Raw genomic sequence first — 54,835 nt, forward strand, 5'->3', positions numbered from 1 at the left:
GGGCGGGTTCACCAGTTCCGCGATGTGCCGCTGGTGGTGACCTATCATCCGGCCTACCTGCTGCGCAACCTGCCCGACAAGGCGCGTGCGTGGGAAGACCTGTGTCTGGCCCGACGCACGATGCAGGCCCTCGCCGCAGCTTAACCGCTCACCGCTCACCGCTCACCGCTCACCGCTCACCACTCACCACTCACCACTCACCACTCACCACTCACCACTCACCACTCACCACTCACCACTCACCACTCACCACTCACCCAATCAATTCGATCAATCCACGTAGCGCTGCCGCCACCGCGCGCGAGCGGATCTCCTCGCGGTCACCGTCGAGGCGACAGGTGGAGGACATGACGGTACCGTCTGCCAGCGCCCAGCCATAGCAGACCAGGCCGACAGGTTTTTGCGGGGTGCCGCCGCCGGGACCGGCGATGCCGGAGATGGCGAGCGCCGCCTGCGCGTGGCTGTGCCTCAGGGCGCCGGCGGCCATGGCACCGGCGGTTTGCTCGGAAACCGCGCCGTGGGCGGCGAGGATTTCTTCGGATACGCCCAGCATTTCGACCTTGGCGGCGTTGGCATAGGTGATGAAGCCGCGTTCGTACCACTGTGAACTGCCGGGGAGGGCGGTGACCAACTGGCCGACCCAGCCGCCGGTGCACGACTCGGCGGTAGCCAGCATCCAGCCGCGTGCGCGCAGCCTGTCGCCGAGTTCGATGGCGAGTTGATGGAGTTCTTCGTCGCTTACACGAGCCATTGCAATCCCTTGATAACGGCGATGGCATAGCCTGCCGCCAGAAGATCGTCGAACATCACGCCGAAGCCGTTTTTCAGATGCGTGTCGGCAAACCGGATCGGCCAAGGCTTCAGGATATCGAACAGCCGGAAGAGTGCAAAGGCCAACGCGATCCACGGCCAGCCGGGCGGCGCAAACAGCAGCACCAGCGCGAAGGCGACGATTTCGTCCCACACCATGCCGCCGTGATCGGGCACGCCGAGCGCGCGGCCGGTGCGGCCGCAGGCCCAGATTCCCAGGAGGAATGCGGCGACCAGCAGAATGATCCGATTCGGCAGGTCAGGTGCAGTGGCGGCAATCAACCAGAACAGCGGCAGACCGAGTACGGTACCGACGGTGCCCGGCGCCTTTGGCGCAAGTCCGCTGCCGAAACCGAGGGCGATCAGGTGTGCCGGATGGGCAAGCAGGAATCGGAAATCAGGTTGCAAAGTGGTCGTATCCTGTTTTATCGACATGTAGCGGCTGACCGTTGGCATCGTTGACGGTGAGGCCAGGCTCGGCATGAATGTGGCCGATGCGCGTGACCGTCACGCCCGCGGATGCGGCGGCTGCCAGCACCGCATTCCGCTTGCTGGCAGGGGCGGTGAAGCAGAGCTCGTAGTCGTCGCCACCCGCCAGCACGCAGTCGCGCGCAACCGCTTCATGCAGATAGGCCTGCGTCACCGGCAGTGTCGGCAAGGCAGAAAACTCAAGTGTGGCGCCGACGTGCGAACGTTCCAGGATGTGACTGAGGTCGCCCAGCAATCCATCCGAAATGTCGATCGCGCTGGATGCGAGCCCGCGCAACGCCAAACCAAGCTCGATACGCGGCGTCGGCAGGTAAAGCGCCGGCAGCACCTTGGCGGCATCGATCTGTTCCATGAAGAGACGTCCCTGGCGATAGGCCAGCGCCAGGGCGGCCGAGCCGATCACGCCGGATACCCACACGTCGTCGCCGACCTGGGCGCCGTCACGGCGCAGCGCCTGCCCTGGCGGTACTTCACCCATCACCGTGATGCTGATCGTCAGCGTGCCGCGCGTGGTGTCGCCGCCGACGAGTTCGATGGCGTGTAGATCGGCCATGCGGAAAAACCCCCGTGCGAACGCGGTGAGCCAGGCATCGTTCTCTTCCGGCAGCGCGATGGCCAGCGTTGCCCAGCGTGGCGTCGCGCCCATCGCGGCGAGGTCGGACAGGTTCACCGCCAGCGACTTGTGGCCGAGCCCGGCGGGGCTGTCCTGCGGCGAGAAATGGCGGCCTTCGAGCAGCATGTCGGACGACACCGCCAACTGCATGCCCGGGGTCGGCGCCAGCAGCGCGCAATCGTCGCCGACCCCCAATACCGCGCCGGGAGTGGCGCGGGTGAAGTGTCTGGCGATGAGGTCGAATTCCATGGGTGAGGGGCGAGTCGTGAGTGGTAAGTGGCGGGAGACTGACCGTGGTGATTTCCTTCACCACTTCCTACTTACTGTTTACGACTCACTCTTTTTCTTCGCATGCGTGATCTCCACCGCACGCACGTCCTGCGCCAGCTTGTCGAGCACGCCGTTGATGTATTTATGGCCATCGGTGCCGCCGAATTTCTTGGCGAGCTCGACGCCTTCGTTGATGGCGACGCGCCAGGGCACGTCGGGACAGTGCAGCAGTTCATACGTGCCGATGAGCAGGATGCCGCGTTCGATCGGCGAAAGCTCGGCGAGCGGACGGTCGAGCAGGGGTGAGATCCGCGAACTCAGCATGTCCTCCTCTTTGAGCACACCGTAGAGCAGCGTGCGGAAGTAATCCTCGTCGGCGCGCTTGAACTGCTCGTCCTCCTTGAGATTGGCGGCGATCAGGGTGACGTCTGCACCGCCTACCAACCAGGCGTAGACGCCTTGCAGCGTGAATTCGCGTGCAGTCTTGCGTGAACCGGCCATCTCAGAGACGTTTCAGCAGGTTGGCCATTTCGATCGCTGCGCGTGCGGCGTCGCGGCCCTTTTCGGCCATGCGGGCATGGCCCTGCTCTTCGGTATCGAGGGTGAGGATGGCATTGGCAATCGGCACGCCGGTGTTCAGTTGGACGTCCATGATGCCGCGCGCGGATTCGTTCGAGACGACTTCAAAATGATAGGTGTCGCCGCGAACCACAGCGCCCAGTGCGATGAGTGCATCGTATTTCTCGGACAGCGCCAGTTCCTGCAGCGCCAGCGGATGTTCAAGCGCGCCGGGCACGTTGACCAGCAGCACGTCGTTCCGGGATACGCCCAGCCGCAGCAGCTCCGCTTCGCAGGCTGACAGCAGGCCCTCGCAGATATCGCGGTTGAAGCGGCTCATGACGATGCCGAATTTCAGGCCTTTGCCCTGGTAGGCGGGGTCGAGTTCGGAGAAGGTGTCCTTGTTGGTTCCCATGGTGCGTCCTTTTATCAGTGGCTCATGCTTTTTCGGAATAGCCGGTGACTTCCAGCCCGAAGCCGTCCATCGCCGGCATCTTGCGCGGGCTCGCCAGCAGCTTCATCTTGCCGACGCCGAGGTCGCGCAGGATCTGCGCGCCGATGCCGTAGTCGCGCAGGTCGTATTTGCGGCTGTCGGCCGGCGGCGGGTTGATGCGGTGCAGCAGCGCCTCGGCGGTTTCCGGGCGGTGCAGCAACACGATGACGCCGGACTGCGATTCGGCGATGCGTTCCATCGCACCGAGGATAGGCCAGGAGTGGCCGCCGCCGGTGACGTCGAGAAAATCCATCACGGAGAGCGGCTCGTGCACGCGCACCAGCGTTTCGCGATCGGCGTGGATCTCGCCCTTGATCAGCGCCAGATGGGTTTCGCGGGCGCTGGTGTCGCGGTAGGCGACCAGACGGAACGCGCCGTACACGGTCTGGATCAGGCGGTCGGCGGCGCGCTCGACCAGGCTTTCGGTCTGGTTGCGGTAATGGATGAGGTCGGCGATGGCGCCGATCTTCAAGCCGTGTTCCTGCGCGAACGGGATCAGGTCGGGCAGGCGTGCCATGGTGCCGTCGTCCTTGAGGATTTCGCAGATCACCGAGGCAGGTTCGAGTCCGGCCAGGCCGGCGAGGTCGCAGCCGGCTTCGGTGTGGCCGGCGCGCACCAACACGCCGCCGGGTTGCGCGCGTAGCGGGAAGATGTGGCCGGGCTGGATGATGTCGGTCGGCTTGGCGCCCTTCTTCACCGCGGCCTGGATGGTGACCGAGCGGTCGGCAGCCGAAATGCCGGTGGTCACGCCTTCGGCCGCTTCGATCGAGACGGTGAAGGCGGTGCCGTGCGGCGTCTGGTTGTCGTTCACCATCTGCTTCAGACCGAGCTGGCGGCAGCGGTCGTCGGTCAAGGTGAGACAGACCAGGCCGCGCCCGTATTTGGCCATGAAGTTGATCGCGTCCGGCGTGACGTGCTCGGCCGCCATCACCAGGTCGCCCTCGTTTTCCCGGTCTTCCTCGTCGACCAGCACGACCATGCGGCCGGCCTTGAGTTCTTCAATGATTTCCAGCGTGGAGGCGAGGCTCATCAGTCTTTGTCCGTGGTGTTGGTGAATTGCATCATGCGCTCGACGTAGCGTGCGATCATGTCGACTTCCAGGTTGACGCGGCTGCCGGCCTGCAGATGCTTGAGCGTGGTCATTTCCAGCGTATGCGGAATGAGGTTCAGCGCAAAGCGCGTGTTGTCCACCTTGTTGACCGTCAGCGACACGCCATGCACCGTGATCGAGCCCTTGCTGATGATATAGCGTGCCAGTGCGGGAGGCGCGTCGATTTCCAGCAGATGCGATTCGCCGACCGGCGCGAAGCGATGCACCGTGCCGACGCCGTCGACATGTCCGGATACCAGATGGCCGCCGAGCCGGTCGGCCAGCCGCAGCGCCTTCTCCAGATTGACCTCGGCGCCTGGCACGAAGCCCGCGGTGACGCGCAGCGTTTCGGCGGAGACGTCGACGGTAAAGCTGTCCGGCGTCAGCGCCACGGCGGTCAGGCAGACACCGTTGACCGCGATGCTGTCGCCCTGCGCGACGTCGGAAAAATCCAGCCCGCCGCCAAGGATGACCATGCGCGCGTCGGCGCCGCGCGCTTCGTATTCGTGGATGCGGCCTATGGATTGAATGATGCCGGTGAACATGCGGGATTCCGTTTCCAAATCAACTGTGACTTTGTCGTCTTCGCCTTACCCGCAAGGGGTAGGCCGTGGTTGTATAGACGCTGAAGCGTCAACAACCACGCTCTGCCGTGCTAGTTGCACTGTCTGCGGCTCGTCTTCGCGTCACACCTGATTTGGAAACGGAATAGAGGGCCAGCCAGTAGACCCGGCATTGTAGGCGTTTAGGCGGAGCGGGTGAACCCCGGCCGCCACGAAGAGCGGGAAAGTCCGCGATCACAGACGGGTTATTGAGATAAGAGGGTCTTCAAGTTGTTATAATGCCTGCTTTGCGGGAATCGAAGGCTCGGCATGACGGCGTCCCCTCCTCTGGTCATACGCGGCCACACCCTTTTGCCCATCGTGCAGGGCGGCATGGGAGTGGGCGTGTCGGCCCACAGGCTGGCGGGTTCGGTGGCGCGCGCGGGCGCGATGGGCACGATCGCGAGCATCGACCTGCGGCACCATCACGCCGACCTGATGGAGCAGGCGAAGCATTGCCGCGACAAGGACGAACTCAACCGCCTGAACCTGATCGCGCTCGACCGCGAGATCAGGGCTGCGCTGGCGATCGCAGCGGGCAAGGGGCTGGTGGCGGTCAACGTGATGAAGGCGGTGGATGCGCATCCGGCCTATGTCCGCCAGGCCTGCGCCTCGGGTGCGCAGGCGATCGTGATGGGGGCAGGTCTGCCACTCGACCTGCCTGAACTGACCGCGGGCTATCCCGACGTCGCGCTGGTCCCGATTCTGTCCGATGCGCGCGGCGTCGCCATCCTGCTCAGGAAATGGGCACGCCTGAAAAAATCCGGGAGCGGCGGACGGTTGCCGGATGCCATCGTGATCGAGCATCCCCGTTACGCGGGCGGCCATCTCGGCGCGCCCAACCCGGCCGACCTCGCCCATGCGCGCTTCGACTTCGCCGAAGTGCTGCCCGGCGTGTTCAAGGTGTTTGACGACATGGGCATCGCGCGCGGGCAGATCCCGGTCATCGTCGGCGGCGGCATCAACAGCCATGAAAAACTGCTGGCCGCACTGGCTCTGGGCGCCAGCGCCGTGCAGGTCGGCACGCCATTCGCCGTCACCGCCGAGGGCGACGCCCATCCCAACTTCAAGCGCGTGCTGGCGGAGGCGGAACCCGACGACATCGTCACCTTCATGAGCGTGGCCGGCCTGCCTGCACGCGCGGTGAAAACCCCCTGGCTCGCCAATTACCTCAAGCGCGAGCCCAAACTGCAGGCTGTCGCCAAGGCCGACCCCAAGCGCTGCGCCATCGGTCTGCACTGCCTGACGCAATGCGGCCTGCGCGACGGTCTCGAGAAGGCCGGGCAGTTCTGCATCGATTCGCAACTGGTCGCGGCGCTCAAGGGCGACGTCAGCAAGGGACTGTTCTTCCGCGGTTCGGAGGCGCTGCCATTCGGCCGCGAAATCCGCACGGTGCAGGAGCTGATCGACTACCTGCTCACCGGCGTGAAGCCTGTTCCGGCGGCATCCCGGCTGGAGACCCTGGCGGCGTGAGCGTCCTCACCGATCTTGTCCATACCTTTGGCCGCGCCATGCTGGAGCGGCACGGCGAACGGGTGCACAAGGTCGCACTCGATGCCGGCTTCACCTGCCCCAATCGCGACGGCAGCAAGGGCATCGGCGGCTGCACCTTCTGCAACAACAAATCCTTCGCGCCGGGTGCGCGCGACCCGGCACCGCTCGCCGCGCAGTTCGACCGCGCGCGCGGACGCATCGCACGCCGCACCGGCGCGCGTCGCTTCATCGCCTACTTCCAGGCCTATACCAATACTTACGCGCATGTGGACGAGCTGCGCGCGCTCTACGATACGGCGCTGGCCGCACCCGACGTGATGGGGCTGGCGATCGGTACGCGGCCCGATTGCGTTCCTACTCCGGTGCTGGACCTGCTGGCGGAATACCGTGCGCTGGGCCACGAGGTATGGCTGGAGCTCGGCCTGCAGTCGTCCTTCGATGACACGCTGGCGCGCGTGAATCGCGGCCACGGCTTCGCCGAATACGAGGCGGCGACCCGGGCGGCGCGGGCGCGCGGCATCCCGGTCTGCTGTCACCTCATCGTGGGTCTACCCGGCGAGGACGCCTCGCACAGCCATGCCAGCCTGGATCGCGTGCTCGAGGTCGGCGTCGACGGCCTCAAGCTCCACCCCTTGCATGTGGTGAAGCACACCCGGCTCGCGATCGACTGGAAACGCGGTGAATACGAACCGCTCGCCGAGGCGGACTACACGCGTATCGCCGCCGACCTGATCGAACGCACGCCGTGGGAGGTGGTGTACCACCGCGTCACCGGCACTGCCGCGCCCGACATCCTGCTCGCGCCGGCGTGGTGCGCGAAGAAATGGGACGTGTTGAACGGCATCGCCGACGAACTGGCCCGGCGGGGCAGCCGGCAGGGCGCGCGCACAGGCCATCCATGGAAGGAGACACATCATGCCGCTTGACCTGATCTGCCCGGCGGGCAACCTGGTTTCACTCAAGGCCGCCATCGACAACGGCGCCGATGCGGTCTACATGGGCTTTCGCGACAATACCAACGCGCGCGCCTTCCCCGGCCTCAACTTCGACGAGGCGCAGGCGATGGAAGGCCTGCGTTACGCACACGACCGCGGCCGCCGCGTGCTGCTTGCTCTCAACACCTACCCGCAATCCGGCAGCTGGAGCCGCTGGACCGACGCGATCGACCGCGCCGCCAGACTCGGCATGGACGCGGTGATCCTCGCCGACGCCGGACTGATGCGCTACGCGGTGAAGCATCATCCGCAACTGCGGCTGCACCTGTCGGTGCAGGGCTCGGCCACCAGCTACGAAGCGGTGAATTTCTACCGCGAGCATTTCGGCATCCAGCGCGCGGTGCTGCCGCGCGTGCTATCGCTGCCGCAGGTGGAAAACGTGGTGCAGCACACCGACGTCGAGATCGAACTGTTCGGCTTCGGTGGCCTGTGCGTGATGGTGGAAGGGCGCTGCCTGCTGTCCTCGTATTGCACCGGTGAGTCGCCCAACTCGGCGGGCGTATGCTCGCCGCCCAAGGCGGTACGCTGGACGGACACGCCGTCCGGGCTGGAATCGCGGCTGAACGGCGTGCTGCTCGACCGCTATGGCAAGGACGAAAAAGCCGGCTATCCGACCTTGTGCAAGGGCCGCTTCGAAGTCAGCGGCGAAACATATTACGCGCTCGAGGAGCCCACCAGCCTCAACACGCTCGACCTGCTGCCCGAGATGCTGAAGATGGGCATTGCCGCGATCAAGATCGAGGGCCGCCAGCGCAGCCCGGCCTACGTCGCGCAGGTGACGAAAGTGTGGCGTGCCGCCATCGACGCGGTGAAGAAAAATGCCGACGGCTTCAAGCCCACAGCTGCCTGGCAGGCCGAACTCAACAAGCTGTCGGAAGGGCAGAGCCACACGCTCGGCGCCTATCACCGGCCGTGGAAATGATCGTGAGGCGTGAGGCGTCAAGTGTGAGGACGGGGGCATTGGGCTGCCCGTTCCATCGCTCCCCTCCAGCAGCACATCCCTCCTCACCCCTTACGCCTCACGCCTCACCATGAATTTAAGCCTGGGTCCGCTGCTCTATTACTGGTCGCGCGACGACGTGCTCGCCTTCTACGAGGAAGCGAAAGCCTGGCCCGTTGCACGCGTGTATCTGGGCGAGAGCGTGTGCTCGCGTCGTCACCTGCTGCGCCTGCCCGACTGGCTGGCGCTGGCGGAGCAGCTCGCCGCCACCGGCAAGGACGTGGTGCTGTCCAGCCAGACGCTGATCGAATCGGAATCCGATCTCAAGACGCTGCGCCGCATGGTCTCCGACGGCCGCTTCCGGGTCGAAGCCAACGAGTGGGGCGCGGTGCGACTGCTGTCCGAAGCGGGCGCGCCTTTCGTCGCCGGGCACACGCTCAACATCTACAATCCCGAAACCCTCGATGTGCTGGTCGGGCTCGGCGCAGAACGCTGGCTGCCGCCGGTGGAGATGTCGCGCGCCGCCCTGGCGGCGATTCTGGCCGGTGCCCCGGCTGGCATGGAAACCGAGGTCTTCGCCTACGGCCGCTTGCCGCTGGCGTATTCCGCGCGCTGCTTCACCGCGCGCCACTACAACCTGCCTAAGGACGACTGCCAGTTCCGTTGCCTTGACCATCCGGACGGGCTGGCGCTGTCCACCCGCGAGGGTGAGCCCTTCCTTACGATCAATGGCATCCAGACACAGTCGGCCGGGGTCTATACGCTGATCGACGAATTGCCCGCCCTGCGCGAGCTCGGCGTCGCCAGCCTGCGCCTGTCGCCGCAGTCGCGCCACATGGGACGTGTGGTCGAGGCTTTCCGGGCGGCGCTGGCGGGGGAAGCGGGGGCCGCCGATGCCCTGGCGAGGATCATGCCGGGTCCGGCTGTCGACGGCTATTGGCATGGTCGCGCAGGTCTCGAACACCGTTCGGAGCGGCACGCCTGACATGCTGATCACGCGCAGACTGGAATTCGATGCCGGCCATCGCATCCCCAATCACGCCAGCCAGTGCCGGCACCTGCATGGCCATCGCTACGCCATCGAGATCACGCTCGCTGGCGAGATCATCCGCACCGAAGGTGCGGCGGCGGAGGGCATGGTGATGGATTTTTCCGATGTGAAGCGCATCGCCAGCCGTGTGCTGGTCGACCCCTGGGATCACGCCTTCCTGGTGTATCAGGGCGATCGTGCCGTCGTCGAGTTTCTGGCATCGCTGCCCGGGCACAAGACGGTCGTGCTGCCGGTGGTACCCACTGCAGAAAACCTCGCCGACGAGGCCTTCCGCATCCTCGATGCGGCCTATGCCGACACCTTCGGCAACCAGCTCAGGCTGCAGCGGGTGCGGCTGTACGAAACCCCCAACAACTGGGTCGACGCCATGCGTTGATGCCTATTTTCAGGATTGGAGCAATCATGCTGAATCTTGCCGTGCCTGCACCCCTGGGCAGCCTCATTGCCCGGCTTCCCGTCACGCCACCCAACCGCGCGTTTTCAGCCGCGGCCAACCGCCTGCTGTGGCCCGCGCTGCAAACGCTCGACTGGCAGCCGCTGGTCGGCCGGCGCTACGCCATCCGGGTGAAGGACCTGGGGCTGAGCCTGCGCTTCACCGTCACCGCGCGCGGATTTGCGTCGGACAGCGGTGAACCCGATCTCACCATCAGTGCCACCGCCCGCGATTTCCTGCTGCTGCTTGCGCGCCGCGAAGACCCCGACACCCTGTTCTTCAGCCGTCGGCTGGTGAGCGAGGGCGACACCGAACTCGGTCTCATCGTCAAGAATCTGCTCGATGCCCTCGACCCTGAGACGATTCTGCGCCGGCTGCCGGCGCCGCTGGCACATGCGGCCCGGCGCCTGATGGCGACATAGTGCGATAAACCCGCCCGGGCGCTCAGGCCTCGGGCTTCTCGGCAGCGGAAGGCGGCAGCGCGATTTTCTGGTCGACGCTGAACTGGTAGTCGTGGAAGACATGCTCGGCGCTGAGCACCTGGTAGCTGCCGTCCGGGGCGCGCCGGGTGGTGTCCTTGAGACGCCAGGCGGTCTGGCCGCAGGTCCAGATGTCGAAGTTGCGCATGTGGGTGCACAGGCAGGTCTTGTCCATGACCTTCACCTTCTTCGCGCCCGGGTGCAATTCCACCTCGCGGTTGTAGGCGTCGATGTAGGCGCAGCGGCTGTTGGCGTCGAGCAGGTAGCCGTAAGCCTCGCAGTTGGGACGGATGCCTGAGCCGATCCCGGGGCTGCCCTTGAGCATGCGCATCGGGTAGCCGGTCGGCGAAATGGTGTTGACCTCGATGTCGTCCTCGCTGGCCTTGAAGTATTCCTGCTTGATCTTGTCCGGCAGGCCGCATTCCGCGGTGACGGTGAAGCGCGTCGCCACCTGCACTGCGGCGGCGCCCTGCTCAAGGAAGGCCGCCGCGTCGCTGCCGGTGAAAATGCCGCCGGCCGCGATCACCGGGATGTCGAGGTGCTCGGCCTTGAGATACGCCAGCACGTCGCTGACGAGGGTGGCGAGGTCATACTTCGCCCAGTCCTCGATGCCGAAGCCGAGGTGCCCGCCGGCGAGCGGGCCTTCCACCACGATATAGTCCGGCAGGCGCTGCAGCCGCGCGTTCTTGCGCAGGAACATCGCCAGCGCGCGTGGCGAGGAGACGATGATGCCGAGCTTGGCGTCGCGGAAGCGCGGATGGTCCTCGATCAACGCGAACGACCCGAGGTGCAGGCCGGCGGACAGCGTGATGCCGTCGATGCCGGCGTCGAGCGCGGCGGACAGGCGCATGCGCAGCGTCTCGCGCGGCGCATTCATGGTCAGCTTCTCCATGCAGTTGATGAAGATCATGCCGTCGCCGCGCTTGGCCTCCATCGTGCGGCCGACGTGGTAGCGCGTGGCTTCTTCGAGCACCGCGAGGTTGAAGTGCACATTGGATTTGTCGCTGTTGGCGGCATTGGTCTTGTACTTCTTCAGCTTCTCGCTGACGAATTTGGTGTCGAAACGCCGGTCGGACACGGTCTGCACCATGGCATCGGAGATGTGACCGATACCGCCGAGACGCGCGACTTCGAGCGCCAGTTCAGCAGTGGAGATATCCACGCCCATGCCGCCGATGACGATCGGCACCAGTTCCTGCCTGCCGAAGCGCAGGCGGAAATCATCCACACGTTTCATTTTGTTCCTTATTGAGTGCTGTTGGCAGTCGGACCGTTCCCTCGGTGAACAGACGCTGAAACGTCTATCCGACTGAGGTGGCGCAACTATCCCATGTCTTCCCAGGTTGGCGCGGGCCCTGGAACAAGTGTGTCGAGGGTCGCGTTCACAGGGGCGGACATTCCCCGCAAATCGGATTGTATCCATACGCCATGCTTAAGGCACCGGTAAGTTCGTTGCCGCGTCCATTTCGGTGCGTGTGTTGGCGCCGCAGCTCGCGCAAGCGCGCTAGAGGTTGACCGGGGGAACGCTTTCAGGATGAGGGTCTGTCCAGCGGTATGGCTCGCACCTGCATCAGGGCCGCGCCAGTTTGCAGCATGAACCACAGCAGCGTAGCCGCACTCAGGAACAGACCCCATTCCTGGTCCATGCCGCCCGCAATACCGCCGAGGCAGAACAGTGCGGCGCGAACGCCGCCGTAGCGTCCCAGGCGGCTGCGCAGTGCGGCATGCCAATCGCCTTGCATGCCCGGGTGCAGCCATACCGGCAACAGCTGACTGGCCGCGCCGGATACCAGGGGCGGCAGGAAGCCGGTGACGAAGGCCGACGTGGGAGTCGACACTGGAAAAGCGGCCGCGGCGGCGCCGAACACCATGCTGGCGGCGAATCCGGCCAGTGCGGCAGCGAGTAGTGGCGCGGCGCCGTGCCATGCAAAAATTTCACCACGATAAAGCCGTAACCAGCGGGCTCCAAGCCGCCCCAGCGGAACTGCCCATAACATTGCGCCGAGCCCGGCAAGCGGACCGAACGATGCCGCACCGACAGCGACCAGCACCGTGCCGGCCATGGCCCACGGCAGGTTGCGGCGCAACCACGGGGCGACCTGTGGGTCGGGCCTGCCGGCCACGGTCGGCAACAGCACTGCAAGCGTGCTCACGGCCGTCAATCCAATGAATCCGAGCGTGTTGAGATGAAGATGAAGGCGCCGCAACCCTGCCCATTGCTGCGGCCAGAATACGCCCGCGAGGATGGCGAGCAGGGCGCATGCGAGACAGGCCAGGGCGGCTTCGTACCAGGCCAGGCCCGGATGGGGGCGTCCGAGCATTCCGGCCTGACGGCGCCGGCTCCAGGCGAGCAGCAAACCGGCGGCCATCAGTGCGAGGAATGCGCCCGCGTAGCGCCCCCATGCCATGTCGGGGAAGCCAAATGCAGCCACGGCAAAGACGCCGCCTGCCAGTGCCAGGACCGGCAGGCCGGCGAGTCCTGTGCCGGGCGCGCGCGTCCGGGTAAGCACCGGGATGAAATGGCTCATGGCGCCGAAGATCAGTGGCATCGCGCCCACCGCCAGGATCAGGTGCAGGGTGACGACGCGCCCGGCATGGAGCGAACCCAGCAGGGCTGTGACGAAGGCAGCCAGGGCCAGGCACACCAGCGCCGGCAACACCGTTCGTGCTCAGCTGCGGATGAAGTCGATCACGATCTCGCCTGGATTGCGCTGCAGATACTGGATGTCGACCGTTTCACCGTAGCGGTTACGGAGCTGGTCGAGCAGGGGCAAGGGATCGTGATCGTTGACGAAGCGCATGCGTTCGCCAGCGTTCAGTGCGTCCAGCGCGCCAAAAATGGCGGCATGGCGGAAACGCTTGGCGATTCCGCGTGCGTCGAAGGGATAGACCTGATCCTGACGAAGATGGAGATGGGCATTCATAGTAGCCGTCCTTAAAGATGTAGATGGAATACATATTATAGACGCAGGATGCGATTTCCGTGTGCGACTTTTTCCTGTCTGGCGGATGGCCGATTCCCGGCCCTTGTCTGTTGAAGGCGGACAGCTCGCGAGTCCTTTGCCCGCGCTAGGGACCGGTGTCCAGTTCATCTGCCCCGGGCACGCGGAAAATGCCTTGCAGCCGGAGCAACTCCTCACGGTGTTGTGTCACCAGGTCGTTCAGTATCGTATGGCCTGCGCGCGTCAGATGCACCTCAACCGAGCGCCTGTCGGTGCGCCCGGTCTGACGTTTCACCAGCCCCAGTTTCTCGCACCGCGAGATCAGCGAAACCACGCCGTGATGATGGGCCTGCAGGCGTTCGGCCAGTTCGCCGACCGTGGCCCATTCGCGGCCCGGAAAGCCGCGTATGTGCAATAGCAGCTGATATTGAAGGTGGGTGATGCCGCGCTGGTGAGTCGCCTCTTCGCTGAAACGCAGGAAACGCCGGAGCTGATAGCGGAAATGGGAAAGCGTTTCGAAGTCTTGTTTGCTGAGGCGGGATGACGTCATGTTCAGGCTCTGAAAAGATGGACTGGATTTTATATCATGCTGTGATATAAATAAGTCGTGGCCGTATTCGCTGGGGTGGGTCTTGATGCCGCGGTCGGGAATGGCTGTCGTGGTGGCATGTTCAGAGAGGAGATTTCCATGAGTATCCTGCATATCCACAAGCTTTTCACGTCCCCTCATGGCTGGAATACCTTGTCGCAGACCCAGCCGTCCGCACTCAAGCTGTTCATCCTGCTTGTCCTGCCGTTTTCGCTGGTTCCGCCCCTGATGCTCGAGTATGCCGGCCATCATGTCGGCGCCATCCTGTTTCCGGATACGCCCGGCGTGGCGTGGAGCCTGGCAGCCTTGTTCTTCCTCATGGCCGAATTGCTGACGGTTCCGCTCATGGCGTGGACGATCAAGTCGGTCGCGCGCAGCAAGGGAATCGAGAGCAGCGACGGGGCGGCCTTCATGCTGGCGGCGATCGCGCCGGTTCCGCTTTGGCTGTCGTCGCTGGTGCTCTTCTATGATCAGGTCCTGTTGATCATGGTCGGCGTCACCTTGGGACTGGTCGGGTCCGTCGTCCTGATTTTCCGTGGCGTGCAGAGCATCCTGAAAATCGACGAAGGCCTCATCGCCATCGATATCGCTTACACCGTCACTGCGCTGGGTCTCATCGCGTGGGTGATACTGGTCATGTTAGGACTCATCCCCGCCCTGGCCTGATGCAAGGATGCCCGCGTTTTTTGGCTGCCTGGTGCCGTGGTGCCGGGCATTTCTAAGGAGGTTGAACGATGGATGCAACCGTAAGCTTGCCTGCCCTCGATGAAGAGGGCTATCTGGTCGAACCCGGCGAGTGGAACGAAGCCGTGGCCGAACAACTCGCGCTCGCAGAAGACGTCAGGTTGACTGACGAACACTGGGATGTCATACGCTTCATGCGTGAATATTACGAAGAACATCAGATCGCGCCAGATGCGCGCTATGTGATCAAGCATTTGTCGAATCGACTGGGCGCCGATGCGCGCAATGCGCTCTTCAAGTTGTTCGCCTATGGCTATGTCAAGCAGGCATGCAAGATCGCCGGGATGAAACGGCCACGCGCCTGGAGCACGGGCTGATCCTTTCGGGGCGTGTACACGTCCGTCAGGTGAAACGCCCACCATGCCGGTAGAACTGGCGGACTGCCGACAGCAGGTTGATCTGCAGCAACAGCGCCGACAACGCCAGCATTAGGCCGCCCGTGCGTGCCAGCAATGGCCAGAAAAGGCCCGCAGTAAGCAATCCGCAGGCAACCAGGTGAAAGCGGAATTGCCAACGCGTGCGGCCTTCCGCAATCATGTCCTTCATCGTGGGAATGCTGCCTGCGCGGGCCTGCAACTGCGCCTGTAGATGAAACCACGCCAGAAACGGCACGATCTTGTAAAGCATGCCGTTTACCACACTCACCGCGAACCCGCCAATGAACAGCACGGCCAGCAATAGCGGATAGACATCGCTGTCCGCCCAGGCCGGACTGAACTGGGCAACGGTCCAGACGGTCACGCTGGCGATCAGGCTGGCCATGCCCAGACGCCAGAAATCGAGCGTGACGTCAGGCAGTTTCCGGCGCCGGCGCGTTTGCAACCTCAGGGTGGTGACGGCAAACAGCAGTATGCCGGCGGCGAAGCCGGCCTCGACGAGCACACCGACGCGCGGCGGCAGGCCCGGCGCGGCGGCGTGGATCAGCAGCAGGACAAATAGCCCGGGCGTCAGCCAGCGGCCAAGCAGGGGCGGATAAGGCGGCGTGATCTGGAACATCGGGACGACCTGGAAAGCGACGCCGACGACCAGCAGCAGAACCCAGCCGAGCAGGCCGAAGGCGAGATGGGCAGCGAGTGCGGCTGCGCTGGCTGGCGGGATCCATACGCCGGCCCGCATCAGTGCCAGCACCAGGCCGAGCATGAACGTCAGGCCCAGACTCAACACCGCCAGTCGCATGCCCCAGACCGTGACATTGCTGGTTGCGCGTACGAGGCTGACGGCAGCGGCGGCGAGAAAGACGGCGAAACTGATGACCAGCAGGACGATGGCGATACCGAATGCGAGCGATTCGGTGGACAGAAAGCCCGCCATCAGCGAGAGCGTTCCCAGCGCCAGCGGCCCCTGAGTAAGCCAGGCCACTGCGCGCGGCCTGGGCAAGGGCGACCCGGCCACCACCGGCAGCATCTGCATCAGAGCGCCCAGCATGGCCATGGCGAGGAAACCCAGCGTGAGTGCGTGAGTGAGGGCGAGCGCCTGCGGCGTCCAGCGTGAGGCCAACGACGCCGGGTCCACGACGACCAGCAGGGCAGCGGCCAGAAGAAACAACGGAGCCGACAGGAAAAACTGCAACGGCAGTGAAAACGGGGGTGCCTGCTCGAAGGACAGGCCGGCTTGCGTGCTCATGGGGCGGCGATCCTGTCAGCGTGCATCCGCTGCGCCGGCCGGGTGGATCAGGATGACGTAGCTGCCATCGGCTTCCATCCGCGTGGCGTGGCGGTAGCCGTGCTCGGCAAGCAGGGGGTAGAGCGGAAACGGCTCGCGGTGAAGTAGCAAGCGGATTGACTGGCCGGGGCGCAGCAGCGCCAGCGTCCGCAAGACTTTTTCCATCGGCTCGGGCGGCTCCAGCTCGCGTGCGTCGACGAGGATCTCGTCCGCCGGCTCGATCATGCGACGGCCTGCATGGAACGGATCAGGTCGTCGCGGTTGCCGCTCAAGACCTGATCTGACATGGGATAGAGCATGTTCTCTTCCTTCAGGTTGTGCTGTTGCATCAGCATGTTGAGCGTCTCGGAGAGGCCGAGATAGGCATTTCGGTCGCCTGCCGCGACCGCTCCCGCCATATCCTGCATCAGACCGCGCATCTGGTCGTGTTCCATGCGCATGACGTGCGTCGGCCCCATGCTGTTGCCGGTGCGGGTCTCGAACGCGGGGAACAGCACGGTTTCCTCCATCGCCAGATGGTGTGCCATGGCCGCCTGAAAACGGTCGAACAGGCTGCGCGCGTTGCCCCAGTCTTTTTGCGCCGCCGCGGCTTCGGCGGATGCGAACAGATCGTCGCAGGCGCGGTGATCGCCGCCAAGAAAATCCAGAATCGTGCTCATGTCATGCCTCCATAAGATGTTGAAAGAATACATGTTTAAGTATATCAGGACTTCCTAACCTGAAATTCTTCTTGACTGTGCCACAAGATGTCGTATGGTTGATTCGGTTGACACACAAGATGTTGTTTTCGAGGAGGGTGAGATGAATTCTGTAATAGCAGGTGTTCCCCGCGAAGTCATCAAACGTGACGGGCGTCGAACGATATTCGATGCCGCGAAGATACGTTCGGCCATCTTGCGGGCCGGGCAGGCCAGCGGCGAATTCGGCGAGGCCGAGGCGGAGTTGCTGACCGCCCAGGCGATGAAGGTGCTGACCCACAGCTTCCGCACCGCCCCGCCGGACATCGAGCGCATCCAGGACGTGGTCGAGCAGAGCCTGATCGCCGCCAATCATCTGCAGACCGCGCGCGCCTACATTGCCTACCGCGACCGCCACAGGAAGCTGCGCGAGGACCGCAAGACCGTGGTCGACGTCGAAGCCTCGATCAACGAATACCTTTCGCGCCAGGACTGGCGCGTCAACGCCAATGCCAACCAGGGCTACAGCCTGGGCGGGCTCATCCTCAACGTCTCCGGCAAGGTGGTGGCCAACTACTGGCTCAACCACGTCTACCCGCCGGAACTCGGCGAGGCGCATCGCGACGGTTCCTTGCACATCCACGATCTCGACATGCTGGCGGGCTATTGCGCCGGCTGGTCGCTGCGCACGCTGCTGCACGAAGGCCTGAATGGCGTGCCGGGCAAGGTCGAGGCGGGGCCGCCGAAGCACATGTCCTCCGCGGTCGGCCAGATCGTCAACTTCCTCGGCACGCTGCAGAACGAATGGGCCGGCGCGCAGGCCTTCTCCTCGTTCGACACCTACATGGCGCCGTTCATCCGCAAGGATGCGATGACCTACGACCAGGTGCGCCAGTGCATCCAGGAGCTGATCTACAACCTCAACGTGCCGTCGCGCTGGGGCACGCAGACGCCGTTCACCAACCTCACCTTCGACTGGACCTGCCCCGAGGACCTGCGCGAACAGGTGCCCGTCATTGCCGGCGAGGAAATGCCGTTCAGCTATGGCGAGCTGCAGGTCGAGATGGACATGATCAACCGCGCCTACATCGAGGTGATGACCACCGGCGACGCCAAGGGCCGCGTGTTCACCTTCCCCATTCCCACCTACAACATGACGCCGGACTTTCCGTGGGAATCGGAAAACGCCGAGCGGCTGTTCGCGATGACCGCGCGCTACGGCCTGCCGTACTTCCAGAACTTCATCAATTCGGAGATGAAGCCGAACCACATCCGCTCGATGTGTTGCCGCCTTCAACTCGATCTGCGCGAACTCCTGAAGCGCGGCAACGGCCTGTTCGGCTCGGCCGAGCAGACCGGCAGCGTGGGCGTGGTGACGGTCAACTGCGCGCGCCTCGGCCATGAGCATGCGAGTGACGAAGCTGCGCTGCTGCGTCGCCTCGACGCGCTGCTCGACATGGCGCGCAACGGGCTGGAAATCAAGCGCAAGGAAATCCAGCGCCTGATGGACAACGGCCTGTTCCCCTACACCAAGCGCTATCTCGGCACGCTGCGCAACCACTTTTCGACCATCGGCGTGAACGGCGTCAACGAGATGATTCGCAACTTCAGCGGCGACGACCACGACATCACCACCGAATGGGGCCACGACTTCGCCGTGCGTCTGCTCGATCACATCCGCAGCCGCATTGCCGCGTTCCAGGAGGAAACCGGCCACATGTACAACCTAGAAGCCACGCCGGCCGAGGGCACCACCTACCGTTTCGCCAAGGAGGACCGCAAGCGCTACCCTGGCATCCTGCAGGCGGGCACCGACGATGCGCCCTACTACACGAATTCGTCGCAGCTGCCGGTGGGGTTCACCGACGACGCCTTCGAGGCGCTGGAGCGGCAGGACGACCTGCAGCGCAAGTACACGGGCGGCACCGTGCTGCATCTCTACATGTCGGAACACATCTCGTCAGCGGAGGCGTGCAGGAAACTGGTGCGGCGTTCGCTCGAGCGTTTCCGACTGCCCTACATCACCATCACGCCGACTTTTTCCATCTGCCCCAAGCATGGCTACCTCGCCGGCGAGCACGAGTTCTGCCCGGCGTGCGACGAGGAAGCCCTGTCCCGCAAACGTGCAGTTGCTGCATAAACCAAGGAGACCGAGATGAATGACATGACTGTTCCGACCCAGGCCCTGTCCATTGCCCTGAAGGACGAGGAACGCACCCGCTGCGAAGTGTGGACCCGCGTGATGGGCTACCACCGTCCGACCAGCAGTTTCAACAAGGGCAAGAAGAGCGAGCACCGCGAGCGGCGTTTCTTCGTCGAAAGCCGTTGCAGGATGGGATGAGCATGCTTCGTGTCGGCGGCTTCACGCCGCTGTCCACCACCGACTGGCCCGGCATGCTGGCCGCGGTGGTGTTCTGCCAGGGCTGTCCGTGGCGCTGCGGCTATTGCCACAACCCCGATCTGATTCCTGCCCGCGGCGACAGTGAGATTCCCTGGGCCGATGTGCTGGCCTTCCTGCGCCGCCGCCGGGGCTTGCTCGACGCCGTGGTGTTTTCCGGCGGCGAGCCGACTGCGCAGGCAGGGCTGGTCGACGCTGTGCGCGAGGTGCGCGCGCTCGGATTCAGAATCGGCCTGCATACGGGAGGCATGTATGCGCAAAGACTGGCGGAGGTATTGCCGCTGGTCGACTGGGTCGGACTGGACGTGAAGGCGCCGTTTGCGGATTACGCGCGCATCACCGGCGCGGCAGGCAGCGGCGAACGTGCGCTGGCCGGTTTGCAGCAGGTGCTGGCATCCGGCGTCGATCATGAAATCCGCACCACGGTGCATCCGGCACTGCTGGGCGACACGGCCGTGATCGGCCTTGCGCGCGATCTGGCCGACCTCGGGGTGAAGCGTTACGTCATCCAGGCGTTCCGCAGCCAAGGGTGCCAGGACGACAGCCTGCGGCTGAGCGGCACGCGCGAACGGCCCTTGCAGACAGTGGGCGAGCAGATGGCCGGGCTGTTCGAGGAGGTCCTGGTGCGTGCCTAAGCCTGTCCGGCGCGAATGAAGAGTGGCCACTGCAATTTTTTCGCAGTGTCGGCATCGCCCCACATGGGCATCAGTTCTGCCATCAGCGCCGGCAGCGGATCCTGCCCGTGCGCGGCCTGATAACGCTTCACCGCCGACCAGGTGGAGAGATACGCGATTAGCCGCGGCAGGCTCCAGTCGACTTCGATGTGAAATGCCGGGGCGTCGATTTCCGCAAACGGGAAATCGAGGCTGCGGTAGGCATCGTCGATCAGCGCGCGTTCGGGGGGCCAATACGGGCCGACCGTGTCTGAATAGAAATGGCGAAACGGCACATCCATGTCTCCCGGCAAGACCATGCGGCCGTAGCCCCACAGGGCGAGCATGCCGCCGGGCCTGAGGACGCGCGAGACCTCTTGGTAAAAGCGCGGCAGATCGAACCAGTGTGCCGCCTGGGCGACGCTGACGAGGTCGACGCTGTGATCCCCCAGGCCGCTGGCTTCGGCGGGCGCCACCCGGTAGTCGATCGCAGGATGCGGTTCGGCGTGGCGGATCTGCTCCGCGGAGGCGTCGGTGGCGACGACCTGCCGGAAGTGCGTCGCCAGACCCAGCGCCGCCTGGCCGCTGCCGGTGGCGCAGTCCCAGGCGGTGCCGCGCTCCGTGCACCGGCTTGCGAGCCAGGCGAACAGTGCGGCGGGATAGTCGGGGCGATAGGCGGCGTAGCGGTCGGACGCCGACGAGAAGTGATCCTTGAATTCGCTCACGCAGGCAGCAGTGTCAGGCGCAGGTCGCTGCCGATCTGCCGCACGTCGCTCAGGCGAAATCGCGCCGCCTCGTCGAGTGATGTGAGCGCGGGGTGGGCGAACAGGCCGCGCGCGACGTCGCCCACCGCCATCGGCGCGACGTAGGCCACCCATTCGTCGACCAGCCGGGCTTCGATCAGCGCGCCATTGAGCGCGGCCCCTGCCTCGACGTGCAGCTCGTTGATGCCGCGCTGCGCCAGCAGCGTCAGCAGCGCGGCCAGGTCGACACGGCCCCCGTCTCCCGGAAGTTCGAGCACTTCGGCGCCGGCCTGTTCGAGTGCGGCGCGCGTGCCTGGTGCGGCATGACGGCAGGCGATCAGGGCGGGCAGGATCGCCGCATCTGGCGGCGTGCGCAGGGTGGAATCGACGACGACCCGCAGCGGCTGCCGGCCGATGTCCAGATCGCGCACGTTCATGCGCGGGTTGTCGGCCAGCACGGTGCCGCTGCCGGTGAGGAGGGCGCAGGCACGCGCGCGCAGGCGCTGCACGTCGGCGCGCGCGGCTTCGCCGGTGATCCATTGCGATGTGCCGTTGGCGAGCGCGGTCTTGCCGTCCAGCGTGGAGGCGGTCTTGAGGCGCACCCACGGGCGCTGCCGCGTCATGCGCGAGATGAAACCGGGGTTGAGCGCGCGCGCCTCGGCCTCCATCAGGCCGACCTCGGCCTGGATGCCGGCCAGCGTCAGCATCGATATGCCGCCGCCCGCGACCAGCGGATTGGGGTCGCTCATCGCCGCTACCACGCGCGCCACGCCCGCGCTGATCAGCGCCTCGGCGCAGGGCGGTGTACGGCCGTGGTGCGAGCAGGGTTCCAGCGTGACGTATACCGTTGCGCCGCGCGCCGCTTCGCCCGCAGCGTTCAACGCGTGGATTTCGGCGTGCGGGGTGCCGGCACGTTCATGCCAGCCTTCGCCGACGACGCGCCCGTCCTTGACGATGACGCAGCCGACACGCGGATTCGGACTGGTGGTGTAAAGCCCGTGCGCGGCAAGTTGCAGCGCGCGGGCCATGTGCAGATGATCGGCGGCGGAGTGGCGGTCGGCACGCACGGCAGACTATTCGAAGAGGTCGTCCACGCCCTGGGGCGGCGCGCGTTCCAGGTCCTGCAGCATCTCGCGGAAATCGTCCGGGTCCTGGAAGCTTTTGTACACCGAGGCGAAGCGGATGTAGGCGATCTTGTCGAGCTTCTTCAGTTCGCTCATCACCAGTTCGCCGACTTCGCGCGCGGGCACTTCGCGCTCGCCCAGCGTCAGCAGGCGCTGGCGAATGCGGTCGACCGCGGCGTCGGCCAGTTCGGTGGACACCGGGCGCTTGTGCAGCGCGCGGCGGAAACCTTCGCGCAGCTTGGTCTCGGAAAAGTCCTCGCGCGTGCCGTTGGACTTGACGATCTGCGGCGGCCGCAGCTCGGCGGTCTCCCAGGTGGTGAAGCGCTTGTCGCACGCGGCGCAGCGGCGGCGGCGGCGAATCGCATCCCCCGCCTCATTGACGCGGGAGTCGATGACCTGGGTATCCAGAGAACCGCAGAAGGGACATTTCATGGGAGCGCGAGGAGCAAGGGGTGAGGCGTGAGGCGTGAAAGGGAGCGGACTGCCGCCTCACTCCTCACGCCTATCGCTTCACGCATCAGCCGTAGACCGGATACTTCGCCGTCAGCTTCGCCACGTCGCCCTTCACCCGCTCGATCACCGCTTCGTCGGTCGGTGCATCGAGCACGTCGGCAATCATGTGCGCCAGTTGTTCGGCTTCGAGTTCCTTGAAGCCGCGCGTGGTCATCGCCGGGGTGCCGATGCGGATGCCGCTGGTGACGAAGGGCTTCTGCGGGTCGTTGGGAATGGAATTCTTGTTGACCGTGATGTGGGCGCGGCCCAGCAGCGCCTCGGCTTCCTTGCCGGTGAGCTTCTTGGGCTGCAGGTCGACCAGGAAGACGTGGCTCTCGGTGCGGCCGGAAATGATGCGCAGGCCGCGCTCGACCAGCACCTTGCACATCACCAGGGCGTTGGCGATCACCTGTTCCTGGTAGTGCTTGAATTCCTTGCTGCCCGCTTCCTTGAATGCCACGGCCTTGCCGGCGATGACGTGCATCAGCGGGCCGCCCTGCAGGCCGGGGAAGATCGCGGAGTTGATCGCCTTCTCGTGCTCGGCCTTCATCAGGATGATGCCGCCGCGCGGGCCGCGCAGGGTCTTGTGGGTGGTCGAGGTCACGACGTCGGCGTGCGGCACCGGGCTGGGGTAGACGCCCGCGGCGACCAGGCCCGCGTAGTGCGCCATGTCGACCATGAAGATCGCGCCGATTTCCTTGGCGATCCTGGCGAAGCGCTCGAAGTCGATGCGCAGCGCGTAGGCCGAGGCGCCGGCGATGATCAGTTTCGGCTTGTGTTCGCGTGCCAGCGCTTCCATTTTCGGATAGTCGATCTCTTCCTTCTCGTTGAGGCCGTAGGCGACGACGTTGAACCACTTGCCGCTCATGTTGAGCGCCATGCCGTGGGTGAGGTGGCCACCTTCGGCCAGGCTCATGCCCATGATGGTGTCGCCGGGCTTCAAGAAGGCCATGAACACCGCCTGGTTGGCCTGCGAGCCGGAGTTGGGCTGCACGTTGGCGGCCTCGGCGCCGAACAGCGCCTTGACGCGGTCGATGGCTAATTGTTCGACGATATCGACGTACTCACAGCCGCCGTAGTAGCGCTTGCCGGGGTAGCCCTCGGCGTATTTGTTGGTGAGCTGCGAGCCCTGCGCCTGCATCACCGCCGGGCTGGTGTAGTTTTCCGACGCGATCAGCTCGATATGGTCCTGCTGGCGCTGGTCTTCTTTCTGGATCGCGGCCCACAGGTCGGGATCGGTCTTGGCGAGGGTGTCTTGGCGGTTGAACATGGATGGCAGTCGGGCAGGGCTTGAAAGACCGCGATTTTAACACGCAGCGGTTTCGCGGCGGCTCGTATAATCGGCCAAAACCGGAGTGGATTCATGCAAAGACGAGACTTTCTGGCGGGCGCCGGCGTGGCCGCCGTGCTGCCGCTGTCCGCCGCACAGGCTGCGCCTGCCGAAGGGACGCAGTTGCCTTCGATTCGCTGGCGGCTGGCGTCGAGCTTCCCCAAGAGCCTGAACATCCTGTATGACACGGCGGAAACCCTGAGCAAACGGGTGGCGGCACTCACCGGCGGCAAATTCGAGATTCGCGCGTTCGCCGGCGGCGAACTGGTGCCCGGCCTGCAGGTACTCGACGCGGTCGGCAATGGTACGGTCGAGTGCGGGCACTCGGCGGGCTATTACTACGTCGGCAAGAACATGGCGCTGGCCTTCGACTGCGCGGTACCGTTCGGCCTCACCGCGCGCCAGCAGAATGCCTGGATGTACGCCGGCGGCGGCCTCTCGGCGATGCGCGCGCTTTACGCCAAATACAACGTGGTGCAGTTCCCCGGCGGCAACACCGGCACCCAGATGGGCGGCTGGTTCCGCAAGGAGATCAAGTCGCTGGCCGATCTCAAGGGCCTGAAAATGCGCATCCCGGGCATCGGCGGCCAGATCATGGCGCGGCTCGGCGTGGTCCCGCAAACCCTGCCTGGCAGCGACATCTATCCCGCGCTCGAACGCGGCGCGATCGACGCCGCCGAATGGGTGGGCCCCTACGACGACGAAAAGCTCGGCTTCCACCGGATCGCCAAGCATTATTACTACCCCGGCTGGTGGGAAGGGGAGGCGCAGCTCTCCTTCTACGTCAACCAGGCTGCGTGGCACGCCTTGCCCGAATCGTACCGCCAGGCCTTCGAAGTGGCCGCCGCCGAGGCCAACCAGCTGATGCTCGCGCGATACGATGCCCAGAACCCGCCCGCGCTGCTGCGCCTGGTGGGACAGGGCGTCCAGCTGCACGCTTATCCCAAGGACGTGATGCTCGCCGCCCGCCGCGCCAGCTTCCAGATGTATGAGGAAGAGGCCCGGACCAACCCTGACTTTGCCGCGATCTACCGTGCATGGAAGCAGTTCCGCGACACCGAGTTCCAGTGGTTCAAGGTTGCGGAAGCGGCGTACGCCAACTTCAATTACTTTGTAAAATGACGCCGGTGCTCACCCTAGGCACCGTTCGCCCTGATCGTGAGCCCTTCGACTTTGCTCAGGAGGGCCTTGTCGAACGATCGAAGGGCATGCCCGTCAGAGAGAAAACCGAGGCACCATGAACAAACTCGACCAACTCATCACCACCTTCGACCTCGGCCTGCGCACCGTCTTCGCCAGCCCTCATGCCGGCCGTCCCTATCCCGGCGCCGGACCGGAAGCCGAACTGAGCGAAGCGGAAAAAGCCCAGGCCGCCGCCCTCATGCGCGTCAACCACGTCGGCGAGGTGTGCGCGCAGGCGCTGTATGCTGGCCAGGCGCTCACCGCGAAGAATGAAAAAGTACGCGCCGAACTCGAGCAGGCCGCGCGCGAGGAAACCGACCATCTTGCCTGGTGCGAGACGCGCATCAACGAACTCGGCGGCCGCAAGAGCCTGCTGAATCCGCTGTGGTTCGGTGGCGCGTTCGGCATGGGCGTCGTCGCCGGCCTGCTCGGCGACAAATGGAACCTCGGCTTCCTCGCCGAGACCGAGCGCCAGGTCGAGGCGCACCTCGACGGCCATTTGCAGAAACTGCCGGAAGCTGACGCGAAGAGTCGCGCGGTGGTCGAGCAGATGAAAGTCGACGAAGCCCAACATGCGCAGACCGCGGTCGACCATGGCGGCGCGCCCTTGCCGTTGCCGGTGAAGCAGGCGATGCGCTTCGCCGCCAACGTGATGCGACAGACGGCGAGCCGGGTTTAACGCTTGAATTAGGCCTCGGTTGAACCCTTGGCTTGCGACGTGTCTGCGCCGAGCGACTGCCAAGCAGCGGCACTCCACGTCGGCGCAGCCTCCGTGATGAGCTGAAGAATTTCAGGCGGCAGGTCTCGCGGGCCTGTCAATTGACGAATGTCCAGAATGTCGTCTGTCCCGAGGCCGGACGGAGCGCGGAGAGCCCATTGAATCGCTTCGTCAAGCGAGCCCACTTCAATGAGGTAGAAGCCTCCCACGAGTTCTTTTGACTCGGCGAAGGGGCCGTCAACGATGTAGCGTTTGCCTTTTGCTACCGCGATGCGGGCCCCTTTCGCCGCAGGGTTGAGGCCCTCGGATGCGACAAGCACGCCGGCCTGATGCATCTCCTCGTTGAAGCGCATGTACGCCTTGAAGAGTTCTACATCGAATTCGGACTGCTGATCGGTCGTCGTCTTCTCCGCACTCGACTGCGCCGTGATGATGAATCGCATAGCCTGCTCTCCGTAGGTTTGTCTGGGTATAACTACGACGAACGAGGACTCGTCAACTCGACAAGACCACACCTTACCTAGCAAGCTGCGCCGGGCTTAGCCCTTTCTGGAGCCTCACGTGCACTATGCGAGGTGTATAACGCGTTCGGTTTCAGGGTAAGGCATTGTTCTGTTTTTGATTGTTTTTAATAGGGGGTGCTTGAGCAGATATCAAACACCCCTCCCTTCATTCCTCAAATGGCTTGACCAAGTGTGCGATCGAATTCGGGGCAAGCATCACAGTATCCGCACGGAAACGCAACAGGCTCATAGGCTTCCTCAAACAGGCTGCCTTTCCTGCGCATTGGCTCGGCATCAGTAGAACTTGCCGTGCGCTATACCCGCTGACGGAAAAAATCCCCGTGTTAGCATGAAAAAAAGAGCTTCTGTCGGCAGCTGCGGCGGCATCCTTGTGTCGCAGAAGCGCAGGATCAATCAGCGCTTCTTGGAATCATGGTCAGCACACTGTGAATACCGCCTGATTGAAACAAGGGTCGGCTCACGGCTCACAACCGGAGGTGTACATGCAATACGTGCTCGCGCTCGACCAGGGCACCACCAGTTCCCGCGCGATCGTGTTCGATCATGCGGGGCAGATCCAGTCCATCGCGCAAAAGGAATTCCGGCAGATCTTCCCGCAGCCGGGCTGGGTCGAGCACGACCCCAACGAGATCTGGTCGACGCAGCTCGGCGTCGCCGCCGAGGCGATCACGCAGGCCGGCCTGTCGGGGCGCGACATCGCGGCCATCGGCATCACCAACCAGCGCGAGACCACGGTGGTGTGGGACCGGCGCACCGGGCAGCCGGTGTACAACGCCATCGTGTGGCAGGACCGGCGCACCGCGGGCCTGTGCAACGAACTGCGCGCGGAGGGCCACGAAGCATTGTTCCAGCGCAAGACGGGACTGGTGCTCGACGCCTACCTCGCGGGCACCAAACTGCGCTGGATCCTCGACAACGTGCCCGATGCGCGGCGCCGCGCCGAGGCGGGCGAGCTGGCGTTCGGCACCATCGACAGCTGGCTGCTGTGGAAGCTCAGCGACGGCGCGCTGCACGTCACCGACGCGACCAACGCCTCGCGTACGCTGCTGTTCGACATCACACGGCAGCAATGGGACGACGAACTGCTGGGCTGCATGCGGGTGCCGCGCGCCGTGCTGCCCGAAGTGCGCGACTCCAGCACCGTGTACGGCGACACCGACCTGCTGGGCGCGGGGCGCATCCCCATCGCGGGAATGGCGGGCGACCAGCACGCGGCGCTGCTGGGCCAGGCCTGCACGCAGCGCGGCATGGTCAAGAACACGTACGGCACCGGCTGCTTCATGCTGATGAACACGGGCGATACCCCGATCCCGTCCCGCAACCGTCTGCTCACCACCACGGCATGGCGCATCGCGGGGCAGCCGAGCTACGCGCTCGAAGGCAGCGTCTTCATCGCCGGTGCGGTGGTGCAATGGCTGCGCGACGGGCTCGGCATCATCCGCAGCGCGTCCGAGGTGGAAAGCCTGGCGGCGAGCGTGCCGGACAACGGCGGGGTCTATCTGGTGCCGGCCTTCGTCGGCCTCGGCGCGCCGCACTGGGACCCGTATGCGCGCGGCGCCATCCACGGCCTCACGCGCGGCACCACCGCGGGCCATCTGGCGCGCGCCGCGCTGGAATCCATCGCCTACCAGGTGAGCGACCTCATCGCTGCGATGGAGGCCGACGCCGGCCTCACTCTCAACGAACTGCGCGTGGACGGCGGCGCCACCGCCAACAACGCGCTCATGCAGTTCCAGGCCGACCTGCTGGGCGTACCGGTGCTGCGGCCGACGGTCACCGAAACCACCGCGCTGGGGGCGGCCTATCTGGCCGGCCTGGCGGTGGGCTACTGGGGCGGGCTGGACGAGATCGCCGCGCAGTGGCAGGTCGAGCGCGTGTTCGAGCCGGTCCTGTCGCGCGGCCGGATCGCTGAACTGCGCGCCGGCTGGGCGCGTGCGGTGGAGCGCTCCAAGGGCTGGGCCGAGCCTGAGACAGGACCGGGCCATGAATAGGGACGAGGCGATCGAGCGTCTGGCCGCCCGGCGCACCCCGTGGGACATGGTCGTGATCGGCGGCGGCGCCACCGGTCTCGGCATCGCGCTCGACGCCGCCACGCGCGGCTACGACACGCTGCTGCTGGAACGCGACGACTTCGCCCAGGCCACTTCCAGCCGCAGCACCAAGCTGCTGCATGGTGGCGTGCGTTACCTGCGCCAGGGCAACCTGAAACTGGTGATGGGCGCGCTGCGCGAACGGACCCGCGTGCTGGCCAACGCGCCGCACCTGTCCAGCGAGCAGCCCTTCATCATCCCCACCTACAAGCGCGGCGAGAGCCTCTACTACGGCTTCGGCCTGGGACTCTATGAACGCCTGGCCGGACGCGCCAGCCTCGGACGCTCGCAGCGGCTCAGCGCAGCCGAGACCCGCCGCGAACTGCCGACGCTGCGCGCCGAGCATCTGCGCGGCGGCGTGCTGTACCACGACGGCCAGTTCGACGACGCGCGCCTCGCGGTCTGCCTTGCGGCCAGCGCGTGGGACCACGGCGCGACGCTCATCAACTACTGCCAGGTGACCGGCCTGCTGCGTGCGGGCGGGCCGGGCACGCCGGTGAGCGGGGTGATGGCGCGCGACCGCGAAACCGGCGCCGAGCACGAGATCCCGGCGCGCGTCGTGGTCAACGCCACCGGCGTGTTCTGCGATTCGATCCGCCGCATGGCCGAGCCGGGCGCCGCCGCCTGGGTAGCGCCCAGCCAGGGCGCGCACATTGTGCTCGACCGGCGCTTCCTGCCCGGCCGCAATGCGCTCATGGTGCCGAAGACCGATGACGGCCGCGTGCTGTTTATCATCCCGTGGCAGGACCGGCTGCTGGTCGGCACCACCGACGTGCCGGTCGAGGACGCGGATACCGAACCGCGCGCGCAGCCGGCGGAGATCGAGTTCCTGCTCGAGCACGCCGGGCGCTACCTGCAGGAAACGCCACGCCGGGAGGACGTGCTGAGCGTGTTCGCCGGATTGCGCCCGCTGGTGCGCGCCGGCAGCGGGCGCAGTACGTCCGCGCTGGCGCGCGACCATCTGCTGCGCGAGGAATCGGGCCTCGTCAGCATCACCGGCGGCAAGTGGACGACCTACCGCGAAATGGCCGAGCAGGCTACCGACGTCGCCGCGCGCGTCGCGCAGCTGCCGAGCCGCGCCTGCCGCACCGTGGATCTGCCCCTGCACGGCGCCACCGCCGACTTCGTGCCGACCCCGCTGCGCGCCTACGGTTCGGATGCCGGCGCGGTGCAGGCCCTGGCGCAGGCGCGCGCGGAGTGGGGCGCGCCTTTGCATCCACGGCTGCCCTACATCGGCGCCGAAGTGGAATGGGCGGCCCGTCACGACATGGCGCGCAGGGTGCAGGACGTGCTGGCACGGCGCACGCGTGCCCTGCTGCTCGACGCGCGCGCCAGCATCGAGGCTGCGCCCACTGTGGCGGCCTTGCTTGCCGGCGCCCTGGGACGCGACCTTGCCTGGCAGGCGCACGAAGTGGCCGCGTATACAGGCTTCGCCCAGGCTTATCTGTCAGGCGAGTCCGGAGTTGCAAGATAACGCTAGGTTTTCCTGCGCAAGCGCCTATGATCGGTCAGTGCTGTGTTGCCGTTGAGGCGGCACGGCCTTCTGAAGCCGTTGCAAGGAGAAACACCATGGCAAAAGGCCAGTTACGCGGAAACAAGGAAGCCAAGAAACCCAAGAAGCCGAAACAGGTTGTGGTTCCGGTGGGATCGTTCATCGCCCCGCCAAAAACAGGCAAACCCATCAAGGTCCCGCACTGATCGTTGAGGAAGCCCGCACAAACGCCACCGTCGAGGTGGCGTTTTGCATTCGGGGCATCGGTCGGGCGGGGGCGTGCGGGTTTTCCGGGCAGCCGCAAATGGCGACAATAGTTGCATATGGTTAATGCGACCTTCCGCTTCTATGAAGAACTGAACGACTTCCTGGCGCCGGCCCGGCGCAAGCAGGCATTCAGCGTGCCGTGCGCCGAGGCGGCGACGACCAAGCACATGATCGAGGCGCTGGGCGTGCCGCACACCGAGGTCGAGCTGATCCTGGTGAACGGCGAGTCGGCGGATTTCGGTCGCATCCTCCAGGACGGCGACCGGGTAGCCGTGTATCCGCGCTTCGAGGCGATGGACGTGACGCCACTCCTGCGCGTACGCGACTACCCGCTGCGCGAGCCGCGCTTCGTCGCCGACGCGCACCTGGGCGGGCTCGCCCGCATGCTGCGCATGCTGGGCTTCGATACGCTGTACGACAACCATTTCCACGACGACACCATCGTGGCGATATGCGAGCAGGACGACCGCATCGTGCTGACGCGCGATCGCGAGTTGTTGAAGCGCCGCACGGTGACGCACGGCTGCTACGTGCATGCGCTGAAACCGGAGGCGCAGTTGAAGGAAATCGTTGAACGACTCGACCTGGCGCGCAGCGCCCGGCCGTTCACCCTCTGCCTGCACTGCAACGTGCCGTTGCGTCCGGTCGACAAGGCCAGTGTGGTGGATCGGCTGCCAGCCAGGGTGCGGATGCATTACGACCGTTTCAGCATCTGTGGCATGTGCGGCCGCGTGTACTGGGAAGGATCGCATTGGCTGCATATGCGGCAGATGCTGGATGGCGTGCTGTCGCCATGAAACTTGAGCGATGTCGTTCGGTCCATCGTGGAATTGAAGGAGGATCGATGAGTAATTTGAAGCTGCAAATCCTTGCATCCCTGCTGGCCGGGCTGGCGCTGACCGGCTGCGACGACGCACCCTCCGGTTCGCCCGGTGCGGCGGATGCGGAGGCCGCACCGCTCGATCGCAAGCTGGATGCCCCTCAGGTGGCGCGCGGCAAGGCGGTCTATGAAAAGCACTGCATGGAATGCCACGGTAAGGGGCAACCGGGCGACTGGCGCGTGCGCGATGCCAACGGCATGTTCCCGCCGCCGCCGCTGGATGACAGCGCGCATGCCTGGCACCACCCTACTGCAGCCCTGCTGGAAGTGATCCGCGACGGCAGCCCGCAGGGGCAGGGCAAGATGCCGGCCTGGAAAGGCAAGCTCTCGGAGCAGGAGATGCAAGACGTGGTTGTCTACATCAAGTCGCTGTGGTCCGATCCGGTGTACCGCTTATGGTGGAAGATGGAACAGCAATCGATGGAGCCGTGAAACTTGTTGGCGTTTCTGCCGTCAGGGGAGGACGGCAGGTAAAATACCAGCCATTGAAACCCTACCCATCTGGAGCAGCCCCATGAGCGAATACGGATTCGAAACCACCATCAGCGGTCCTTTCAACGCAGCCGTCGACAAGGTCACCGCCGCCCTCAAGACCGAAGGCTTCGGCGTACTGACCGACATCGACGTACAGGCCACGATGAAGGCCAAGCTCAACGTCGATGGCCGCCCCTACCGCATCCTCGGCGCCTGCAACCCGCCGCTGGCGCACCAGGCCATCACCGCTGAACCCGACGTCGGCATGCTGCTGCCCTGCAACGTCGTGGTGCGCGAAGAAGAAGACGGCAAGGTGACGGTGTCCTTCCTCGACCCCGGCATCATGGTCAAGCTGGTGAGCAACACCGCAGTGCATGGTGTGGCGACCGAGGCCCGTGCGCGGCTGATGCGGGTGAAGGACAGCCTGGCGGCGTAAGCGCGCCCGGCGCAGGAAGAAGCCCGCTTCGGCGGGCTTTTTTTCGTTTGTGCATCGTGCCGTCACATTGGCATGAGCTAACTGTCGCCTAATTCTCGATCGCTATCTTGACCCTCACGCGAATGTTCGCGTGTTCTAAGGAGCGATCATCATGAAACACAAAGCCTATCTGGCGGCGCTTGCCGCCTTCTCCACTGCAGCCGTGGTCGGCACCGCCGTCGCGGCCAAGTCCCCGGAAAACGACGCGCTGACGATTTCGAGCGCTGGAATCAGCCTCGTCCAGGCGGTCGGCGCCGCCGAACAGCATGTTGGCGGCAAGGCCTCGCGCGCCGAGTACGAGCGCCACAAGGGACGTGGCGTGTTCGACGTCGAGGTCGTGAAGGGGGTCACGGTAATGGACGTGAAGGTGGACGCCGGAAATGGCAAGGTCATCGAAGCGACCGCTGATGCGGCCGACCATGACGACGGCGGCGACCACGAAGACTGAACCTGGCCGGAGCCTGGCTCCGGTTTTTTTGCATTTCCGGGGAGCGTACACATGAACGACATGCCGGCGGCCGCAGGGCGGGACCTACTCAACAAGGTGCCCGAGGCCATCCTGTTTTTCTGGATCATCAAGATCCTGGCCACGACGGTGGGTGAGACCGCCGCCGATTTCCTGAACTTCGATCTCAATTTCGGCCTGACCGGGACTTCCATCGTGATGGCTGGCCTGCTGGCGGTTTCGCTCGCTGCCCAGTTGCGCGCGAAGCGCTATGTGCCTTGGCTCTATTGGCTGACGGTCGTCCTGATCAGCGTCGTCGGCACCCTGATCACGGACAATCTGACCGATCACTTGGGCGTGCCGCTGGGGGTGACGACGGCTGCTTTCAGCCTGGCCCTGCTTGCTACGTTCGCGATCTGGTACGCGAGGGAGTGGACGCTGTCGATCCACAGCATCCGTACGCGCAGCCGGGAACTTTACTACTGGGCTGCCATACTGTTCACCTTTGCGCTGGGCACGGCAGCCGGGGACCTGTTCGCAGAGCGTCTGAATCTCGGCTACGCTCATTCGGCGTTGCTGTTCGGCGGGCTGATCGCGGCGGTGACCTTCGGCTACTACGCGCTCAGGGCCAACGCGGTGCTGGCGTTCTGGCTTGCCTACATCCTGACCCGGCCGCTGGGGGCCGCGTGCGGCGACTACCTGTCGCAGCCGGCGGCGAATGGAGGGCTGGGCCTGGGCACGGTGCAGACCAGCCTGCTGTTCCTGGCCGCCATTTCCGGCCTGGTGTTCTACCTTACCCTGACCCGCAGGGATTCGACCGAACAAAGGAGTGCGCAATGAACCTCACAACCGAAGAAGCCCTGAGCAAGGTTCCTGAAGTCACGCTCGTCTTCTGGATCATCAAGATCCTCGCGACCACGCTCGGCGAGACCGGAGGCGATGCGCTGTCCATGTCGATGAACCTCGGCTATCTGCTGAGCACCGGGATCTTCGCGGCCGTCTTCCTCGCCGCGGTCATCGTCCAGATTCGCGCCAGGCGGTTCCACCCCGCGATCTACTGGACCACGATCATCGCAACGACCACGGTCGGCACGACGCTCGCCGACTTCGCCGACCGCTCGCTCGGCATCGGCTACGCCGGCGGCGCGACGCTGCTGTTCGGCCTCTTGATGGCGTCGCTGGCCCTCTGGTACCGCACGCTGGGCTCTGTTTCGATCGACACCGTCGGATCGCCCAGGTCCGAATTGTTCTACTGGATGACGATCATGTTCTCGCAGACGCTCGGAACGGCCCTTGGCGACTGGACGGCCGACAGCGCCGGTCTCGGCTACGAAGGCGGCGCGCTCGTGTTCGGTGTGCTGCTGGCGCTGATCGCCGCGGCATACTACAGGACGAAGATTTCCCGCACCGTGCTGTTCTGGGCCGCGTTTATCCTGACGCGGCCGCTGGGCGCCGTGGTGGGCGATCTGCTGGACAAGCCCGTGCACGCCGGCGGACTTGACCTCAGCCGGTTCGGCGCCTCGGCCGTGTTACTGTCGGCGATCGTGCTTTTCGTCGCGGCTTTTCGGCAACGGCCGGCCCGGCTGAGCCACTGAACGATGCGGGCAGACACGAAAGGCGAGCATGCGCATCCTGCTGGTTGAAGACGACCCGATGATCGGCGAGGCGGTTGCCACGGCCTTGAAGGATGCCGCCTACGCCGTCGACTGGGTACGCGACGGCAGGACGGCCTCGCATGTCCTCGAATCAGCCGAGCACCAAGCTGTCCTGCTCGACCTCGGTCTGCCGGGGCGCGACGGCCTGGAGGTCCTGCGCCGCCTGCGCGAGGCGGACCGCAGGCTGCCGGTCATCATCGTCACCGCGCGCGACGGCGTCGACGACCGCATCCAGGGGCTCGATCTGGGCGCGGACGATTATCTGGTCAAGCCCTTCGACGTCAACGAACTGCTCGCGCGCATGCGTGCCGTGATCCGCCGCCAGGGCGGCCAGGCGGCGCCGATCCTCGGCAACGGCCGCGTCAGCCTCGATCCGGCTACCCGCGAGGCGGTCTGCGGCGACCGCACGGTGACGCTCAGCGCGAGAGAGTTTGCGCTCCTGCAGGCCCTGCTGCTGCGGCCCGGTGCGATCCTGGCACGGTCCGAACTGGAAGAACGAATCTACGGCTGGAACGAGGAGGTCGAGAGCAACGCCGTGGATTTTCTGATCCACGGCGTGCGCCGCAAGCTCGGCCAGGACGTGATCAAGAATGTGCGCGGCGCCGGCTGGTGCGTGGACAAGGCGTCGTGAGCCGTTCGCTGCAGCGCCACCTGTCGAAGATGCTGGCCGGGGCCGTTCTGGCCAGCGGCGTGATCGCGACCGCGGTCGCCTTCTATTTCGCCTATGCCGAGGCGCAGGAATTCCAGGACGATGCCTTGCGGCAGATCGCCGCGCTGAGCGCCGGCGGCGCATCGGACATCCGGCAGCTCGATGCAGCGAGCAAGAGTGTCGAAGACCCCGAATCGAGAATCCGCGTGGTCCGTCTTCCCGCCGGGCCGCGTCCGGCGTGGTTGCCGCCGGACATCGCGCCGGGTCTTCACACGCTCGCCGGAAGCGGCGGGCAGGAGGCGATGCGGGTGTTTGTTCGCGATACTGGGCATGGCGGCCGTCTCGCCGTCGCGCAGTCGACCGACAGCCGCAACGAGATCGCGCTCAACAGCGCGCTGCGTACGCTGATCCCGCTGTTGCTGCTGCTGCCACTGCTGATCGGGTTGATCGCATTCATCGTGCGTGGCGAATTCGCGCCCATCCGGCGGCTTGCAGAGGAACTCGACAGGCAGTCGGCCGAACGCCCGACGTTGCTGCCCCGGCATGACCTGCCGGAGGAAATCGCGCCTTTCGTCGACGCCATCAACCGGCTCCTTGCACGCGTCGACACGATGATCGCCGAGCAGCGCCGGTTCGTCGCCGATGCCGCGCATGAGCTGCGCACGCCGCTCACGGCGCTTGCGCTCCAGGCGCAGAACCTCGCCCAGGCAACGTCTCCGGCCGACATGCGCGAGCGCCTGGTCCCTCTCCAGGCGGGAATCGAGCGGGCGCGCAGGCTGACCGTGCAGCTGCTCGACCTGGCGCGGCTCCAGGCCAGCGAAGCGGCATGGACCGACGTCGACGTGCAGGCATTTGCACGCGAGCTGATCGCCGAATTCCATCCCGTGGCCGAGGCGGCTGGAATCGACCTGGGCATGGAGGACGCCGGATTGAAGTCGATGCGGTCCGATCCGCGGGCGCTCGGCCTGATCATCCGCAATGCGCTGGAAAACGCGCTCAAGTACACACCGCGTGGCGGCGAAGTGACGCTGCGTTTGCGGCGCGATGGCAACCAGGCCCTGATCGAGGTGGTCGATACCGGCCCGGGCATTCCGGAGGCGGAGTTGCGGCACGCCTTCGACGCCTTCCATCGGCTGTCGACTGGGGGGGAAGGCAGCGGCCTGGGGCTGGCGATCGCGCGCGAAGCCGCAGTCCGATTGGGTGGGGTGGTGACGCTCAACAATACGCCGAACCATGCCGGACTCGTGTTTGGCTACGTGCAACCGGTCGAGCAGAACGGTCGGAGCGGCCCGCCTGTGCGCGAATCTTCGAGTGATTGAATCCCCTGCGCGTGCAGCAGTTCGGCGTCCCGAGTGGCTTAGTTCAAGTCCAGTTCCTTTACCACTTCCTGCACCAACACCCAGGGCGCGACGACCACCGCCCAGAACATCGGTTGGCGCGCATGCCAGTCCTCGGCGTCACTCAGTTCGGCGCGGGCGATGCGGCCATCGGCCAGCCATGCCTGCACGGTCGCGGCGTTGTTCTCGGCAACGTGCAGGGCGGTGTCGACGAGGTCCATGCCGGTGGCGACCTTGATGACGTCGCCGCGCGCGAAGTAGCGTTCGAGTTCGGGCCAGGTGAGCTGGGCGGTTTCGAGGTTGAGCTTGGCGCGGAGGATGTCGCTGGGGGTCATGGCGCGATGCGAGTTACAAGTTACAAGTGAAACGCTAGCGGGATTTGCCGCCGCCACGGCGCTGGCTGAGGGGGTGCTTGGGCACCTGCGGCGGACGGCCGCGGCTGGCGGGGGCGGGCTTGCCCGATGTCGGTTTGGTGATGCCGGATTTATCCGCGCCCGCTTTGGCTGGCATGGGTTTGGCCGCATGGGGCTTGGGCGAACCGGGTTTGCCGGACGCCGGCTTGGCGCGGCCGCCTTCGGCGCGCGGGGTGCGCGTGCCTTCCGGTTGCTTGCCGGTGCCGGCAGGCTGATACGACGGGATGAGGTGCTTCTTGCTGTTGCCGATGAGGTCTTCGCGGCCCATTTCCTTCAGCGCCTCGCGCAGCAGCGGCCAGTTGTCCGGGTCGTGGTAGCGCAGGAAGGCCTTGTGCAGGCGGCGCGTGCGGCCCTGGCGCACCACCGGCACGGCCTCGGCCTTGCCGCCGAGCACCTTCTTCAGCGGGTTCTTCTCGGTATGGTACATGGCCGTCGCCAGCGCCATCGGCGTCGGCAGGAAGGTCTGCACCTGGTCGAGGCGAAAGTCATGCTTCTTCAGCCACAGCGCGAGGTTGAGCATATCCTCATCGGTGGTGCCGGGATGGGCGGCGATGAAGTAGGGGATCAGGTACTGCTTCTTGCCGACCGCCTTGGAGGCCGCTTCGAACATCTCCTTGAAGCGGTCGTAGGCGCCCATGCCGGGCTTCATCATCTTCGACAGCGGCCCGGCCTCGGTGTGCTCGGGCGCGATCTTCAGGTAGCCGCCGACGTGGTGCTGCACCAGTTCCTTCACGTATTCGGGCGAGCGCACCGCGAGGTCGTAGCGCAGGCCCGAGCTGATCTGGATCTTCTTGATGCCCCGAATCTGGCGCGCGCGACGATACATGTGGATCAACGGCGTGTGGTCGGTGTTGAGGTTCTCGCAGATGTCGGGGAACACGCATGACAGCTTGCGGCAGGCGTGTTCGATCTTTTTCGACTTGCACGCCATGCGGTACATGTTGGCGGTCGGTCCGCCGAGGTCGGAGATCACGCCGGTGAAGCCGGGCGTCTTGTCGCGGATCGCCTCGATCTCCTTGATGACCGAATCCTCTGAACGGCTCTGGATGATGCGGCCCTCGTGCTCGGTGATCGAGCAGAAGGTGCAGCCGCCGAAGCAGCCGCGCATGATGTTGACCGAGAAGCGGATCATCTCCCACGCGGGAATCTTGGCGTCGCCGTAGCTCGGGTGCGGCGCGCGCGCGTAGGGCATGTCGTACACCGCGTCCATCTCCGGCGTGGTGAGCGGGATTGGCGGCGGATTGAGCCAGACGTCGCGCTCTCCGTGCGCCTGCCGGAGCGCGCGCGCGTTGCCGGGGTTGGATTCGAGGTGGAAAACCCTTGAAGCATGGGCATACAGCACCGGGTTGTTCTTCACCTGGTCGTAGTCGGGCAGGCGGACCACGGTGCGGGCGCGCAATGCCTGCTTGGCGGCGAGCCGCTCGGCCTTCGGCACGATGCGGACCGGCGCGGTGCCTTCCGGCGTCTGCGCGGTGGGGCCGTTTGGCGTCATCGCGTAGGGATCGACGTGGGCGTCGATGGCGCCGGGGGTGTCGAGTTCGGTCGAGAGGACCTCGATCCAATTGTCTTCGGGCTTCCAGTCGTGCGGCACCATGAAGCCGGTGCCGCGCACGTCGCGGATCTCGTTGATCTTTTCGCCCTTGGCGAGGCGGTGGGTGACGTCGAGCAACGCGCGCTCGGCGTTGCCGAAGATCAGCAGATCCGCTTTCGAATCCGGCAGCACCGAGCGGCGCACGGTATCGGACCAGTAGTCGTAATGCGCGATGCGGCGCAGGCTGGCTTCGATCGAGCCGATGATCACCGGGGTGCCGGGGAAGGCCTCGCGGCAGCGCTGCGCGTAGACGGTGACGGCGCGGTCGGGCCGCCGGTTCGGTTCGGCGTTGGCCGTGTAGGCATCGTCGGAGCGGATCTTGCGGTCGGACGTGTAGCGGTTGACCATCGAATCCATGTTGCCCGCGGTGACGCCGAAATACAGCGTCGGCTGGCCCAGCGCGCGGAAGGCATCGGCCGAATGCCAGTCGGGCTGGCTGATGATGCCGACGCGGTAGCCCTGCGCTTCCAGCAGTCGCCCGACCAGTGCCATGCCGAAGCTGGGATGGTCGATGTAGGCGTCGCCGGTGACGAGAATCACGTCGCACGCATCCCAGCCGAGCGCGGCCATCTCGGCGCGCGACATCGGCAGGAAGGGGGCGGTGCCGAAGCGCGCCGCCCAGTGCTTGCGGTGGGAAAACAGGGCGTGGGTCATGGGGGGATTTTAACCGTGTACAAAAGCACAGGAGGGAACGGAGCAGAGTCTGCTCCGTTCCCTCCTGTCAGGAAACTGAAGAATAGACTCAGCGAATGCCCAGCAGTTCCACTTCGAACACCAGCGTGGCGTTCGGCGGGATCACGCCGCCGGCGCCGCGCGAACCGTAGGCCAGTTCCGGCGGAATGGTGAGCTTGCGCTTGCCGCCGACCTGCATGCCGGCCACGCCCTGGTCCCAGCCGGGAATGACCTGGCCGCGGCCGAGGTTGAATTCGAAGGGGTCGTTGCGGTCGACGCTGGAATCGAATTTCTGGCCGTTGGTGAGCCAGCCGGTGTAATGCACGGACACGGACTGGCCGGCGGTGGCGGTATCGCCGTTGCCGACGACGAGGTCTTCGATGATGAGTTCGGACATGATTTGGAGCCTGTCAAAAAAGCGGAAAACGGATTCTAACAGGTCGTCAGCGCCACTCGGCCGGCAGGAAGCCCGTGTCGGGATCGATGTCGAGGGGGATGGTAGTGACGCTGCTGGCGTCCGGCGGCGCATCGCGCAGCACGACCTGCGGGAAGCCCAGCACCACGGCGACCATGATGAGCTGGATGACGAGGAAGGGGATCGCGCCCCGGTAGATGTCACCCGTGCGGATGGACCGGGGGGCGACGCTCTTCAGGTAGAACAGCGCAAAGCCGAACGGCGGGTGCATGAAGGCGGTCTGCATGTTGACCGCCAGCATCACGCCGAACCAGATCGGGTCGATGCCGAGCTTGTAGGCGATAGGTCCGACCAGCGGCACGACGATGAAGGCGATCTCGAAGAAGTCGAGAAAGAACGCCAGCACGAACACCAGCAGGTTGACCACGACGAGGAAGCCGAACACGCCGCCGGGTAGCTGGTTGAATAGGTGTTCCACCCAGACGTCGCCGTCGAGCCCGCGGAATACCAGAGTGAAGATGGTCGAGCCGATGAGGATGAAGATGACGAAGGTGGTGAGCCGCGTGGTGCTGTCCATCGCCTGCGTCAGCTGCAGGCGCGAGAGCCGGCCGCGCGCCAGCGCCAGCAGCAGGGCGCCGGCCGCACCCATCGCGCCGCCTTCGGTGGGGGTGGCGACACCGATGAAGATGGTGCCGAGCACCAGGAAGATCAGCACCAGCGGCGGCAGCAGCGTGGTCAGCACGCGCAGTAGCAGGGCGGTGCCGTGCAGCGTGCGCGCGCTGGCCGGCAGGGCGGGTGCGGCGTGCGGCCGGAAGATCGTTACGGCGAACACATAGGCCAGATACAGGGCGACCATGATCAGACCGGGCAGCAGCGCGCCTTTGTACATGTCGCCGACCGAGGCGCCGAGCTGGTCGGCCAGCACGATCAGCACCAGTGACGGCGGCACGATCTGCGCCAGCGTGCCGGAGGCCGCGATGACGCCAGTCGCCAGACGCTTGTCGTAGCCATGGCGCAGCATGACCGGCAGCGAGATCAGGCCCATGGCGATGACCGTTGCGGCGACCACGCCGGTGGTGGCGGCCAGCAGGCCGCCGACCAGAATCACCGCATAGGCGAGGCCGCCGCGCACCGAACCGAACAGCTGACCGATGGTGTCGAGCAGGTCCTCGGCCATGCCGGAGCGCTCGAGAATCAGGCCCATGAACGCGAAGAAGGGGATGGCCAGCAGCGTGGGGTTGGCGACGATGCCGTAGACGCGCTCGGGCAGCGCCTGCAACAGCGAGAGATCGAAATGCCCGGCGGCGATGCCGATGCCGGCGAACAGGAGGCCGTTGGCGGCGAGCGCGAATGCCACCGGATAGCCCAGCAGCAGGAAGGCCACCAGGCCCAGAAACATCAGCGGCGCCATGTTGCCCAAATCAGACTTCCTCTTCCGGCGCTTCGTGGGGCAGCACGAGTTGCCCCGACAGCACGCCGATGCGCTTGATGACTTCGGCGATGCCCTGCAGCGCGAGCAGGGCAAAGCCTGCGGGCAGCAGCAGCTTCACCGGCCAGCGCACGAGGCCGCCGGCGTCGGGCGACATTTCATGGGTCGCCCAGGCTTCGATGAACATCGGCCAGGCGAGCCAGGCCAGCAAGCCGGCCATCGGCAGCAGGAACAGCAGGCCACCGGCGAGGTCGATCCAGGCCTGGCCGCGCGGGCTCAGGCGGTTGTAGAGAATGTCGATGCGCACGTGGCCGTTGTGCTTCAGGGTGTAGCCTGCCGCCAATAGGAACATCGCGCCGAACAGGTACCACTGGATTTCCAGCCACGCGTTCGAGCTTTCGCCGAGCGCATAGCGGGCGAGCGCGTTGCCCGCCGAAATCAGGGTGGCGACGAGCACCAGCCAGATGACGAGGCGGCCGATGCGTTCGGTCAGCGCGTCGATCAGGCGGGCCAGTGCGAGCAGGGCCTTCACAGCGCGCCGGCCTCCTTGAGGAATTCATCCAGCCGTTCGGCTACCACGCGGTAGCCGGCGGCGTTGGCGTGGATGGGATCGGACTTGAGACGGTTGTCCTTCAGCACCTCGTTGAAGACATCGTCTTCCAGAGGCAGCTTCATGTCCTTGGCGACGCGTGCATAGAATGCCGGCGCGCCGCCGAACAGCTTCGGTTCGGGTACGCCGATCAGCACGACGTCGGCGCCGCTGGCACGGATGGTCTGCACCAGCAGGCGCAGATTGTTTTCGGTCGTGGCCTCGGGCTGCTTTCTCAGCATGTCGTTGCCGCCCAGGCACAGCAGCACCAGCCGCGGCTTGTATTCGTCCAGCACGGCGGGCAGGCGTTGCAGCCCCGTGGTCGTGGTGTCGCCGGGCACGCCGGCGTTGATTACCGTGTGGCCGCTGAGGGCTGCCAGCACGGCAGGGTAGGCCGTCTCGTCGCTGGCGCCGGTGCCGTGGGTGAGGCTGTCGCCGAAGGCGACGATGACGTCGTGCGGGCTGAGCTTCGGCAGCGTTGGCGCGCGGCCGCACGCGGCGAGAAAGAGAACGGCAACAAGCGCAAGGACATAGCGCCGCACCACAGTGGTGCTCCGATCCACTACGGGCTGAAGCCCGTGTGGAGTCGTATGGGCTGCCAGCATCTAGTTGCCGGCCACCGTCATGTGGTCGATCAGGATGGAGCCGACCTGCTTGGAACTGCGCCGCTCGATGTCCTTGCCGATGGCGACGATGCCCTTGAACATCGCGGCCAGGTTGCCGGCGATGGTGATTTCCTCGACCGGGTACTGGATCTCGCCGTTTTCCACCCAGAAGCCGGCGGCGCCGCGCGAATAGTCGCCGGTCACCATGTTGGCGCCGTGGCCGAGCAGCTCGGTGACCAGGAGCCCCGTTCCCATCTGTTTCAGCAGCCCGTCGAGGTCGTGCTCGCCGGGCGTGACGATCAGGTTGTGGCTGCCGCCGGCGTTGCCGGTGGTTTTCATGCCGAGTTTCTTCGCCGAATAGGTCGACAGGAAATAGCCCTGCAGCACGCCGTCCTTGACGATGTCGCGGTCGAGACAGGCCACCCCTTCGCTGTCGAAGGGCGCGCTGCCGAGGCCAGCCGGCATCAAGGGCGTCTCGCGGATGTTGACCAGCGGGGCGAACACCTGCTGGCCCAGGCTGTCGAGCAGGAACGACGACTTGCGGTAGAGACTGCCGCCCGACACGGCGGCGACGAAGTTGCCGATCAGGCCGGTGGCGATCGGCGCCTCGAACAGCACCGGACAGGTGCGGGTGTCGAGCTTGCGGCCGTTCAGCCGGCGCACCGTGCGGGTGCCGGCGATACGGCCGACGGTTTCGGCGGAATCGAGATCGGCGGCGTTGCGAGCGCTGGTGTACCAGTAGTCGCGCTGCATCGCGCCCTTGTCCTCGCCGATCACCGCGACCGACATGCCATGGCGCGAGCCCGCATAACCATTGCAGAAGCCGAGGCTGTTGGCGTAGATGAATTGCGAGGTGTGGAGGCTGACGCCGGCGCCTTCGGAGTTGGTCAGCCGCTTGTCCACCGCCAGCGCCGCCGCTTCGCAGGCCTGGGCGCGCTCGGCCGCCTCTTCCACGGTGAGCGCCCAAGGATGGTAGAGGTCGAGGTCAGGCACGTCCTTCGCCAGCCGGTCGGCGTCGGGCAGCCCCGCCGCTTCGTCCTCGGCGGTGTAGCGGGCAATGGTCAGCGCCTTGTCGACCGCGCTTTTCAGTGCCGCCTCCGACAGGTCCGAGGTCGAGGCGTGGCCGCGCCGCTGGCCGATATAAACGGTGACGCCGGCGCCCTTGTCCTTGTTGTATTCGATGGTTTCGATCTCGCCCTGGCGTACGCTGACGCTCTGTCCGACACCCTCGGAAATCTCGGTGTCGGCGGCGGTGGCGCCCTGTTTGGCTGCATGCTCGATGACGATCCGGGACAGGGCCATGAGCTGGTCGCGGGTATAGCTGAATTGGGAGCGGGACATGTCGGCTTATTGAAGGAAAAGGGGGCGTAAAGGGTTTTGGTTCGGCACGTTTGGGCGACAGAAACTACAATGACGATAATAACAGTAACCGAAAGTCCCACCGTGCGCCTGATCGACCCTGATGCCGAACTGGAATTCGACCCCGACGAGGTCTACGATGGCCCCAGCAAAAGCCATAAGAAACGCGAGGTTGAGGCCTTGCAGGCCCTGGGTGAAATCCTGGTCAAACTGCCGGATGCCCAGTTCAAACGCATCGAGCTACCGGAAGAACTGCGTGCCGCCGTGGCCGACTGCCGCAAGATCACCCAGAACGGCGCACTGCGCCGGCAGAAGCAATATATCGGCAAGCTGATGCGCTCGGTCGATCCGGTGCCGATCCAGGCGCAGATCGACGTCTTCAATGGCGTGTCTGCGGCGGAAAACGCCAAGCTGCACCAAGCCGAGAAGTGGCGCGAGAAGCTCATCGCCGACAACGAGGCGCTGACGCTGTTCCTCAATAATTATCCCGATACCGACGCCACGCATCTGCGGCAGCTGATCCGCAATGCGCGCGACGAAGCCGCGCGCAACAAGCCGCCCAAGGCTTTCCGGGAAATCTTCCGGGTGATCCGCGAGGCCATGCAAACGAAATAAGCCAGGGGAGGCAGCATGTGGGGACGCATCGTCAAAATCGCCTTGAGCCTGCCGTTCCTGATCGCGGCCGGGTTGTTCGGACTGTATCTGGTCTTCGGGTTCTTTCTGGTCGACCCACTGGCGCAGAAGCTGCTGCCCTGGATCGGCGAGAACAAGCTCGCCAGCCAGCTGAGCGTGCGGCACGTCAAATTCAATCCCCTCACGCTGGAAGCCACCGTGGACGGTCTCAAGCTGGCCGAGCAGAACGGCGCGCCGCTGGCGAGTTTCGAGCGGCTGTATGTCAACCTCGATACCACCGGGCTGTTCCGCTGGGCCTGGCGCATCCGGGATATCGAGCTCGATCAGCCTCACGCCACCGTCGAGGTGCGTCCCGGCGGCACGCTGAACTGGGCGGCACTGATTGCCAAACTCAATGAAGACAAGACACCGCCGTCCGACACGATCGCGCGGGTGCTGATCGACCACATCCGGATCGGCGACGGCCACATCGTCTATACCGACGCGAATCGCGCAGGCAAGCCGTTCAACGCCGTGCTGGAGCCGCTTGGCATCGAACTCGATGGCCTGTCGACCCTGCCCGAGGATCGCGGCGATTACCAGATCGCGGCCAAGCTGCCGGCGCAGGGCGGTACGCTCAAATGGAAAGGCGACGTGGGCTTGAACCCCGTCGCGTCGAGCGGCGAACTGGGCCTGGAAGGTGTGCAGTTGGCCAAGCTGTTGCGGGTGATCAAGGGTCCGCGCAATTTCGACCTGCCGTCCGGCACGCTGGCGGCCGGCTTGCGCTACCGCTTTGCCATGGTGCGCGACAAAGCGGGCGAGGACGTGCCCTGGGTGCGGATCAACGGCGCCAACCTGATCGTGCAGAACCTGGCACTGGCGCCGCGCGACGGCGGCGCGCCGGTGCTGCAACTGGCCGAGGCGCAGGTCGGCAACGCAAATTTCGATCTGGCCACGCGTACGCTCGATGTCGCGAGCGTGCGTCTTGCCGGCGGCAAGCTGGCGGCCACGCGCGACGTGAAAGGCACGTTGGATTGGCAAACCCTGTTCGCGGCGGAGGAAGGTGCGGCAGCCCCCCCGCCGGCCGCATCCAAGGCCGCCGCGCCGATGGCGCCATGGAAAATCGGCGTCCATGAAATCAAGCTGGCCGACTGGTCGGCACGGTTCACCGACCAGGGGTTCGCCAGGCCGCTGGGTGTCACGGCCGAAGGCTTCGGCCTGACGGCGGCGCTGACAGGCGAGGTAGGCGCCACGGCCGCCATCGACGTGGGCCCGGTCGACGCCGCGTTGGGCTCGGTCCGTGTGCTGTCGGGCGCGCAACCGGTGGCGGAATTGCAGCGCGCCGCGCTGGTCAACGCCCAGTTGAAGCTGGCGGAAAAACAGCTGGCCATCGAAGCGATTGAATTGAGCGGTGCGAAAACCACCGTCTCGCTGGACAAGCAGAAGACGCTCAACTGGGTCGATATCCTGAAGAAAGCGCCCGGCGCGCCGGCCACTGCGCCAGCCAAGGCGGACACGGCCGCTGCGTCGCCGATGGATGTGCGGCTCGCACGCCTCGGTCTCGATGATGTCGAGGTCGGCATCGTCGACCAGTCGCCTGGCGTGCCGGTCAGGCTCGATGTCGCCAAGGGCTTCGTCACCCTGAAAGATCTCAGCCTGGATATGGACAAGGCCATTCCTTTGGAAGCCGGCTTCACACTCAAGCAGGGTGGCCGTTTCGATGCCAGCGGCACGGCCATCCCGGGCAAGGCATCGGGCAAGCTGGACCTCAAGCTCGCGGGACTGTCACTGAAGCCGTTCGCGCCCTACGTCAACCAGTTCGCCAAGCTCAACCTGCGTTCGGGCGACGCATCGACGCGCGGCAAGCTGACGTTCGCGCAGGTGAAATCGGGCATGAAGCTGGATTTCCGCGGCGGCTTTGCCGTGGACGATCTGGCCATCACGGAAGAGGAAACCGAGGAAGCCTTCCTCGGCTGGAGAAAACTGTCGTCTGACAGCCTCGACTTCAGGCTGGGGCCCAATCGGCTGAACATGAAGGAACTGGTGGCGCTGAACCCCTTCGGCAAGGTGATCATTTTCGAGGACAAGACGATCAACCTGCAGCGCATCCTGCGGACGCAGACATCGGGCAAGCCCGCTGCTGTGGCGGCCGCCAAGCCCAAGCCATCCGCCCAGGAGGATACGTTCCCGTTGAGCATCGACCGTCTGCGCATCGTCGGCGCCAATGCCGAGTTCGCCGATCTCTCGCTGACGCCGCAGTTCGGCACCCGCATGCACGATCTCGGCGGCGTCGTGACCGGTCTCTCGACCGATCCGGCGACCACCGCGCAGGTCGAACTCGACGGCAAGGTGGACGACTACGGGTCGGCCCGCGTGCGCGGCTCGATCCAGCCGTTCCGGGCGACCGACTTTACCGATCTCACGCTGGCGTTCCGCAATCTGGAAATGACGCGGCTGACGCCGTATTCAGGCAAATTTGCCGGCCGCCGCATCGATTCCGGCAGGCTCTCGGTCGATCTCGAATACAAGATCAAGGATCGCCAGCTGGCCGGCGAGAACAAGTTCGTCGTCAACAAGCTCAAGCTTGGTGAGCGCGTCGAGAGCCCCGATGCGCTGCATCTGCCGCTCGATCTCGCCATCGCCCTGCTGCAGGACAGCAATGGCATCATTGATCTCGACCTGCCGGTGTCGGGCAGCCTCGACGATCCGCAGTTCAGCTACGGCAAGATCATCTGGAAGGCGTTGGTCAATGTGTTGACCAAGTTGGTCACGGCGCCCTTCCGCGCGCTCGGCAAGCTCATGGGAATCAGCGCCGAGAAGATGGAGGCCGTCAACTTCGATCCTGGCAGCAGCGTCCTGCTGCCCCCCGAACAGGAGAAGCTCAAGGCCGTCGCCGAGGCGCTGGCCAAGCGCCCCGCGCTGACGCTCAGCCTGGCGCCCGGCTATGATCCCGAGGCCGACCGGCGCGCCCTGCAGGAACAGGCGATGCGCATGGAAGCCGTTGCAGTCGCGGGCATCAAGCTCGCCCCGGGCGAGGCGCCCGGCCCGGTCGATGTCAACAACTACAAGATCCAGACCTGGCTGGAAGACCGCTACGCGGCAAGCGCCGGCAAGGAGGACTACCAGAAACTGCGTGCCAGTTTCCAGGACAAGAATGCGGGTGCCGCCGCGCGCGTGATGGAAAGTGAAATGGTCGAGCGCCTTGCGCGCCGCTTCAAGACCCGCGACACAGGTCCCATTTCCGCTTTCCATGCCGAACTGCTGGAACGGCTGACCCGGCAGACGAAGATCGCCGACGAGTCTCTGCTCAAACTTGCACGGGCGCGCGGCCAGGTCATGCGCGATGCGCTGGTCAAGCTGGGGCTCGACGCCAGCCGCGTGGGTGTTTCCGAACCCATCAAGCAGACCGCCAAGGAGAAACTGGTGGAGAGCAAGCTGAATCTGGGCGCCGACGCAAAGCCCAAGGCCGAAGCCGCACCTGTCGCCACGCCCGCCGCCGCCTCGCCTTGATTCCGATTCAAGCGGGTCGGCGTTTCGTCGTTAAGGGTAGGCCTTCCTGCCTGTTGACCGTGCCATGACGTTTCGCCGAATCCGCATTCTCATCCTGTTGGGTATTCTTGCTGCCGCAGTCGGCCTGACCTGGTTGGAGCAGACCATGGTGCGCGCATGGGGTGGGCCCTTGGATGTGGCCGTCGTCCCGATCAACGGCGACGGCTCGACGCAGGCGGAGGACATGATCCGCGCGCTCAAGGCGAGCGATTTCGACGACATCGGTACTTTTCTGGAACGCGAGACCGCGCGCTATGGTGTGAAGCAGTCGCCGGCCGTGCAGATCAGCCTGCTGCCGGAACTGCATGAGCAACCACCGGCGCCGCCGCACGACCACAATGCGCTGAAAACGGTGTGGTGGAGCCTGAAACTGCGGTGGTGGGTGTATCGGCAATCGGGTGAATGGTTGCCGCAGCTGGGCCGGATCAAGCTGTTCGTGCTGTATCACGCGCCGCAGGATGGCGTGCCGCTGGCGCATTCGCTGGGATTGCAGAAAGGCCTGATCGGCGTGGTGCATGCCTTCGCCGATCCCCGGCAGACGCGGCAGAACAACATCGTCATCGCGCACGAGCTGTTGCATACGCTGGGGGCGACCGACAAGTACGACACCGAGGGCCGGCCGATTTACCCGCAGGGCTACGCCGAACCGGAGCGGCCGCCGCAGATGCCACGCCACGAGGCGGAAATCATGGCGGGCCGGCTGGTGGATGCCGCGGGCCGGCTGGTGATGCCACCCAGTCTCGACCAATGCGTGATCGGCGCCATGACGGCGCATGAAATCAATCTCGACGAAGGCTTCAAACGGCGCTACGCGTCACCCTAGAGCTGGCGCTGCTGCGCCAGGCGTGCCAGGCCGTAGTGGATGAACGCCAGGGCGGCAAATACCGGACCCAGCAGGTTCAGCAAGGGAACGAACTGCACCAGTCCGGTCAGCACCCCCAATCCCCACCAGCCGCTGCGCGCGTTCTTGAACAGCGCCGCCATTTCGGCGGCGCTCGCGTGCTCGGCGATCGCGTCGTAGCGGAACAGACGCTGATTCAGGTAGGCTGCGGCCGCGAAGGGCACGATTACGCCGACGCCGATGAGCCACAGCGGCAGCGTCACCACCCACAGGACGACGAACACGATCATCGCGATCAGCGCATTCCACAGGCTGCCGACGAAGCTGCCGCCGTTTTCGCGCTTGAGTTCCGGGTAATGGCGTTCGGCCACGATGCGGATCAGTGCGGTCATGCCGAACAAGGCGGTGATGACGAGGGCGGTGAGATAGACCAGGGGGACGTAGAACAGCACATGCAGCAGGGCCTGGATGCCGTTGGCGATCCATACCGGCTCGAGACCGGTCAGCCAGGTCTGGATGCCGAGCTTGTCGAGCCCCAGCGCGATCCAGCCGGAAAAGGTGGTCCAGAACGTCACGGCCAGCACCAGCCAGAGCAGGCCGGCCGCCAGCATCGGCCAGATCACCACCCACAGCACCCGCGGCTGGAACAGGTCGCGTAGGGCGCGCACCAGCGAGTCGAGTACGGTTGTCATACCGATGGCCTCAGGGCCGACTTGGGACGAAATACGTCGATCGTCCCCGCCCGGGTGTCGAGATACGGCCCGCCGATGAGATCGATGCAATAGGGCACAGCGGCGAAGATGCCGTCGAGCGTTTCCTTGATCGCCTTGGGTTGCCCCGGCAGATTGAGGATCAGGCTGCCGCCGCGCGTGACGCCGACCTGGCGCGACAGGATCGCGGTGGGGACGTACTTCAGCGACACTGCGCGCATCGCCTCGCCGAATCCGGGCAGCACCTTGTGCGCCACGGCGAGCGTGGCCTCGGGCGTAACGTCACGCGGCGCCGGCCCGGTGCCGCCGGTGGTGAGGATGAGCGAACAGTTTTCGGTATCGGCCAGTTCGATCAGCGTCGTCTCGATCAGCGCCTGCTCGTCGGGAATCAGACGGGTGACGAATTCGACGGGATTGAGCAGCACGTCGCCGAACCAGGCTTCGAGTGCGGGCAGGCCCTTGTCTTCATAGACGCCGCTGCTGGCGCGATCGCTGATGGAAACCAGGCCGATGCGGACGGAATCGTGGGTCATGTGGTCATAAAAGAGGGTTGCGCAAGTCCCCGAATTTATCAGAATGCGGGGAATGAAGATAAAGGAGACCGGGATGAACCTGATCAGGATGGTGGCGGCGGCAGGCTGTTTGTGGACGACTGCGGTACTGGCCGACCCGCCCCGGGGTTACCCGTTTGTCGATTTCGATGCCGGCCTGAAGGCGGCGCACACGAGCGGCAAACCGATATTTCTCTATTTCGGGCGCTATGGCTGCGCCTGGTGCGAACACACCAACAAGACGACCTTTTCCGACGCGGCACTGAAAAAACTCTATAGCGACAACTATGAGCTGGTGTATGTCGACGCCGAATCGGGCAAGCGGCTGACGCTGCCCTCCGGCGAGCGCATCACCGAGGCCGAACTGGGCGCACGCCTGCAGGCGTTTGCCACGCCGCTGTTCGTCTACATGACGCCGCAAGGCGACAAGATCATGCAGGTCCCCGGTTTCAAGACCGTGCAGGATTTCCGCGATTTCGACCGCTACGTGCGTGGCGGCTATTACAAGCAGAAGACCCTGCTGCAGTTCCTGGACGGCAAGTCGTGAGGTCGGCGCTCCTGCTACTGGCCGTCCTGGCGGGCAGCGCGCATGCAGCCTGGCAGTGGAGCGAGCCGCTGACCGTCAACTCGGTGCGCGGCGCGAAGATCTACCCCCATATGGAATCGGCCAACCGCCACAACGTGGCGGTATCGGGCACGACCGTCGGCGTGGTGTGGGAAGACAACCGCAGTGGCAAGCCGCAATGCTATCTGGCGATGAAACCGGCGACTGCAGCAGGTTTCCAGCCGGAAATCCGACTGAGCCAGACCGAGTGCTACGAGCCGGTCGTGGTCGCATTGGACGGCGGGCGCTTCGTGGCGGCCTGGGAAGAGGCGGGCAAGGTCCATGCGCGGCTGCTGCCCGGTGACGCGACATTGAATTTGGCGGCCGCCGAAGCGGGCCAGGTCACGCTGGCAGCGGGAGCTGGCCGGCTGTACGCGGCCTGGGCCGAACAGGCCGGACGGTTCCGGCGCATCGTCGTGTCTCGGCTGGACGCGACGGCCGGCACGCTGCGGACGGAACCTGCGCAGCCGGTCGAGGCAGCCATGCCGACCGACGAGCAGGGCTGGCCCGCGCTGGCCGTGGCGGGCGACGGCAGCGTGACCGTGGCGTGGGAGGATCGTCGCGATCATCACACCGTGCCGCTGACCAGCCACAGCAGCGATGGCCACAGCTTTTCGCCCCCGGTTCGCCTGAGCGACCTGCCGAAGGGCGGTGGGCTGGGCCGCTCACTGGGATTGGGCGCGGGCACGGGCGCGATGCGGCCGACGCTGACGGCCTGGGGGGCGCAGGGCATCGTCGCGGTCTGGCTCGACAAGCGCGACTTCCTGTCTGGCTACGACGTCTATGCGGCATTCGACCCGGGCACGCGCCAATTCGGCCCTAATATCAAGGTGCAGGACAGCTTCGGCGACAACATGGCACAGTGGCACGCGCAGATCGTCGGCAGCGCCGACGGGCGATTGCTGGCGTTATGGGACGACGCGCGCGACGGCACGTCAGATGTATGGCTGGCCGACTGGGACGGCACGGCATTCGGCGACAACGTGGCGGTCCCGGGTGCAGCCGGCCCTGGTGTGCAGTCCGATCCGGCCGCCGCGCTGGATGCCGCAGGCGGGCTGCACGTGGTCTGGCTGGAACAGGATGAACAGGCCGGTGCGCGCGTTCGTTATGCGCATGCCGTGTGGAAGTAAGACGCCGGTGGGGTGCCCTAGATCCAGCCGCGCTGCTTGAGCCGCCGATACAGCACCAGGACGGCCGCACCGGTCAGCGCCAGCAAGGCCGGATAGGCCCATGGCCATTTCAATTCGGGCATGCCGACGAAATTCATGCCGTAGAGGCTGAACACCACTGTAGGCAAGGCGAGCAGCGCGCCCCAGCCGGCCAGTTTCTGCACTGATTCATTCTGCTTCACCGACAGCGAGGCGAGATGGAACTGCATGGCGTCGGATGTCGAGGCGCGCAGGCGGTCGATGGCAGCCGACACCCGGACCGCGTGGTCGTGGATGTCGCGGTAGTAGGCCTTGAGCTCCCGGGTGGACAACTCGGGGTGCAGGCGAACGAGGTTCTGTGAAATTTCCTGCATCGGTTCGGTAGCGTCGCGCAGGGTGGTCAGGTCGCGTTTCATTTCGTAGAGCTGTTCAAGCATGTCGCGTCCCGACTCGACGCCGCCCATCAACTGGCTTTCCAGCGAATGGAAGCGTTCCTGCATGCCTTCGATGACCGGCCTGAACTGGTCGACGATGAGATCGAGCACCAGATACAGCGCGTAAGGCGTGGCCGCCTTGAGCCCGTTGGGAAGGCGCTGCAGGCGGTCGCTCACGCGCTGGTAGCCGCCGCCGCTGTCGTGGCGGATGGCAACGACATAATTCCTGCCCACGAACAAATGCGTTTCGCCGAGTTCCAGACGTGCTTCCCATAGCTGGGCCGTGCGCACGGCTATGAAAATATGCCCGTCGTACTCTTCCAGCTTGGGGCGCTGGTGCGTGGAAATCGCATCTTCCAGCGCCAGCGCATGCAGGCCGAGTTCCTGGCCAAGGCGGGTGATGGTCTGGCTGTCCGGCGATTTCAGTTCGACCCAGATGAACCGGTCCAGCTGCCCGACATGCTCGCTGATGTCATCGAATGCGATGGGTTGGGCTTTGGAATCGGCGAAGAGGAGGCAGTTGATGGTGAACTCCAGCAGCGGGTGACAGTCGTGATTCTAGGGCGTGTCCATGTGGATGGCAGGCGGATTCAAGATCGGCAGGCTTTGTCCGTCATTGTGGGGGGCCGTGCATCTCGCCCCCGTTTTGTTATTGCCCGGCTCGAAGCTGCGCTCGCCACACAATAACAATTGTCGTTCGAATAATAAATCATGGGAGACAACATGAGGAGAACAGGGATGTGCCTGGCCTTGCTGCTGGGTGCGGCATGCCAGGCTGCGCCGCCTGCACCCTATGCGTTCGGCGTGCTCAACCACCGGAGCCTGCAAGCGACCGCAGCGTACTGGAACCCCATCCTGACCTACGTGTCGGCCCGCTCGGGGGTACCGCTGGAACTGCACATCGGGCGCACCGCGAATGAAACCACCGACCGCGTGGTCGCGGGGAAGCTGGATTTTGGTTGGCGTGTCCTGGCCAGGCAGGATACGCAGGGCATCCGCGGACAGGTGGTAGTGCTCGACCGTTCGCCGGTCACCACATTGCACGAACTGGCCGGCGAGCCGGTGGCCTTCGCGAATCCGTATGGCCCTACCGGGTATTACCTGCCGATGGATATGCTGCTGCGCGCAGGCGTCAACGTCACGCCGTTGTTTGCTGGAAACCAGGAGGCGGCGATGGGGCAGCTGGAATCGGGCCAGGCGGTGGCGGCTGGCGTAAACAACCAGGTCATGGCCGATTTCGCCCAGCGTCGCCGATTGAAATACCGGGTGCTGGCCGAGTCCAAACGCTACTTCGACCTCGCCGTGATGGCGTCGCCGCGGATCAGTGCGGCAGACGGCAAAAAAGTCAGGCAGGCCTTTATCGACATGGCAGGCGACCCGGAAGGGCTGCGCATATTGCAACAGGCGGCACAATCACTCGGGTTGTCGAGCGTGCGGGGATTTGTCGCGGCGGAAGACCGCGATTATGCCAATTACAGGGCGTTCTTCAAGAAAACGCGGGTGCCGCTGAATGAATGACCTGCAGGCGGTGCGCCGCACGCCTTACAGTCTGCATGCGCGTATCCTGGGCACGGTGTTCGTACTGGTCATGGTGATGTATCTGGTGGCCCTGGCGGTGCTGGGCCTGCCGCTCACGGAACGCGCGCAGCAGCATCTCGATGTGACGGCCGAACGCGAACTCAGCGCGATCAAGACGGCGATCCAGGATCAGGCGCTGTTGCGCGACTACCCCGCGATCGAGCAGGCGATCAAGGCGCGCGTGGACCATTTCCACACCCTGAATGTCCGATTCACCACTCGCCAGGTGACGTTCGAGGCGGATACGCCGCCCGAACCGCCGCCTTATCCCGCCTGGTTCGCTGCGCTTCTGGATATCCACGAGCCGCATAGGCAATCCGAGCTCATCGTAGGCGGCGCATCCTACGGCATGGTTTCGGTGGCACTGGACGACACCGCCACTATTCAGGGCTTGTGGGCGCTGGCGATGCGCTTCACCCTGCTGGCGATTGGCAGTCTGGTTGGCGTCATGCTGCTGCTGCGCTGGCTGCTGCAGGTCAATCTGCGTGGTCTGCATGCCCTGCGAACGGCCGCGAAATCGATCGAATGCGGCGATTTCAATGCGCGTGTCAGCCTGGCGCATGGTTCGCCGCTCGAAGTGCGCGAAACCCAGCTGGTGTTCAACCGCATGGCCGATCATGTCGGTCGGCTGGTGGCCGAACTGGAACGTGAGCATGGGGAACTGCTGGTTGAGAAAGAGCGGCTGCGGGTGACGATCGAATCCATTGCGGATGCCGTGGTGGTCACCGATGCGGAGGGATGCATTGCGTTCCTCAATCCCCGGGCGGAAGAACTGACCGGCTTCAGCAGCGCCGATGCACAGGGCAGACAGGTCTCCGAGGTGCTGCCTCTGGTCGATGAGAACAGCGGTGCGCCCGTAGCCAATCCACTCGAGCAGGCACTGCGTTGGAATACGGTCGTCGGTCCGGGCAGCCATGCGGTAATCCGCCGTCAGGATGGCGCAACGATAGCGATCAGCGATACGGCAGCACCGATCCGTTCCGGCGACGGCAAGATCCAGGGCGGCGTGCTGGTGTTCCAGGATGAGACCGAGCGGCGCAGCCTGATGCAGCGACTGGCCTGGCAGGCGGAACGTGACTATCTTACAGGGCTGTGGAATCGCCGCTCGATGGAGGACAAGCTGAACGAGGCTTTGCATGGCGTGCAGCAGGCGACACGGCGCGGCATTTTCTGCTACATCGACCTGGATCGGTTCAAGCTGGTCAACGATACCTGCGGGCACCGTGCAGGCGACGCCTTGCTGCAACGTCTGACCGCCATCATGGCGCGCTGTGCGGAAGGCAAAAACCATTATCTTGCGCGGCTGGGCGGCGACGAGTTTGGCCTGTTGTTCATCGATAGTACGCTGCCCGCTGCGCTGGACCACATACAGGGCCTGCGTGACGAAATCGGTCGTTTCCGCTTCGAGTGGGACGACAAGGTGTTTCGCCTGGGCGTGAGTTTCGGCGTGACCGAATTGCACGCGGACATGACCGATGTCGGCGAGATCCTGGCACAGGCCGACACGGCCTGCTACCACGCCAAATCGCTCGGCGGCAACGCGATCCAGGTCTACGAAAAAACCCATCCCGCCCTGCGGAAGATCAATGACGAGATGCAATGGGTGGGCGCCATCACCAAGGCATTCGAGGCGCACCGGTTTATGCTGTATCGCCAGCAGAAAGTGGCCTTGTCACCAGATGCTTCGACGTCGCACTACGAGATCCTGTTGCGCCTGCGTGGCGAGGATGGCGCGATCATCTCGCCCGGTGAATTCCTGCCGGCAGCCGAGCGCTACGGGCTGGCACCCAGCTTCGACCGCTGGGTGATCCGCAATTTCTTCGCCTACCTCGACACGCATCCCGAGGATGACGCCTGTTATGCGATCAACCTGTCG

At 65.1% G+C, this 54,835-nt stretch carries 59 protein-coding genes and 2 pseudogenes (1 of these 61 cut by a window edge); 32 read left to right on the plus strand and 29 right to left on the minus strand.

The features are described from left to right. Positions 1-144: pseudogene (locus ABT23_RS10375) on the plus strand (uracil-DNA glycosylase); the annotation flags it as partial. A gap of 109 nt (positions 145-253) precedes the next feature. On the opposite strand, the gene ABT23_RS10380 reads toward ABT23_RS10375, so the two are convergent. The 7 genes from ABT23_RS10380 to ABT23_RS10410 form a co-directional block, all read right to left on the minus strand. Then, positions 254-751, minus strand: a complete 498-nt coding sequence (locus ABT23_RS10380; RefSeq protein ID WP_296634642.1) for a CinA family protein — start codon at positions 749-751, stop codon at positions 254-256. Next, entirely contained in the window at positions 739-1,218 is a 480-nt protein-coding gene (locus tag ABT23_RS10385; RefSeq protein ID WP_296634644.1) for a phosphatidylglycerophosphatase A, read from the minus strand. Before ABT23_RS10385 ends, ABT23_RS10380 begins: the two co-directional genes overlap by 13 nt. Then, on the minus strand, positions 1,208-2,161 hold the full coding sequence (gene thiL / locus ABT23_RS10390) for a thiamine-phosphate kinase (RefSeq protein ID WP_296634647.1): 954 nt from the start codon (positions 2,159-2,161) through the stop codon (positions 1,208-1,210). The genes ABT23_RS10385 and thiL overlap by 11 nt, the downstream gene beginning before the upstream one ends. A gap of 78 nt (positions 2,162-2,239) precedes the next feature. Continuing rightward, entirely contained in the window at positions 2,240-2,683 is a 444-nt protein-coding gene (gene nusB / locus ABT23_RS10395) for a transcription antitermination factor NusB (RefSeq protein ID WP_296634649.1), read from the minus strand. Between the two features lies 1 nt (position 2,684). Next, positions 2,685-3,155, minus strand: a complete 471-nt coding sequence (gene ribH / locus ABT23_RS10400) for a 6,7-dimethyl-8-ribityllumazine synthase (protein WP_296634652.1) — start codon at positions 3,153-3,155, stop codon at positions 2,685-2,687. 22 nt (positions 3,156-3,177) lie between these two features. Beyond that, entirely contained in the window at positions 3,178-4,263 is a 1,086-nt protein-coding gene (ribBA, locus tag ABT23_RS10405; RefSeq protein ID WP_296634654.1) for a bifunctional 3,4-dihydroxy-2-butanone-4-phosphate synthase/GTP cyclohydrolase II, read from the minus strand. After that, on the minus strand, positions 4,263-4,868 hold the full coding sequence (locus ABT23_RS10410) for a riboflavin synthase (protein ID WP_296634658.1): 606 nt from the start codon (positions 4,866-4,868) through the stop codon (positions 4,263-4,265). The genes ribBA and ABT23_RS10410 overlap by 1 nt, the downstream gene beginning before the upstream one ends. Positions 4,869-5,195: 327 nt before the next feature. On the opposite strand from ABT23_RS10410, the gene ABT23_RS10415 reads away from it, so the two are divergent. The 6 genes from ABT23_RS10415 (at position 5,196) to ABT23_RS10440 (ending at position 10,260) form a co-directional block, all read left to right on the plus strand. Then, positions 5,196-6,398, plus strand: coding sequence for a nitronate monooxygenase family protein (locus ABT23_RS10415; protein WP_296634660.1), 1,203 nt, complete (start codon positions 5,196-5,198; stop codon positions 6,396-6,398). After that, positions 6,395-7,345: a TIGR01212 family radical SAM protein gene (locus tag ABT23_RS10420; RefSeq protein ID WP_296634663.1), complete on the plus strand. Its 951-nt coding sequence runs from the start codon at positions 6,395-6,397 to the stop codon at positions 7,343-7,345. Before ABT23_RS10415 ends, ABT23_RS10420 begins: the two co-directional genes overlap by 4 nt. Further along, complete coding sequence (locus ABT23_RS10425) at positions 7,335-8,336, plus strand: peptidase U32 family protein (protein ID WP_296634665.1); 1,002 nt, start codon at positions 7,335-7,337, stop codon at positions 8,334-8,336. The genes ABT23_RS10420 and ABT23_RS10425 overlap by 11 nt, the downstream gene beginning before the upstream one ends. Before the next feature lie 109 nt (positions 8,337-8,445). Further along, the gene (locus ABT23_RS10430) at positions 8,446-9,339 is read left to right on the plus strand and encodes a U32 family peptidase (RefSeq protein WP_296634668.1); all 894 of its coding nucleotides are present in this window, start codon (positions 8,446-8,448) and stop codon (positions 9,337-9,339) included. A 1-nt stretch (position 9,340) separates the two neighbouring features. Beyond that, on the plus strand, positions 9,341-9,781 hold the full coding sequence (gene queD, locus ABT23_RS10435; RefSeq protein ID WP_296634671.1) for a 6-carboxytetrahydropterin synthase QueD: 441 nt from the start codon (positions 9,341-9,343) through the stop codon (positions 9,779-9,781). A 26-nt stretch (positions 9,782-9,807) separates the two neighbouring features. Continuing rightward, positions 9,808-10,260: an SCP2 sterol-binding domain-containing protein gene (locus ABT23_RS10440; RefSeq protein WP_296634673.1), complete on the plus strand. Its 453-nt coding sequence runs from the start codon at positions 9,808-9,810 to the stop codon at positions 10,258-10,260. A gap of 22 nt (positions 10,261-10,282) precedes the next feature. Here the strand turns inward: ABT23_RS10440 and ABT23_RS10445 are convergent, their stop codons facing one another. The 4 genes from ABT23_RS10445 to ABT23_RS10460 all read right to left on the minus strand — a co-directional run bounded on the left by ABT23_RS10445 (position 10,283) and on the right by ABT23_RS10460 (position 13,962). Continuing rightward, positions 10,283-11,554, minus strand: coding sequence for a nitronate monooxygenase (locus tag ABT23_RS10445; protein ID WP_296634676.1), 1,272 nt, complete (start codon positions 11,552-11,554; stop codon positions 10,283-10,285). Between the two features lie 292 nt (positions 11,555-11,846). Further along, positions 11,847-12,977, minus strand: coding sequence for a hypothetical protein (locus ABT23_RS10450; protein WP_296634679.1), 1,131 nt, complete (start codon positions 12,975-12,977; stop codon positions 11,847-11,849). A gap of 9 nt (positions 12,978-12,986) precedes the next feature. Next, on the minus strand, positions 12,987-13,241 hold the full coding sequence (locus ABT23_RS10455) for a DUF2249 domain-containing protein (protein ID WP_296634683.1): 255 nt from the start codon (positions 13,239-13,241) through the stop codon (positions 12,987-12,989). A gap of 145 nt (positions 13,242-13,386) precedes the next feature. Beyond that, entirely contained in the window at positions 13,387-13,962 is a 576-nt protein-coding gene (locus tag ABT23_RS10460) for a MarR family winged helix-turn-helix transcriptional regulator (RefSeq protein WP_296634945.1), read from the minus strand. Here ABT23_RS10460 and ABT23_RS10465 point away from each other — a divergent pair. Together ABT23_RS10465 and ABT23_RS10470 are read left to right on the plus strand one after the other, a co-directional pair. Next, positions 13,948-14,514 (plus strand): YIP1 family protein, encoded by a 567-nt coding sequence (locus ABT23_RS10465; protein ID WP_296634686.1) that lies wholly within the window; start codon positions 13,948-13,950, stop codon positions 14,512-14,514. The genes ABT23_RS10460 and ABT23_RS10465 overlap by 15 nt on opposite strands. Positions 14,515-14,582: 68 nt before the next feature. Continuing rightward, the gene (locus ABT23_RS10470; protein ID WP_296634688.1) at positions 14,583-14,909 is read left to right on the plus strand and encodes a TusE/DsrC/DsvC family sulfur relay protein; all 327 of its coding nucleotides are present in this window, start codon (positions 14,583-14,585) and stop codon (positions 14,907-14,909) included. Positions 14,910-14,934: 25 nt separating this feature from the next. Here ABT23_RS10470 and ABT23_RS10475 read toward each other — a convergent pair whose 3' ends face one another. From ABT23_RS10475 to ABT23_RS10485, 3 genes are read right to left on the minus strand one after another with little or no spacing between them, the layout of a single operon-like run. Then, positions 14,935-16,215 (minus strand): hypothetical protein, encoded by a 1,281-nt coding sequence (locus ABT23_RS10475; protein ID WP_296634691.1) that lies wholly within the window; start codon positions 16,213-16,215, stop codon positions 14,935-14,937. A gap of 15 nt (positions 16,216-16,230) precedes the next feature. Further along, a complete protein-coding gene (locus tag ABT23_RS10480) occupies positions 16,231-16,479 on the minus strand; it encodes a DUF2249 domain-containing protein (RefSeq protein WP_296634693.1) in 249 nt (82 codons plus the stop codon). Next, positions 16,476-16,913, minus strand: coding sequence for a hemerythrin domain-containing protein (locus tag ABT23_RS10485; protein ID WP_296634695.1), 438 nt, complete (start codon positions 16,911-16,913; stop codon positions 16,476-16,478). Before ABT23_RS10485 ends, ABT23_RS10480 begins: the two co-directional genes overlap by 4 nt. Positions 16,914-17,055: 142 nt before the next feature. On the opposite strand from ABT23_RS10485, the pseudogene ABT23_RS10490 reads away from it, so the two are divergent. Both ABT23_RS10490 and ABT23_RS10495 read left to right on the plus strand, forming a co-directional pair. After that, positions 17,056-19,272: pseudogene (locus ABT23_RS10490) on the plus strand (ribonucleoside triphosphate reductase). After that, on the plus strand, positions 19,269-19,964 hold the full coding sequence (locus ABT23_RS10495; RefSeq protein WP_296634698.1) for an anaerobic ribonucleoside-triphosphate reductase activating protein: 696 nt from the start codon (positions 19,269-19,271) through the stop codon (positions 19,962-19,964). The pseudogene ABT23_RS10490 and the gene ABT23_RS10495 overlap by 4 nt, the downstream one beginning before the upstream one ends. On the opposite strand, the gene ABT23_RS10500 is transcribed toward ABT23_RS10495, so the two are convergent. The 4 genes from ABT23_RS10500 to glyA all read right to left on the minus strand — a co-directional run bounded on the left by ABT23_RS10500 (position 19,961) and on the right by glyA (position 23,611). After that, on the minus strand, positions 19,961-20,707 hold the full coding sequence (locus ABT23_RS10500; RefSeq protein ID WP_296634700.1) for a class I SAM-dependent methyltransferase: 747 nt from the start codon (positions 20,705-20,707) through the stop codon (positions 19,961-19,963). The two genes, ABT23_RS10495 and ABT23_RS10500, sit on opposite strands and share 4 nt — an antisense overlap. Further along, positions 20,704-21,753, minus strand: coding sequence for a bifunctional diaminohydroxyphosphoribosylaminopyrimidine deaminase/5-amino-6-(5-phosphoribosylamino)uracil reductase RibD (gene ribD / locus ABT23_RS10505; protein ID WP_296634949.1), 1,050 nt, complete (start codon positions 21,751-21,753; stop codon positions 20,704-20,706). The genes ABT23_RS10500 and ribD overlap by 4 nt, the downstream gene beginning before the upstream one ends. Before the next feature lie 45 nt (positions 21,754-21,798). Next, the gene (gene nrdR, locus ABT23_RS10510) at positions 21,799-22,281 is read right to left on the minus strand and encodes a transcriptional regulator NrdR (protein ID WP_296634703.1); all 483 of its coding nucleotides are present in this window, start codon (positions 22,279-22,281) and stop codon (positions 21,799-21,801) included. An 85-nt stretch (positions 22,282-22,366) separates the two neighbouring features. Further along, on the minus strand, positions 22,367-23,611 hold the full coding sequence (gene glyA / locus ABT23_RS10515; RefSeq protein WP_296634706.1) for a serine hydroxymethyltransferase: 1,245 nt from the start codon (positions 23,609-23,611) through the stop codon (positions 22,367-22,369). A 93-nt stretch (positions 23,612-23,704) separates the two neighbouring features. Between glyA and dctP the strand changes: the two genes are divergently transcribed. Then, the gene (gene dctP / locus ABT23_RS10520; RefSeq protein ID WP_296634708.1) at positions 23,705-24,793 is read left to right on the plus strand and encodes a TRAP transporter substrate-binding protein DctP; all 1,089 of its coding nucleotides are present in this window, start codon (positions 23,705-23,707) and stop codon (positions 24,791-24,793) included. 115 nt (positions 24,794-24,908) lie between these two features. Then, entirely contained in the window at positions 24,909-25,532 is a 624-nt protein-coding gene (gene coq7, locus ABT23_RS10525) for a 2-polyprenyl-3-methyl-6-methoxy-1,4-benzoquinone monooxygenase (protein WP_296634710.1), read from the plus strand. A gap of 8 nt (positions 25,533-25,540) precedes the next feature. Here the strand turns inward: coq7 and ABT23_RS10530 are convergent, their stop codons facing one another. After that, entirely contained in the window at positions 25,541-26,014 is a 474-nt protein-coding gene (locus tag ABT23_RS10530) for a YciI family protein (RefSeq protein WP_296634713.1), read from the minus strand. Positions 26,015-26,577: 563 nt separating this feature from the next. On the opposite strand from ABT23_RS10530, the gene glpK reads away from it, so the two are divergent. From glpK to ABT23_RS10585, 11 genes are all read left to right on the plus strand, one after another. Continuing rightward, positions 26,578-28,086, plus strand: a complete 1,509-nt coding sequence (gene glpK, locus ABT23_RS10535; RefSeq protein WP_296634716.1) for a glycerol kinase GlpK — start codon at positions 26,578-26,580, stop codon at positions 28,084-28,086. After that, positions 28,079-29,659 carry a glycerol-3-phosphate dehydrogenase/oxidase gene (locus tag ABT23_RS10540; RefSeq protein WP_296634718.1) on the plus strand — a complete coding sequence of 527 codons (1,581 nt, stop codon included), beginning with the start codon at positions 28,079-28,081 and terminating at the stop codon, positions 29,657-29,659. Before glpK ends, ABT23_RS10540 begins: the two co-directional genes overlap by 8 nt. A gap of 95 nt (positions 29,660-29,754) precedes the next feature. Beyond that, positions 29,755-29,883 (plus strand): hypothetical protein, encoded by a 129-nt coding sequence (locus tag ABT23_RS10545; RefSeq protein WP_296634720.1) that lies wholly within the window; start codon positions 29,755-29,757, stop codon positions 29,881-29,883. Positions 29,884-30,000: 117 nt separating this feature from the next. After that, complete coding sequence (locus tag ABT23_RS10550) at positions 30,001-30,741, plus strand: Mut7-C RNAse domain-containing protein (RefSeq protein WP_296634952.1); 741 nt, start codon at positions 30,001-30,003, stop codon at positions 30,739-30,741. A 47-nt stretch (positions 30,742-30,788) separates the two neighbouring features. Next, entirely contained in the window at positions 30,789-31,256 is a 468-nt protein-coding gene (locus ABT23_RS10555) for a cytochrome c (RefSeq protein ID WP_296634722.1), read from the plus strand. A gap of 82 nt (positions 31,257-31,338) precedes the next feature. After that, complete coding sequence (locus tag ABT23_RS10560) at positions 31,339-31,734, plus strand: DUF302 domain-containing protein (protein ID WP_296634724.1); 396 nt, start codon at positions 31,339-31,341, stop codon at positions 31,732-31,734. 151 nt (positions 31,735-31,885) lie between these two features. Next, positions 31,886-32,221 carry a PepSY domain-containing protein gene (locus ABT23_RS10565; RefSeq protein WP_296634727.1) on the plus strand — a complete coding sequence of 112 codons (336 nt, stop codon included), beginning with the start codon at positions 31,886-31,888 and terminating at the stop codon, positions 32,219-32,221. A 51-nt stretch (positions 32,222-32,272) separates the two neighbouring features. Next, on the plus strand, positions 32,273-33,058 hold the full coding sequence (locus ABT23_RS10570) for a hypothetical protein (protein ID WP_296634728.1): 786 nt from the start codon (positions 32,273-32,275) through the stop codon (positions 33,056-33,058). Next, positions 33,055-33,813, plus strand: coding sequence for a hypothetical protein (locus tag ABT23_RS10575; protein ID WP_296634731.1), 759 nt, complete (start codon positions 33,055-33,057; stop codon positions 33,811-33,813). The genes ABT23_RS10570 and ABT23_RS10575 overlap by 4 nt, the downstream gene beginning before the upstream one ends. 28 nt (positions 33,814-33,841) lie before the next feature. After that, a complete protein-coding gene (locus ABT23_RS10580; protein ID WP_296634738.1) occupies positions 33,842-34,504 on the plus strand; it encodes a response regulator transcription factor in 663 nt (220 codons plus the stop codon). Beyond that, a complete protein-coding gene (locus tag ABT23_RS10585; RefSeq protein ID WP_296634744.1) occupies positions 34,501-35,841 on the plus strand; it encodes a HAMP domain-containing sensor histidine kinase in 1,341 nt (446 codons plus the stop codon). Before ABT23_RS10580 ends, ABT23_RS10585 begins: the two co-directional genes overlap by 4 nt. A 38-nt stretch (positions 35,842-35,879) precedes the next feature. On the opposite strand, the gene ABT23_RS10590 is transcribed toward ABT23_RS10585, so the two are convergent. The 7 genes from ABT23_RS10590 to pmbA all read right to left on the minus strand — a co-directional run bounded on the left by ABT23_RS10590 (position 35,880) and on the right by pmbA (position 42,914). Next, a complete protein-coding gene (locus tag ABT23_RS10590; protein ID WP_296634750.1) occupies positions 35,880-36,194 on the minus strand; it encodes a DUF2288 domain-containing protein in 315 nt (104 codons plus the stop codon). A 34-nt stretch (positions 36,195-36,228) separates the two neighbouring features. After that, positions 36,229-38,517, minus strand: a complete 2,289-nt coding sequence (locus ABT23_RS10595; protein WP_296634755.1) for a YgiQ family radical SAM protein — start codon at positions 38,515-38,517, stop codon at positions 36,229-36,231. An 88-nt stretch (positions 38,518-38,605) separates the two neighbouring features. After that, positions 38,606-38,932, minus strand: a complete 327-nt coding sequence (locus tag ABT23_RS10600) for an FKBP-type peptidyl-prolyl cis-trans isomerase (protein WP_296634760.1) — start codon at positions 38,930-38,932, stop codon at positions 38,606-38,608. A gap of 46 nt (positions 38,933-38,978) precedes the next feature. Next, on the minus strand, positions 38,979-40,361 hold the full coding sequence (locus ABT23_RS10605; protein WP_296634765.1) for a TRAP transporter large permease subunit: 1,383 nt from the start codon (positions 40,359-40,361) through the stop codon (positions 38,979-38,981). A 10-nt stretch (positions 40,362-40,371) separates the two neighbouring features. Then, positions 40,372-40,911, minus strand: coding sequence for a TRAP transporter small permease subunit (locus ABT23_RS10610; protein ID WP_296634770.1), 540 nt, complete (start codon positions 40,909-40,911; stop codon positions 40,372-40,374). Then, positions 40,908-41,573, minus strand: coding sequence for an arylesterase (locus ABT23_RS10615; RefSeq protein ID WP_296634775.1), 666 nt, complete (start codon positions 41,571-41,573; stop codon positions 40,908-40,910). Before ABT23_RS10615 ends, ABT23_RS10610 begins: the two co-directional genes overlap by 4 nt. Beyond that, positions 41,574-42,914: a metalloprotease PmbA gene (pmbA, locus tag ABT23_RS10620; RefSeq protein ID WP_296634779.1), complete on the minus strand. Its 1,341-nt coding sequence runs from the start codon at positions 42,912-42,914 to the stop codon at positions 41,574-41,576. It lies immediately after the preceding gene. A 69-nt stretch (positions 42,915-42,983) separates the two neighbouring features. Here pmbA and yjgA point away from each other — a divergent pair, with 69 nt between their 5' ends. From yjgA to ABT23_RS10635, 3 genes are all read left to right on the plus strand, one after another. Continuing rightward, positions 42,984-43,547 carry a ribosome biogenesis factor YjgA gene (yjgA, locus tag ABT23_RS10625; RefSeq protein ID WP_296634782.1) on the plus strand — a complete coding sequence of 188 codons (564 nt, stop codon included), beginning with the start codon at positions 42,984-42,986 and terminating at the stop codon, positions 43,545-43,547. A 15-nt stretch (positions 43,548-43,562) separates the two neighbouring features. After that, positions 43,563-47,054 (plus strand): DUF748 domain-containing protein, encoded by a 3,492-nt coding sequence (locus ABT23_RS10630; protein ID WP_296634784.1) that lies wholly within the window; start codon positions 43,563-43,565, stop codon positions 47,052-47,054. Between the two features lie 64 nt (positions 47,055-47,118). Beyond that, on the plus strand, positions 47,119-47,916 hold the full coding sequence (locus tag ABT23_RS10635; protein WP_296634787.1) for a hypothetical protein: 798 nt from the start codon (positions 47,119-47,121) through the stop codon (positions 47,914-47,916). Here the strand turns inward: ABT23_RS10635 and ABT23_RS10640 are convergent. Then, positions 47,913-48,626 carry an EI24 domain-containing protein gene (locus ABT23_RS10640; RefSeq protein WP_296634790.1) on the minus strand — a complete coding sequence of 238 codons (714 nt, stop codon included), beginning with the start codon at positions 48,624-48,626 and terminating at the stop codon, positions 47,913-47,915. The genes ABT23_RS10635 and ABT23_RS10640 overlap by 4 nt on opposite strands. Further along, the gene (gene mog / locus ABT23_RS10645) at positions 48,623-49,177 is read right to left on the minus strand and encodes a molybdopterin adenylyltransferase (protein ID WP_296634792.1); all 555 of its coding nucleotides are present in this window, start codon (positions 49,175-49,177) and stop codon (positions 48,623-48,625) included. Before mog ends, ABT23_RS10640 begins: the two co-directional genes overlap by 4 nt. Before the next feature lie 73 nt (positions 49,178-49,250). On the opposite strand from mog, the gene ABT23_RS10650 reads away from it, so the two are divergent. Both ABT23_RS10650 and ABT23_RS10655 read left to right on the plus strand, forming a co-directional pair. Then, positions 49,251-49,742 carry a thioredoxin family protein gene (locus tag ABT23_RS10650; protein WP_296634794.1) on the plus strand — a complete coding sequence of 164 codons (492 nt, stop codon included), beginning with the start codon at positions 49,251-49,253 and terminating at the stop codon, positions 49,740-49,742. Next, positions 49,739-50,929 carry a hypothetical protein gene (locus tag ABT23_RS10655; RefSeq protein ID WP_296634797.1) on the plus strand — a complete coding sequence of 397 codons (1,191 nt, stop codon included), beginning with the start codon at positions 49,739-49,741 and terminating at the stop codon, positions 50,927-50,929. Before ABT23_RS10650 ends, ABT23_RS10655 begins: the two co-directional genes overlap by 4 nt. A 17-nt stretch (positions 50,930-50,946) precedes the next feature. Here ABT23_RS10655 and ABT23_RS10660 read toward each other — a convergent pair whose 3' ends face one another. Then, the gene (locus ABT23_RS10660) at positions 50,947-51,783 is read right to left on the minus strand and encodes a magnesium and cobalt transport protein CorA (protein ID WP_296634954.1); all 837 of its coding nucleotides are present in this window, start codon (positions 51,781-51,783) and stop codon (positions 50,947-50,949) included. Here ABT23_RS10660 and ABT23_RS10665 point away from each other — a divergent pair. The 3 genes in view from ABT23_RS10665 to ABT23_RS10675 are tightly spaced (at most 51 nt apart) and all read left to right on the plus strand, a layout consistent with a single transcriptional unit that may run on beyond the window. Continuing rightward, the gene (locus tag ABT23_RS10665) at positions 51,685-52,068 is read left to right on the plus strand and encodes a hypothetical protein (protein WP_296634799.1); all 384 of its coding nucleotides are present in this window, start codon (positions 51,685-51,687) and stop codon (positions 52,066-52,068) included. The two genes, ABT23_RS10660 and ABT23_RS10665, sit on opposite strands and share 99 nt — an antisense overlap. Positions 52,069-52,119: 51 nt before the next feature. Further along, entirely contained in the window at positions 52,120-52,899 is a 780-nt protein-coding gene (locus ABT23_RS10670) for a phosphate/phosphite/phosphonate ABC transporter substrate-binding protein (protein ID WP_296634801.1), read from the plus strand. Next, positions 52,892-54,835, plus strand: the 5' portion of a protein-coding gene (locus ABT23_RS10675; RefSeq protein WP_296634803.1) for an EAL domain-containing protein. The gene runs 453 nt beyond the window's last position; only the first 1,944 of its 2,397 coding nucleotides appear in the window; the start codon lies at positions 52,892-52,894; its stop codon lies off the right edge, out of view. Before ABT23_RS10670 ends, ABT23_RS10675 begins: the two co-directional genes overlap by 8 nt.

The sequence above is a fragment of the Thiobacillus sp. SCN 63-57 genome (assembly GCF_001725555.1).
Taxonomy (GTDB): Bacteria; Pseudomonadota; Gammaproteobacteria; order Burkholderiales; family Thiobacillaceae; genus Thiobacillus.

Bases quoted from the DNA above. Each gene is read 5' to 3' on its own strand.
- ABT23_RS10380 (WP_296634642.1), bottom strand. From the start codon at position 751: ATGGCTCGTGTAAGCGACGAAGAACTCCATCAACTCGCCATCGAACTC.
- thiL (WP_296634647.1), bottom strand. From the start codon at position 2,161: ATGGAATTCGACCTCATCGCCAGACACTTCACCCGCGCCACTCCCGGC.
- nusB (WP_296634649.1), bottom strand. From the start codon at position 2,683: ATGGCCGGTTCACGCAAGACTGCACGCGAATTCACGCTGCAAGGCGTC.
- ribH (WP_296634652.1), bottom strand. From the start codon at position 3,155: ATGGGAACCAACAAGGACACCTTCTCCGAACTCGACCCCGCCTACCAG.
- ribBA (WP_296634654.1), bottom strand. From the start codon at position 4,263: ATGAGCCTCGCCTCCACGCTGGAAATCATTGAAGAACTCAAGGCCGGC.
- ABT23_RS10410 (WP_296634658.1), bottom strand. From the start codon at position 4,868: ATGTTCACCGGCATCATTCAATCCATAGGCCGCATCCACGAATACGAA.
- ABT23_RS10415 (WP_296634660.1), top strand. From the start codon at position 5,196: ATGACGGCGTCCCCTCCTCTGGTCATACGCGGCCACACCCTTTTGCCC.
- ABT23_RS10425 (WP_296634665.1), top strand. From the start codon at position 7,335: ATGCCGCTTGACCTGATCTGCCCGGCGGGCAACCTGGTTTCACTCAAG.
- ABT23_RS10430 (WP_296634668.1), top strand. From the start codon at position 8,446: ATGAATTTAAGCCTGGGTCCGCTGCTCTATTACTGGTCGCGCGACGAC.
- queD (WP_296634671.1), top strand. From the start codon at position 9,341: ATGCTGATCACGCGCAGACTGGAATTCGATGCCGGCCATCGCATCCCC.
- ABT23_RS10440 (WP_296634673.1), top strand. From the start codon at position 9,808: ATGCTGAATCTTGCCGTGCCTGCACCCCTGGGCAGCCTCATTGCCCGG.
- ABT23_RS10445 (WP_296634676.1), bottom strand. From the start codon at position 11,554: ATGAAACGTGTGGATGATTTCCGCCTGCGCTTCGGCAGGCAGGAACTG.
- ABT23_RS10455 (WP_296634683.1), bottom strand. From the start codon at position 13,241: ATGAATGCCCATCTCCATCTTCGTCAGGATCAGGTCTATCCCTTCGAC.
- ABT23_RS10465 (WP_296634686.1), top strand. From the start codon at position 13,948: ATGAGTATCCTGCATATCCACAAGCTTTTCACGTCCCCTCATGGCTGG.
- ABT23_RS10460 (WP_296634945.1), bottom strand. From the start codon at position 13,962: ATGCAGGATACTCATGGAAATCTCCTCTCTGAACATGCCACCACGACA.
- ABT23_RS10470 (WP_296634688.1), top strand. From the start codon at position 14,583: ATGGATGCAACCGTAAGCTTGCCTGCCCTCGATGAAGAGGGCTATCTG.
- ABT23_RS10475 (WP_296634691.1), bottom strand. From the start codon at position 16,215: ATGAGCACGCAAGCCGGCCTGTCCTTCGAGCAGGCACCCCCGTTTTCA.
- ABT23_RS10480 (WP_296634693.1), bottom strand. From the start codon at position 16,479: ATGATCGAGCCGGCGGACGAGATCCTCGTCGACGCACGCGAGCTGGAG.
- ABT23_RS10485 (WP_296634695.1), bottom strand. From the start codon at position 16,913: ATGAGCACGATTCTGGATTTTCTTGGCGGCGATCACCGCGCCTGCGAC.
- ABT23_RS10495 (WP_296634698.1), top strand. From the start codon at position 19,269: ATGAGCATGCTTCGTGTCGGCGGCTTCACGCCGCTGTCCACCACCGAC.
- ribD (WP_296634949.1), bottom strand. From the start codon at position 21,753: ATGGCCCGCGCGCTGCAACTTGCCGCGCACGGGCTTTACACCACCAGT.
- nrdR (WP_296634703.1), bottom strand. From the start codon at position 22,281: ATGAAATGTCCCTTCTGCGGTTCTCTGGATACCCAGGTCATCGACTCC.
- glyA (WP_296634706.1), bottom strand. From the start codon at position 23,611: ATGTTCAACCGCCAAGACACCCTCGCCAAGACCGATCCCGACCTGTGG.
- dctP (WP_296634708.1), top strand. From the start codon at position 23,705: ATGCAAAGACGAGACTTTCTGGCGGGCGCCGGCGTGGCCGCCGTGCTG.
- coq7 (WP_296634710.1), top strand. From the start codon at position 24,909: ATGAACAAACTCGACCAACTCATCACCACCTTCGACCTCGGCCTGCGC.
- ABT23_RS10530 (WP_296634713.1), bottom strand. From the start codon at position 26,014: ATGCGATTCATCATCACGGCGCAGTCGAGTGCGGAGAAGACGACGACC.
- glpK (WP_296634716.1), top strand. From the start codon at position 26,578: ATGCAATACGTGCTCGCGCTCGACCAGGGCACCACCAGTTCCCGCGCG.
- ABT23_RS10540 (WP_296634718.1), top strand. From the start codon at position 28,079: ATGAATAGGGACGAGGCGATCGAGCGTCTGGCCGCCCGGCGCACCCCG.
- ABT23_RS10545 (WP_296634720.1), top strand. From the start codon at position 29,755: ATGGCAAAAGGCCAGTTACGCGGAAACAAGGAAGCCAAGAAACCCAAG.
- ABT23_RS10550 (WP_296634952.1), top strand. From the start codon at position 30,001: ATGGTTAATGCGACCTTCCGCTTCTATGAAGAACTGAACGACTTCCTG.
- ABT23_RS10555 (WP_296634722.1), top strand. From the start codon at position 30,789: ATGAGTAATTTGAAGCTGCAAATCCTTGCATCCCTGCTGGCCGGGCTG.
- ABT23_RS10560 (WP_296634724.1), top strand. From the start codon at position 31,339: ATGAGCGAATACGGATTCGAAACCACCATCAGCGGTCCTTTCAACGCA.
- ABT23_RS10565 (WP_296634727.1), top strand. From the start codon at position 31,886: ATGAAACACAAAGCCTATCTGGCGGCGCTTGCCGCCTTCTCCACTGCA.
- ABT23_RS10570 (WP_296634728.1), top strand. From the start codon at position 32,273: ATGAACGACATGCCGGCGGCCGCAGGGCGGGACCTACTCAACAAGGTG.
- ABT23_RS10575 (WP_296634731.1), top strand. From the start codon at position 33,055: ATGAACCTCACAACCGAAGAAGCCCTGAGCAAGGTTCCTGAAGTCACG.
- ABT23_RS10580 (WP_296634738.1), top strand. From the start codon at position 33,842: ATGCGCATCCTGCTGGTTGAAGACGACCCGATGATCGGCGAGGCGGTT.
- ABT23_RS10590 (WP_296634750.1), bottom strand. From the start codon at position 36,194: ATGACCCCCAGCGACATCCTCCGCGCCAAGCTCAACCTCGAAACCGCC.
- ABT23_RS10595 (WP_296634755.1), bottom strand. From the start codon at position 38,517: ATGACCCACGCCCTGTTTTCCCACCGCAAGCACTGGGCGGCGCGCTTC.
- ABT23_RS10600 (WP_296634760.1), bottom strand. From the start codon at position 38,932: ATGTCCGAACTCATCATCGAAGACCTCGTCGTCGGCAACGGCGATACC.
- ABT23_RS10605 (WP_296634765.1), bottom strand. From the start codon at position 40,361: ATGGCGCCGCTGATGTTTCTGGGCCTGGTGGCCTTCCTGCTGCTGGGC.
- ABT23_RS10615 (WP_296634775.1), bottom strand. From the start codon at position 41,573: ATGCTGGCAGCCCATACGACTCCACACGGGCTTCAGCCCGTAGTGGAT.
- pmbA (WP_296634779.1), bottom strand. From the start codon at position 42,914: ATGTCCCGCTCCCAATTCAGCTATACCCGCGACCAGCTCATGGCCCTG.
- yjgA (WP_296634782.1), top strand. From the start codon at position 42,984: ATGACGATAATAACAGTAACCGAAAGTCCCACCGTGCGCCTGATCGAC.
- ABT23_RS10630 (WP_296634784.1), top strand. From the start codon at position 43,563: ATGTGGGGACGCATCGTCAAAATCGCCTTGAGCCTGCCGTTCCTGATC.
- ABT23_RS10635 (WP_296634787.1), top strand. From the start codon at position 47,119: ATGACGTTTCGCCGAATCCGCATTCTCATCCTGTTGGGTATTCTTGCT.
- ABT23_RS10640 (WP_296634790.1), bottom strand. From the start codon at position 48,626: ATGACAACCGTACTCGACTCGCTGGTGCGCGCCCTACGCGACCTGTTC.
- mog (WP_296634792.1), bottom strand. From the start codon at position 49,177: ATGACCCACGATTCCGTCCGCATCGGCCTGGTTTCCATCAGCGATCGC.
- ABT23_RS10650 (WP_296634794.1), top strand. From the start codon at position 49,251: ATGAACCTGATCAGGATGGTGGCGGCGGCAGGCTGTTTGTGGACGACT.
- ABT23_RS10665 (WP_296634799.1), top strand. From the start codon at position 51,685: ATGCCCGTCGTACTCTTCCAGCTTGGGGCGCTGGTGCGTGGAAATCGC.
- ABT23_RS10670 (WP_296634801.1), top strand. From the start codon at position 52,120: ATGTGCCTGGCCTTGCTGCTGGGTGCGGCATGCCAGGCTGCGCCGCCT.